The organism is Vogesella sp. (assembly GCF_046297735.1).
Taxonomy (GTDB): Bacteria; Pseudomonadota; Gammaproteobacteria; order Burkholderiales; family Chromobacteriaceae; genus Vogesella; species Vogesella urethralis.
The window spans coordinates 285,025-329,912 of the sequence record NZ_JBKBHK010000004.1 but is presented as its reverse complement, the minus strand read 5'-3'; the positions used below and the strand labels follow the sequence as shown (position 1 = coordinate 329,912).

General features: G+C 61.6%; 33 protein-coding genes (1 of these 33 running past the window's edge). 17 read left to right on the top strand and 16 right to left on the bottom strand.

What is annotated here, in order from left to right; all coding sequences use genetic code 11:
• Positions 1-489: 489 nt before the first annotated feature.
• Both putA and ACK4FZ_RS07455 read left to right on the top strand, forming a co-directional pair.
• On the top strand, positions 490-4,101 hold the full coding sequence (gene putA, locus ACK4FZ_RS07460; protein ID WP_409819422.1) for a trifunctional transcriptional regulator/proline dehydrogenase/L-glutamate gamma-semialdehyde dehydrogenase: 3,612 nt from the start codon (positions 490-492) through the stop codon (positions 4,099-4,101).
• A 112-nt stretch (positions 4,102-4,213) separates the two neighbouring features.
• Complete coding sequence (locus ACK4FZ_RS07455; RefSeq protein WP_409819419.1) at positions 4,214-5,443, top strand: branched-chain amino acid ABC transporter substrate-binding protein; 1,230 nt, start codon at positions 4,214-4,216, stop codon at positions 5,441-5,443.
• Positions 5,444-5,635: 192 nt separating this feature from the next.
• Here the strand turns inward: ACK4FZ_RS07455 and ACK4FZ_RS07450 are convergent, their stop codons facing one another.
• From ACK4FZ_RS07450 to ACK4FZ_RS07435, 4 genes are all read right to left on the bottom strand, one after another.
• The gene (locus tag ACK4FZ_RS07450; protein ID WP_409819417.1) at positions 5,636-6,025 is read right to left on the bottom strand and encodes a hypothetical protein; all 390 of its coding nucleotides are present in this window, start codon (positions 6,023-6,025) and stop codon (positions 5,636-5,638) included.
• A gap of 5 nt (positions 6,026-6,030) precedes the next feature.
• A complete protein-coding gene (locus tag ACK4FZ_RS07445; protein WP_409819414.1) occupies positions 6,031-7,512 on the bottom strand; it encodes an aldehyde dehydrogenase family protein in 1,482 nt (493 codons plus the stop codon).
• A gap of 45 nt (positions 7,513-7,557) precedes the next feature.
• Positions 7,558-7,914, bottom strand: coding sequence for a cupin domain-containing protein (locus tag ACK4FZ_RS07440; protein ID WP_409819412.1), 357 nt, complete (start codon positions 7,912-7,914; stop codon positions 7,558-7,560).
• A gap of 73 nt (positions 7,915-7,987) precedes the next feature.
• Positions 7,988-9,388: an NAD(P)/FAD-dependent oxidoreductase gene (locus ACK4FZ_RS07435; RefSeq protein ID WP_409819409.1), complete on the bottom strand. Its 1,401-nt coding sequence runs from the start codon at positions 9,386-9,388 to the stop codon at positions 7,988-7,990.
• Between the two features lie 129 nt (positions 9,389-9,517).
• Between ACK4FZ_RS07435 and ACK4FZ_RS07430 the strand changes: the two genes are divergently transcribed.
• On the top strand, positions 9,518-10,444 hold the full coding sequence (locus ACK4FZ_RS07430) for a LysR family transcriptional regulator (RefSeq protein ID WP_144374028.1): 927 nt from the start codon (positions 9,518-9,520) through the stop codon (positions 10,442-10,444).
• A gap of 415 nt (positions 10,445-10,859) precedes the next feature.
• Here ACK4FZ_RS07430 and ACK4FZ_RS07425 read toward each other — a convergent pair whose 3' ends face one another.
• Complete coding sequence (locus tag ACK4FZ_RS07425) at positions 10,860-11,081, bottom strand: phage integrase N-terminal SAM-like domain-containing protein (protein ID WP_409819406.1); 222 nt, start codon at positions 11,079-11,081, stop codon at positions 10,860-10,862.
• 119 nt (positions 11,082-11,200) lie between these two features.
• Here ACK4FZ_RS07425 and ACK4FZ_RS07420 point away from each other — a divergent pair, with 119 nt between their 5' ends.
• Together ACK4FZ_RS07420 and ACK4FZ_RS07415 are read left to right on the top strand one after the other, a co-directional pair.
• Positions 11,201-11,578 (top strand): hypothetical protein, encoded by a 378-nt coding sequence (locus tag ACK4FZ_RS07420; protein WP_409819403.1) that lies wholly within the window; start codon positions 11,201-11,203, stop codon positions 11,576-11,578.
• Between the two features lie 70 nt (positions 11,579-11,648).
• Complete coding sequence (locus ACK4FZ_RS07415) at positions 11,649-12,077, top strand: hypothetical protein (RefSeq protein ID WP_409819401.1); 429 nt, start codon at positions 11,649-11,651, stop codon at positions 12,075-12,077.
• A 104-nt stretch (positions 12,078-12,181) separates the two neighbouring features.
• On the opposite strand, the gene ACK4FZ_RS07410 is transcribed toward ACK4FZ_RS07415, so the two are convergent.
• Both ACK4FZ_RS07410 and ACK4FZ_RS07405 read right to left on the bottom strand, forming a co-directional pair.
• Positions 12,182-12,637, bottom strand: a complete 456-nt coding sequence (locus tag ACK4FZ_RS07410) for a single-stranded DNA-binding protein (protein WP_144372116.1) — start codon at positions 12,635-12,637, stop codon at positions 12,182-12,184.
• Positions 12,638-12,722: 85 nt separating this feature from the next.
• Complete coding sequence (locus ACK4FZ_RS07405) at positions 12,723-14,090, bottom strand: MFS transporter (RefSeq protein WP_409819398.1); 1,368 nt, start codon at positions 14,088-14,090, stop codon at positions 12,723-12,725.
• Positions 14,091-14,331: 241 nt separating this feature from the next.
• On the opposite strand from ACK4FZ_RS07405, the gene uvrA reads away from it, so the two are divergent.
• From uvrA to ACK4FZ_RS07385, 4 genes are all read left to right on the top strand, one after another.
• Positions 14,332-17,157, top strand: coding sequence for an excinuclease ABC subunit UvrA (uvrA, locus tag ACK4FZ_RS07400; protein WP_409819395.1), 2,826 nt, complete (start codon positions 14,332-14,334; stop codon positions 17,155-17,157).
• A 67-nt stretch (positions 17,158-17,224) separates the two neighbouring features.
• Positions 17,225-17,668, top strand: coding sequence for a VOC family protein (locus ACK4FZ_RS07395; protein ID WP_144372113.1), 444 nt, complete (start codon positions 17,225-17,227; stop codon positions 17,666-17,668).
• A 139-nt stretch (positions 17,669-17,807) separates the two neighbouring features.
• Complete coding sequence (locus ACK4FZ_RS07390; protein ID WP_409819393.1) at positions 17,808-18,425, top strand: LysE family translocator; 618 nt, start codon at positions 17,808-17,810, stop codon at positions 18,423-18,425.
• Positions 18,426-18,543: 118 nt separating this feature from the next.
• The gene (locus ACK4FZ_RS07385; protein WP_409819391.1) at positions 18,544-18,690 is read left to right on the top strand and encodes a hypothetical protein; all 147 of its coding nucleotides are present in this window, start codon (positions 18,544-18,546) and stop codon (positions 18,688-18,690) included.
• A 52-nt stretch (positions 18,691-18,742) separates the two neighbouring features.
• On the opposite strand, the gene ACK4FZ_RS07380 is transcribed toward ACK4FZ_RS07385, so the two are convergent.
• Positions 18,743-19,747 (bottom strand): YeiH family protein, encoded by a 1,005-nt coding sequence (locus ACK4FZ_RS07380; protein WP_409819388.1) that lies wholly within the window; start codon positions 19,745-19,747, stop codon positions 18,743-18,745.
• A 98-nt stretch (positions 19,748-19,845) separates the two neighbouring features.
• On the opposite strand from ACK4FZ_RS07380, the gene ACK4FZ_RS07375 reads away from it, so the two are divergent.
• Positions 19,846-20,724 carry a LysR family transcriptional regulator gene (locus ACK4FZ_RS07375; RefSeq protein ID WP_409819386.1) on the top strand — a complete coding sequence of 293 codons (879 nt, stop codon included), beginning with the start codon at positions 19,846-19,848 and terminating at the stop codon, positions 20,722-20,724.
• A 12-nt stretch (positions 20,725-20,736) separates the two neighbouring features.
• On the opposite strand, the gene ACK4FZ_RS07370 is transcribed toward ACK4FZ_RS07375, so the two are convergent.
• Positions 20,737-21,351, bottom strand: a complete 615-nt coding sequence (locus tag ACK4FZ_RS07370; RefSeq protein ID WP_409819384.1) for a LysE family translocator — start codon at positions 21,349-21,351, stop codon at positions 20,737-20,739.
• Positions 21,352-21,477: 126 nt separating this feature from the next.
• Here ACK4FZ_RS07370 and ACK4FZ_RS07365 point away from each other — a divergent pair, with 126 nt between their 5' ends.
• Positions 21,478-21,921 carry an Lrp/AsnC family transcriptional regulator gene (locus ACK4FZ_RS07365; RefSeq protein ID WP_017508524.1) on the top strand — a complete coding sequence of 148 codons (444 nt, stop codon included), beginning with the start codon at positions 21,478-21,480 and terminating at the stop codon, positions 21,919-21,921.
• Positions 21,922-22,016: 95 nt separating this feature from the next.
• Here ACK4FZ_RS07365 and ACK4FZ_RS07360 read toward each other — a convergent pair whose 3' ends face one another.
• Positions 22,017-22,358 carry a hypothetical protein gene (locus tag ACK4FZ_RS07360; protein ID WP_144372885.1) on the bottom strand — a complete coding sequence of 114 codons (342 nt, stop codon included), beginning with the start codon at positions 22,356-22,358 and terminating at the stop codon, positions 22,017-22,019.
• A 10-nt stretch (positions 22,359-22,368) separates the two neighbouring features.
• The gene (lgt, locus tag ACK4FZ_RS07355; RefSeq protein WP_409819381.1) at positions 22,369-23,163 is read right to left on the bottom strand and encodes a prolipoprotein diacylglyceryl transferase; all 795 of its coding nucleotides are present in this window, start codon (positions 23,161-23,163) and stop codon (positions 22,369-22,371) included.
• Between the two features lie 212 nt (positions 23,164-23,375).
• Between lgt and ilvD the strand changes: the two genes are divergently transcribed.
• The 4 genes from ilvD to ACK4FZ_RS07335 all read left to right on the top strand — a co-directional run bounded on the left by ilvD (position 23,376) and on the right by ACK4FZ_RS07335 (position 37,861).
• Entirely contained in the window at positions 23,376-25,232 is a 1,857-nt protein-coding gene (ilvD, locus tag ACK4FZ_RS07350; protein ID WP_409819378.1) for a dihydroxy-acid dehydratase, read from the top strand.
• Positions 25,233-25,657: 425 nt separating this feature from the next.
• Positions 25,658-30,067: a pilus assembly protein gene (locus ACK4FZ_RS07345; RefSeq protein ID WP_409819375.1), complete on the top strand. Its 4,410-nt coding sequence runs from the start codon at positions 25,658-25,660 to the stop codon at positions 30,065-30,067.
• A 384-nt stretch (positions 30,068-30,451) separates the two neighbouring features.
• On the top strand, positions 30,452-34,063 hold the full coding sequence (locus ACK4FZ_RS07340) for a pilus assembly protein (protein WP_409819372.1): 3,612 nt from the start codon (positions 30,452-30,454) through the stop codon (positions 34,061-34,063).
• A gap of 333 nt (positions 34,064-34,396) precedes the next feature.
• Entirely contained in the window at positions 34,397-37,861 is a 3,465-nt protein-coding gene (locus ACK4FZ_RS07335) for a pilus assembly protein (protein WP_409819369.1), read from the top strand.
• A 153-nt stretch (positions 37,862-38,014) separates the two neighbouring features.
• Here ACK4FZ_RS07335 and rlmD read toward each other — a convergent pair whose 3' ends face one another.
• Positions 38,015-39,610 carry a 23S rRNA (uracil(1939)-C(5))-methyltransferase RlmD gene (gene rlmD, locus ACK4FZ_RS07330; protein ID WP_409819366.1) on the bottom strand — a complete coding sequence of 532 codons (1,596 nt, stop codon included), beginning with the start codon at positions 39,608-39,610 and terminating at the stop codon, positions 38,015-38,017.
• Positions 39,611-39,812: 202 nt separating this feature from the next.
• Between rlmD and ACK4FZ_RS07325 the strand changes: the two genes are divergently transcribed.
• Together ACK4FZ_RS07325 and ACK4FZ_RS07320 are read left to right on the top strand one after the other, a co-directional pair.
• Complete coding sequence (locus ACK4FZ_RS07325) at positions 39,813-40,619, top strand: L,D-transpeptidase (protein ID WP_409819363.1); 807 nt, start codon at positions 39,813-39,815, stop codon at positions 40,617-40,619.
• Positions 40,620-40,880: 261 nt separating this feature from the next.
• Positions 40,881-41,315, top strand: coding sequence for a hemerythrin domain-containing protein (locus tag ACK4FZ_RS07320; RefSeq protein ID WP_409819360.1), 435 nt, complete (start codon positions 40,881-40,883; stop codon positions 41,313-41,315).
• Positions 41,316-41,412: 97 nt separating this feature from the next.
• Here ACK4FZ_RS07320 and ACK4FZ_RS07315 read toward each other — a convergent pair whose 3' ends face one another.
• The 4 genes from ACK4FZ_RS07315 to ACK4FZ_RS07300 all read right to left on the bottom strand — a co-directional run.
• A complete protein-coding gene (locus tag ACK4FZ_RS07315; RefSeq protein ID WP_409819358.1) occupies positions 41,413-41,691 on the bottom strand; it encodes a HigA family addiction module antitoxin in 279 nt (92 codons plus the stop codon).
• A 113-nt stretch (positions 41,692-41,804) separates the two neighbouring features.
• Entirely contained in the window at positions 41,805-42,509 is a 705-nt protein-coding gene (cybH, locus tag ACK4FZ_RS07310) for a Ni/Fe-hydrogenase, b-type cytochrome subunit (protein WP_409819355.1), read from the bottom strand.
• A gap of 157 nt (positions 42,510-42,666) precedes the next feature.
• A complete protein-coding gene (locus ACK4FZ_RS07305; protein ID WP_409819352.1) occupies positions 42,667-44,457 on the bottom strand; it encodes a nickel-dependent hydrogenase large subunit in 1,791 nt (596 codons plus the stop codon).
• Positions 44,457-44,888: the 3' end of a hydrogenase small subunit gene (locus tag ACK4FZ_RS07300; RefSeq protein ID WP_144372874.1), read on the bottom strand. Its footprint extends 678 nt past the window's final position; 432 of the gene's 1,110 nt are visible here — the last part of the coding sequence; its start codon lies off the right edge, out of view; its stop codon occupies positions 44,457-44,459. The genes ACK4FZ_RS07305 and ACK4FZ_RS07300 overlap by 1 nt, the downstream gene beginning before the upstream one ends.

Genomic DNA, 44,888 nt, shown 5'->3' with positions numbered 1-44,888 from the left:
CGAACAGGACCGTGAAACGCCTCAGCGCCGATGATAGTGCGGATACCCGTGTGAAAGTAGGACACCGCCAGACTCCCTTAAGACAAAGCCCAGCTCAAACGAGCTGGGCTTTGTGCATTGGCGCGGTGAAAGTGCGAGTGCGCATTGCCGTGCCCAACCGACGCGTGCGATGTCCCCGACGTCCCCCCGATGTTTCCCTGGCGGCCAACCTTGGCCACGTCGCCCCCCACCCCATGCCGGCCTGCGGCCGGCCCCCGGATGCGCCTGCGGCTTATGCCGGGCTACATTGGGTGGGGTCGCTTCCACGCTGTCCTGTTGCCTTTCTTGCCATTCCTGCTATCACGGGATATCGCCCGTGCCGCTGACTGTTGCATCCGGATTGCACACCCGCTGTTTTTATCGATGCGCTACTGCGCTGCGCTACTGTTATCCGATATTTTGTATACAATAGTCAGATAACCTCATCTGCTGGATCATGGAAAGACACTCATGCAATTTGTAGAGTTTGCACGCAGCCAGACTGCACTTCGGGATGCCATTACTGCGGCGTATCGCCGTGACGAGCGCGAATGCGTTGCCTTGATGATGGAGCAGGCCAGCATGCCTGCCGAGCAGGTGGCCAGCATCAAGGCGCTGGCTAGCAAGCTGGTGACGCAGGTACGTCGCGAACGCACCAAGTCCAGCGGCGTGGACGCGCTGATGCATGAGTTCACCCTGTCCAGCCAGGAAGGCATTGCGTTGATGTGTCTGGCCGAAGCGCTGCTGCGCATTCCGGACCGTCTGACCGCCGACAAGCTGATTCGCGACAAGATTTCCGGTGGCGACTGGGCATCGCACTTGGGTAACAGCGCGTCGTTGTTCGTCAATGCGGCCGCCTGGGGCCTGCTGGTGACCGGCAAACTGGTGTCTTCGCACAGCTCGCAGGGCCTGTCTGCTGCGCTGACCCGCATCATTGCCAAGGGTGGCGAGCCGCTGATCCGCAAGGGGGTCGATCTGGCCATGCGCATGCTGGGCAAGCAGTTCGTGACCGGCGAAACCATCGAAGAAGCGCTGGCCAATGGCCGCGAGCGCGAAGCGCGTGGTTACCGTTTCAGCTACGACATGCTGGGCGAAGCGGCGATGACCGAAGCCGATGCCCAGCGCTACCTGCGCGATTACGAGATGGCCATCCACGCCATCGGCAAGGAATCCAATGGCCGTGGTATCTACAACGGCCCTGGCATCTCGGTAAAACTGTCCGCCATCCACCCGCGTTACGCGCGCATGAAGCACGAGCGCATGATGGCCGAGCTGCTGCCGCGCCTGAAAGGCCTGTTCCTGCTGGCCAAACAGTACAACATCGGCCTGAATATTGACGCCGAGGAAGCCGACCGTCTGGAGATCTCGATGGATCTGGTCGAGGCGCTGGCTAACGACCCGGACCTGAACGGCTTCGAGGGCATCGGTATCGTGGTACAGGCGTACCAGAAGCGTTGCCCGTACGTGATTGATTACCTGATCGACCTGGCCCGCCGCACCCAGCACCGCTTCATGGTGCGTCTGGTAAAAGGCGCCTACTGGGATGCCGAGATCAAACGCGCCCAAGTGGATGGCCTGGATGGTTACCCCGTATACACCCGCAAGGTCTACACCGACGTGTCCTACCTGGCTTGCGCCAAGAAGCTGCTGGCGGCACAGGATGCCATCTACCCGCAGTTCGCCAGCCACAACGCCTACACCCTGTCTGCCGTTTACCATCTGGCGCAGGGCAAGGATTACGAATTCCAGTGCCTGCATGGCATGGGCGAGACGCTGTACGACCAGGTGGTAGGCAGGGACAAGCTGGACAAGCCGTGCCGCATCTACGCCCCGGTAGGCTCGCACGAAACCCTGCTGGCCTACCTGGTACGTCGCCTGCTGGAAAACGGTGCCAACAGCTCCTTCGTGAACCGCATTGTGGACGAGAACGTGTCCATCGAAGAGCTGGTGGAAGACCCGGTGGCCGAAGCCAGCCGTTTTGGTGGCCTGCCGCACAACAAGATTGCCTTGCCGACCGACCTGTACGGTAGTGGCCGCAAGAACTCCGCCGGTCTGGACCTGGCCAACGAGCACGTACTGCAAGGCCTGCAGCAAGGCCTGCACGCAAGCGAACAGCAAACCTGGTTGGCCGCACCGCTGCTGGCGGACGCTGAGCCGAGTGGTACTGCCTCGCAAGCCGTGCTGAACCCGGCCAACCATCAGGACGTGGTAGGTCAGGTGCAGGAAGCCACCCGCGAAGACGTGGAAGCCGCGCTGCAAGCCGCGGTACGTGCCGCACCGGTATGGGCTGCCACCGCGCCGGCCAAGCGCGCCGAAGCGCTGGACCGCATGGCAGACCTGATGGAAGCCAATATGCCGGCGCTGATGGGCCTGGCCGTGCGCGAAGCGGGCAAGACCCTGAACAACGCCATTGCCGAAGTGCGCGAAGCGGTGGACTTCTGCCGTTACTACGCCGCCCAGGTACGCGAGGAATTCGATAACAGCCGTCACCCGGCGCTGGGCCCGGTGGTGTGCATCAGCCCGTGGAACTTCCCGCTGGCCATCTTTATTGGCGAAGTGGTGGCCTCGCTTGCTGCCGGTAACGTGGTACTGGCCAAACCGGCCGAGCAGACCGCGCTGATCGCCGCCTACGCCGTAGGCTTGCTGCACCAGGCGGGCGTACCGCGCGACGTACTGCAGTTCCTGCCGGGCCGTGGCGAAGTGGTGGGTGCCGCGCTGACTGCCGATGCCCGCATCAAGGGCGTTATCTTCACCGGTTCTACCGAAGTGGCGCAGATCATCAACCGCACGCTGTCGGCCCGCGCCGAAGACGTGGCGCTGGTCGCCGAAACCGGCGGCCAGAACGCGATGATCGTCGACAGCTCGGCGCTGCCGGAGCAAGTGGTTACCGACGTGCTGAGCTCGGCCTTCGATAGCGCCGGCCAGCGTTGCTCGGCGCTGCGCGTGCTGTACCTGCAGGAAGACATCGCCGACAAGGTGGTGACCATGATCAAGGGCGCGATGGACGAGCTGCGCGTGGGCAACCCGGCGCGCTTCGATACCGATATCGGCCCGGTGATCGACGCCGAAGCCCAGCAAGGCCTGTTGCGCCATATCAATGGCCTGAAAGACAAGGCGCGTAGCATTTACCAAGCCAAGCTCACTGCCGAGTGTGCCCAGGGTACCTACGTGGCGCCGACGCTGTTCGAGATCGACCATATCGGCCTGCTGCAGCGCGAAGTGTTCGGCCCGGTACTGCACGTGATCCGCTTCCACGCCGGTGACCTGGACAAGGTCATCGCCGAGATCAACAGCACCGGTTACGGGCTGACCCACGGTGTGCACAGCCGTATCGATGAAACCATCGAGCGCATCACCAGCACCATTCGTGTCGGCAACATCTACGTCAACCGCAACATCGTCGGTGCCGTGGTCGGCGTGCAGCCGTTTGGCGGCGAAGGCAAGTCCGGTACCGGCCCGAAAGCCGGTGGCCCGTTCTACCTGTACCGCCTGACCCGTGGTCACTGGGACGCCCAGCTGGCGCGTCTGGCCGATGCCGAACCGTTGGCCGCACTGGACGCGCTGCAAGCCGCGCTGCCGCAACTGGGTCTGGACGACGGCGCACGTCAGCACCTGCTGCAAGTGATCGCCGACGCGCGCAGCGAAACCCCGCTGCACCACGGCCTGACCCTGCCGGGCCCGACAGGCGAAAACAACAGCCTGCGCTTTGCCCCGCGTGGCCAGGTAGCCTGCGCTGCCGACAATATGGAAGCGCTGCTGATGCAGCTGGCTGCCGCGTTTGCCACCGGCAACCGTGTGCTGCTGGCCGACAGCGTGCACGCCCAGAAAGTGGCGGCCGTGCTGCGTGGCGCGGTACAGGTGGTAGCGCAGGTAGAGGATGCCGACGTCTCCGCCGTGCTGTACGCCGGCCCGGATGCCGAAGTGCTGCGCCAGAAGCTGGCGCGCCGCGACGGCGCCCTCATTCCGCTGCTGCTGGTAGAGCAGGGCGGGTACAACCTGCACCGTCTGGTGGTAGAGCGCGCAGTGAGCGTCAATACCACAGCCGCAGGTGGGAATGCCAGCCTGATGAGCATCGGTGACTGATCAGGCTTGCTAAGGCGTGGCGGCATTGAAATAATGCCGCCACCGTGCTTCACCGTCAGCCAGACGGACCGAAACTGGCAAGAGCAACCCCGAGATAAAGAAGAGAGACAAAATGCAACTGAACAAACTGACCAGCCTTACTGTCGCTGTTGCCGCCGCCCTGGCCTTTGCTGGCTGCAGCAAAAAAGAAGAAGTCCCTGCTGGCGCCGCTTCCAGCGCTGCTGCTGCCGCTCCGGCCGGTGCCGAAGTGATCAAGATCGGCTTTGCTGCGCCGCTGACCGGCCCGCAAGCCCACTACGGCGAAGAGTACAAAAACGGCGTGACCCTGGCGATCGAAGATGCCAATGCCGAGAAGCCGACCATCGGCGGCAAGCCGGTTAGCTTCGAACTGGTAGCCGAAGACGACCAGGCCGACCCGAAAACTGCGACCCAGCTGGCTCAGAAGTTCGTGGACAACAAAGTGAACGGTATCGTCGGTCACTTCAACTCCGGCACTTCCATCCCGGCTTCCAAGATCTACTCCGACGCCGGCCTGCCGCAAGTAGCCATGGCTACCGCCCCGACCTTCACCCAGCAAGGTTACAAAACCACCTTCCGCTCCATGACTTCCGACACCCAGCAGGGTTCGGTCATGGGCAAATTCGTGGTAGAGAAACTGGGCGCCAAGAAAGTGGTGATCGTGGACGACCGCACCGCCTACGGCCAAGGTCTGGCTGACGAATTCGAAAAAGCCGTGAAAGCCGCTGGCGGCAGCGTGGTGAAACGTGAATTCACCAACGACAAAGCCACCGACTTTGCCGCCATTCTGACCACCATCAAGGGCGCTTCCCCGGACGTGGTGTTCTACGGTGGTGCTGACGCCCAGTCCGCCCCGATGGCCAAGCAGATGAAGCGCCTGGGCCTGAAAGCCCCGCTGATCTCCGGCGAAATGACCAAGACCCCGACCTTCCTGAAACTGGCCGGCAAAGAAGCCGACGGCACCATCGCCTCGCTGGCTGGCCTGCCGCTGGAAAAAATGCCGAAAGGTCCGGACTACGCTACCCGCTACAAGGCACGTTTCAACATGGACGTTGCCACTTACTCCCCGTACGGCTATGACGCTACCCGCGTGCTGATCGCCGCCATGAAAGAGGCGAACTCCGCCGAGCCGGCGAAATACCTGCCGGTACTGGCCAAGATCAACTACGCAGGCGTGACCTCGTCCAGCTGGTCCTACGATGAGAAGGGCGACCTGAAAGACGGCGGCATCACCGTGTACAAGGTTGAAGGCGGTGAGTGGAAAGTAATGGAAACCATCGGTGGCGGCGCACCCGCTGCTGCTGCGGCTTCCGCTGCCCAGTAAGCCTGGCATACGCCCCTGAGAGGGGGCTGGAGAGAGAAAAGCCCTTCCGCTTGCGGAAGGGCTTTTGATATGAATGACAAAGCCCGTTTGCAGCGCAAGCGGGCTTTTTGTTGTCTGATGGTGCCCCCGGCGAGTCTGCGGCCAACCTTTACCCGGCAGTACGCCAGGGTTGGCCGCAGCCGCCTGTTACGTTCACGACGGCGGCGCGTCTGGCGACAGCACCGAATGCAGGGTAGACCGCATCAGGCCGATGGCGAGTAGGTAGCCCAGCCACCAGAACGGGTTCAGCAGTGACAGCAGCCGTGGCCGTGCCAGCCACGCCGCCACCTGCTGCCGAGCGTCGTCTTCGGGGTAGTACCAGTCTGGTAAGGCCATGCCTGCGCTGGCGTAGACTGCCAGCGTAAACAAGGCGAACGCGCCGCACACTTCGCGATAGGCAATATGCTGTAGTTCACGGCTGCTCAGGCCGGTGGCAGCTAGTTGGGCGCGGAATGCGGCCAACTCGGCGGCATCGTACGACGTGTCTACCCACACCTGGGCCAGCACGCCCCACGCGATCTGCCTGCCGGACAGCGCCGCCATCGTGCCTAGCGGCTGTACCAGCCCACCGGGCCGGGCTGCAGGTTGATGTTGACCTGTTTCACCTGTTGGTACTCCAGCAGGCCGTTGACGCCCAGGTCGCGGCCATAGCCGCTCATCTTGTAGCCGCCCCACGGCGCTTCGTTGAAGGTGGGGTTGTAGCAGTTGATCCAGGTGACGCCGGCGCGCAGCGCCTTCATCACCCGCAGCGCCCGCGCCCCGTCGGTGGTGAATACGCCGCCGGCCAGGCCGTACGGCGTGTCATTGGCCAGGCGGATGGCCTCGGCTTCGTCGCTGAAGGTCTGGATCGCCACCACCGGGCCGAACACTTCCTCACGGCAGATTTCCATGTCGCTGCGGCAGTTGTCGAAGATGGTGGGGCGCAGGAAGTAGCCGTTGGCGCAGTCGCCGTCGGTATGGCGTTGGCCGCCGCACACCAGGGTGGCGCCCTCGGCCTTGGCGCGTTCGATGAAGCCCAGCACTTTTTCCAGCTGGCCGGCGGACACCAGCGGGCCGATGTCCGGGTCGTTGACGCCGGGGCCGATGGTCATCGCGTTGGCGCGTTCCGCCAGCCGGGCTACGAAGCGGTCTTTCAGCGACGCCTCGATCAGGATGCGGGAGCCAGCCGAGCACACCTGGCCCTGGTTGAAGAACACGCCGATCATCGCCCATTCCACCGCGCCTTCCAGGTCGGCGTCGGCAAAGATGATGTTGGGCGACTTGCCGCCCAGCTCCAGCCCCACGCGCTTGAGGTTGCCTACCGCCGCGCGGGCGATCAGCTGGCCGGTGCGGGTGCTGCCGGTGAAGGTGATCATGTCCACGTCGTGGCTGTCGGCCAGCGGCTGGCCGGCGGCCGGGCCGCTGCCCAGCACCAGGTTGGCGGTACCTGCCGGCAGGCCCACCTCGTGGAAGATTTCAAACAGCACCACCGACGATAGCGGGGTGAGCTCGCTGGGCTTGAACACCACGCAGTTGCCGGCGGCCAGCGCCGGGGCCAGCTTCCAGGTGGCCATCAGCAGCGGGTAGTTCCACGGCGTGATCAGGCCGCATACGCCCACCGGCTCGTGCAGGCTGTAGGCGTGCATCGGGCCGAAGCCGTCCGGCACCTCGTACACGCCGCCTTGCGGCTTGCCGATCAGGCCGGCGTAGTAACGGAAGCAGGCGGCGGCGTCTTCGATGTCGCAGCGCGCTTCGCGCAGCGGCTTGCCGTTGTCCAGACAGTCCAGCAGCGCCAGCTCTTCGGTACGGGCGCGGATGGCGTCGGCAATGCGGTACAGCATGTCGGCGCGGCGCGGGCCGCTCATGTGGCGCCAGTCGCCTTGCTCGTAGAAGGCGTGTTTGGCGGCGGCAATGGCTTGCAGCGTATCTTCTGCCGTGCTGTCGGCGACCACGCCGATGACGTCGCCGTTGGCCGGGTTGAGGATGTCGCGGGTGTGGCCCAGCAGCGCGGGTTGCCACTGGCCGTTGATGTAGTTGAGGCGGGTCTGCATGGTGTCTCCGGTAGCGGGTACGGCAGGCATCGATAAGCCCGCGCGTCAGGCGCGGGCGATGTAGATCTTGCGCAGGGTGCGGCGTACGGTCCAGGTGGTGGCGGTGCCGGCCTTCAGGAAACCGACGCTGCCGGGCTGCAGCTGCAGCGGCGCGGTGCCGTCGTCAAAGCTGACGGTGGCGTCGCCGTCCAGTACCACGAAGCATTCGTCCACTTCGATATCGGTGGTGACTGACGGCGACATCTCCCATACGCCGATGGCGACGTCGCCCAGCGTGGCCAGTTCGGCCACGCCCACGGTGGCGGGGCCGTGTACCACTTTGGCCGGCTCCACCGGCTGGTAGGCCAGCTCGGCGGTGGTGGCGAGCAGGGCGTAGTTGTTCAGTAGTGCAGGTGTGCTCATGGCAAGGTTTCCGTTGCGGTAACAGTGGTGCCGCCGGCGCCGGCCACGGTTGGCCGCAGGCGCCGGCTGGCGGTCAGGAGTCGAAGCCCAGGCCCAGCGCGTCCATGCCGCGCAGGAAGGCATTGCGCCGGCCGTGGTTGTGGTCGGCACGGTCCAGGCTCCAGCGCATGGCCTGCACCACGGTGTAGGTCAGCGGCTCGGGCGGAAACGGCAGCGGCATCTCGCGCACCATGCGCAGGCGGGTGCGTTCGGTGTCCAGGCCTTCTATCTTGTCCAGCAGCACGTTGGCCGCAAAGCGGGTGGCGCCCACGCCCAGGCCGGTAAAGCCGGCGGCCAGCGCCACCTTGCCGTCCATGGCGTCGGTAAAGAAGGCGCAGAAGCGCGACGAGGTGTCGATCACCCCGGCCCAGCGGTGGCTGAAGCGCAGGCCGGCCAGCTGCGGGAAGGTGGTGAAGAAGTGGCTGGCCAGCCGTTCAAAACTTTCCGGCCGCTCTTCGTATTCCGGCTTGATCTTGCCGCCCAGGTGGTAGATGGCGTCGTAACCGCCAAACAGGATACGGTTGTCGCGCGTCAGCCGGTAGTAATGGAACTGGTTGCCGACGTCGGCAATGCCCTGGCGGTGCTGCCAGCCGATGGTGGCCAACTGTTCGGCGCTGAGCGGCTCGGTCATCAGCACGTAGTCGTATACCGGGATGGTGTGCCAGCGGTAGCGCTTCAGTAGCGAGGGGAAGGCGTTGGTGGCCAGAATCACCCGCTCGGCCAGCACGTGGCCCTGCGCGGTGTCGACGCGCACCTGCTCGCCTTGGTGGCGAATGCCGGTGGCGGCGCTGTGTTCGAAAAAGCGCACGCCCAGCTGGCGGGCCACGCGTGCCAGGCCCGCAACCAGCTTGCCGGGGTGGAGCATGGCGGTGCCGTCGCGGTCCCAGTGGCCGGCAAGAAAAGTGGGGGAGTTCACTTCGGCGCGGATGGCGGCCTCGTCCAGACAGCCTTCGCCGTCAAAGCGCGCCACCTGGTACGGTTCCACCGCCACTTCCAGTACGCCGGTGCGTTCGAAGTCGCAGTCGATGCCGTAACGCGTCAGCGTGGCTTCCAGCTGGTTCAGGTTGTCCAGGCCCAGCGCTTCCAGTTGGGCAAACTCTTCCGGCCAGCGCTTCAGGCCGTTGTCCTCGCCGTGGGTCAGGCTGGCTTCGCAGAAGCCGCCGTTGCGCCCCGACGCCGCCTGGCCGACACGGCCGGCTTCCAGCAGCACCACATCGCGCCCTGGTTGGCGTTCTTTGGCCATCAGCGCTGACCACAGCCCGAGAAAACCGCCGCCGACAATCAGCAGCGCGCTGCGCACCTCCCCCTGCAACGCAGGTGCGGCCGGGCCGCGGTCAACGTCGTCCAGCCAGAAAGGCGTGGCCTTGCTGGCGGCGAGGGCATGACGGATGGTGTCCGCGTTGGGCGGAAGGCGTTCGTAGACGGTCTGTGCCATAGAGGGTGGGCTGTGTGGTGGATGAGTTGTTTATAGCGCGAGTGTGCGCCATTTCCGCTAAGGATGACTTGCCATTCGCGCAAGTTAAATACAATATTTCCAAACTTCAGTTTGCGGATGATAAACGTAATGAGCAAGCCGGTAACGCTGGGGCAGGTGAGCGATTTCGACATCCGCCTGCTGCGCATTTTCAAGACCGTGGTGGAGTGTGGCAGTTTCTCGGCTGCCGAAAGCGTGCTGGGCATCAGCCGCTCGGCCATCAGCCTGCACATGGGCGACCTGGAAAAACGGCTGGGCGTGTGCCTGTGCCGCCGTGGCCGCGCCGGCTTTGCGCTGACCGACGAGGGCCGCGAAGTGCTGCGTGCGGCCAACATCCTGCTGTCGGCCATCGAGGACTTCCGCGATGAAGTGAACCAGCTGCACCGCCAGCTGCGTGGCGACCTCAATATCGGCATCATCAACAACCTGGTCACGCAGTCGCATATGCACGTCACCAAGGCGCTGAAGGCGCTGAGCGCGCGCGGCCCCGGCGTGTGCATCAACATTGCCATGATGGTGCCCAGCGACATCGAGCAGGGCGTGCTGGACGGCACGCTGCACGTGGGGGTGATCCCCGAAATCCACCCCCTGCCGGGCCTGGCCTATTTGCGGCTGTACGAGGAGCAGTCGTCGCTGTACTGCAGCAGCGAGCACCCGTTCTTTCTGTCGCCGGTGCCGGACGACACCGCCATCCGCCAGGCGCACGCCATCTTCCCCAATTACCGCATTACCGACGAGGCGCACCGCTGGCTAGGCCAATTGCACTGCACCGCCAAGGCGTCCGACCGCGAAGGCATTGCCTTCCTGATCCTGAGCGGCCACTACATCGGTTTTCTGCCGGACCACTACGCCGCCACCTGGGTCGCGCGCGGCCAGATGCGCGCCATCCGCCCCGACGAATACCGCTACAGCACGCCGCTAAGCGTGGTGGTGCGCAAAGGACGGCGCAGCAATATGGTGCTGGACAGCTTTCTGGGCGAACTGGGCGCGCCGGATACCGGGCGGGAGGGGAGCTAGCAGGGCAGGAGGTTGGCCGCAGGTGCGGCCCATGAAAAAACCCGCCTGGTGGCTAATGCCAGTTAGTAAGACGAATGTGCTTGGCCATTCAATAGGAGGGCGTGAGTGAAGCGCCCCATCCCGTTGGCGCGAGCCGGTCAAAATGGTTCGCCCCAGGTTTTAAGACGCCGATTTGTTTGAGCCCCGAGCCGTTAGCGAGGAGCGAGTTCGGCGGCGCCTGGGGCGTGCCATTTTGAACGGGGTTTCGAGCAGCCCCGGGTTGCGGGGGAATGAAAAGGGGGCGGCAATCCGCCCCCTTTCCCGTCTGCCGGGCGGAACCGGCATCTAATCATCGTCCGCATAGCGGACACACTAGCGCATTTCAACGAAACAAACCCTTAACCAAAAAACGCCAGTCAGCGTTAACTGACTGGCATTACGCCAGGTGGCGGGGTTGATTTTGCGGGCAGACGGTGCTGACCTCCGCAGCCCCCATCTCGCGCGGGTGCCGATGAGGGTGAAAGCGCAAAGAGCACCGTACCCAATTGACGTATTGCTGCTCGGTGCGCAGGCGGCCATGCCTGACTCGCAGCGTCTGGCGCAACCCATCGCGCAAGCGTGGCGCGGCAGTGCCATCTGGCTGTGTACTTTCAAGCATTGGCAACCTCACTAGCTTGTTAAACAATGGAAAATGCGTATATCATGCCTGGTTATGCACACAGATAAACCAAATATATACCTGCAAAGGTGTATATTTCACGTTAGGCGCCTTCTTCCATGGACTGGATTCCTTTATCGGAAGCATCGTTGTGGGACAAACTCAACGCTGCAGAATCTCGGATGGGGCCCGAGCAAACACGGCTCTGGAACTTGATTCGCATCCCACCAAAAAAATGGAGCCAAGAACCATATGGAGTAGAAGGCGGCGGTTTTTGGGTTGTCGCCATATTGGGCTCGCTTGTCGTTTGGTACAACGATATCGAGGAAGGCTTCAATTGCTCCAGCTACTCGGAATTCGGAAAAATCAAAGACTACTGGTGCAATCAAGATGAGTTGGAATGCGTAATCCAGAATCTCTGCACCGCCATACGTGATGGTCAATTCTGTGCGCCACGTGCCACTCCACCAATCAGTGGCGCGTATCCAGGCGCCTAACCCCTCATTCAACGGGCCTGGCTTTCAGCCAGCCCGTTAATTCGGACGTTATGCGTCATAGTCCATCACCATGCGCTCCGTACTGATTGCCATCATTTGTTGCCTTGCCATTGCGCAAGCTCGGGCTCAAGTGCCCGGCCTGCCAGTTGTCGACTTCCAGCGCTATTTCCCTCACTTGGTAGCGGTATCTGAGGAGGGGAAGGAATCGACGTACCCCAATGGAGTTCAATACAAATTCTTGTCCGTTCGTGACGAGCAGGAAAAGCTCATAGTGCTGGCGCTAGTTCGCCGTGAAGGTAAGGATCGCATCGTTCGCGTGTTTCTTGCCAAAGGCCCCGTTGAAAATTCAGAAACGACATTGCGTAACACAGTGGCCAAATTCTCTGAAACTACGAAGCTCAAGTTTGAGTTTTTCGACCTCCGCGATGTAAAGACCTTTTCGGAGTTTGAAGGTCGTTCTTCCGCATTGGGATGGGGGGCGGCACCATTAACGCAATGACGCATAACCCTACAGTCCAGTGATCTGGACGGGTATTAATGAAAAAACCCCAGCAAGCACAAAGCTTGCTGGGGTTTTGTTTACATAAACCGGCTAGGTCGGGTTTAGAACGGGATGTCATCGTCCATGTCGTCCATGCGCGGGGCCGGTTTCGGCTCCTGGCGGCGCGGGGCTGCCGGCGGCGCGGACGGGGCGTCGTAGCGCTGCGACGGGGCGGCACCGTAGCCGTCATCGGCCGGGGCCATGTCGTCGCGGCGGCCGCCTTGCAGCGTCAGTTCGCTAACGCGTACGTCCGGCGACAGGCGCTTGATGCCTTCCTTGTCTTGCCATTCGCGCAGCGTGAGCTGGCCGTAAACGGTAACCTGCTGGCCTTTGGCCAGGTAGTTTTTCAGCGATTCGCCACGCTTGCCCCATACCTGGCAGCTGAACCAGTTGGTGGTTTTGCGTTCGCCAAAGCCGATGTCGCTGGCTACACGGAAGCTCAGCACCGGTTCGCCGCTGGGGGTGTAACGCAGCTCGGCGTCTGCCGCCAAGCGGCCGTCAAAAGTAATGCTGTTCATGCAATCCTCCGGTCAATCTTGTCAAGGTGGGGCCGGCACCGGGCCGGCCCGCAGATGTTTGGTGCTTTGCCTGTTGCCGGGCGGGTCAGGCCGGGTAGGTGGCGGCGATCAGCGCGCGGGCGCTGGCTTCGTCCCAGCCTTGCTGCGACACCTTCAGGTACGCCACGCGCTCGTCCAGCATCACCACCACTTCGCTGACGCCCGCTACGGCCAGCAGCTGGCGCGACAGCGCGTCGCCATCGCCCTGCCAGTCGTCGCCGATATGGAACATCTGGGTTTTTACCGCCTTGGGCGGCTGCATGGTGAACGACAGCCACAGCCAGCTGGCCATCAGCACGCTAGTAAAGGCAAACACGCTGCCGGCACCGTAGCGGCTGTACAGCCAGCCGCCAAAGGCAGCGCCCAGGAACAGGCCAAACGATTGGGCCGTATTATACACGCCGATGGCGGTGCCCTTGGCGTCCGCCGGTGCGATTTTCGAGATCAGCGACGGTAGTGTCGCTTCCAGAATATTGAAGGCAATAAAGTACAGCGCCAGCCAGGTAACGATCAGCCAGAAGCTGGACAGCGCCAGCGCCATACCCAGCTGGGCGGCGGTCATCAGTGCCACGGCCGCCACGAACACCTGCTTGAGCTTGGCTTTTTTCTCGCCGTAGATGATGGCCGGCACCATCAGGAAGAAACCGGCTACCACCACCGGCAGGTACACCATCCAGTGTTCGGATTTGTCCAGGCCGCCGGTGCTGGTCAGCGCAAACGGCATGGTGACGAACATGGCCATCTGCGCGGCGTGCAGCGCAAAAATGCCGTAGTTCAGGCGCAGCAGCTGCGGGTGGCGTAGCACGGCAGGCAGGCGGGCGGTATTGGTGCCGGTGTCGGAGTGAAAGCGCGACACCACCGGGTCGGGGATGATTTTCCACACGCCCAGCAGTGCCAGCAGCGACAGCACGCCGGTGAGGGTGAAGATGCCGTCCACGCCGATGTGCTTGGCCAGCAGCGGGCCCAGCACCAGGCTCACGGCAAAGGTGGTGCCGATGCTCATGCCGATCATTGCCATGGCGCGGGTGCGGATCTCTTCGCGGGTAAGGTCGGCCAGCAGCGCGGTGATGGCGGCCGAGATGGCGCCGGCGCCCTGTACCACGCGGCCCACGGTCAGCCAATAGATGTCGTCGGCCTGGGCGGCAATGAAGCTGCCGGCGGCAAACAGCAGCAGGCCGGCGTAGATCACTTTCTTGCGGCCAACCTTGTCGGACAGCATGCCCAGCGGCAGCTGCAGCAGCGCCTGCACCAGGCCGTAGCTGCCCAGCGCAATGCCGATCAGGGCGTGGTTGTCGGCGCCGTGCAGCGTGGTGGCGTACAGGGCGAACACGGGCAGGATGAGGAACATGCCCAGCATGCGCAGGGCGTAAACACCGGCCAGCCCCAGGCTGGCGCGCAGTTCAAGTGCAGTCATAGTGTGTCGGTAGGTGGTGATGTACAGCGCGTGGCCACGTGATCATGGCGCGAAACCGGCAGTGTAGCGGGCTTTGCCCGCGCTGCTTGTGACAGCGTGTTGCCGTGTGCTGTGCGGCTGGCTACCGGCTGGGGGCTGGCCGCGGTACAGCATGTTTTGCCACCGTCAGCCAAAGGCGGCTGGAGCCGGCTGCGATAAGTCCGGTATAGTAGCAGGTTCCCCGATTCACGGTGAGACAGGCATGGACTCCATCCGCATCCGCGGCGCACGTACGCACAACCTCAAAAACGTAAACCTGGATCTGCCCCGCCACCAGCTGGTGGTGATTACCGGCTTGTCCGGCTCCGGCAAGAGCTCGCTGGCGTTTGACACGCTGTATGCCGAGGGCCAGCGCCGCTATGTGGAAAGCCTGTCGGCCTACGCCCGCCAGTTTTTGCAGCTGATGGAAAAGCCCGACGTCGACCTGATCGAGGGCCTGAGCCCGGCCATCTCCATCGAGCAGAAGGCCACCAGCCATAACCCGCGTTCCACCGTGGGCACCGTCACCGAAATCCACGATTACCTGCGCCTGTTGTACGCCCGCGTCGGCGACCCGCACTGCCCGGAGCACGATGTGCCGCTGGCCAGCCAGACGGTGAGCCAGATGGTGGACCACGTGCTGGCGCTGCCGGCCGAAACCCGGGTGATGATCCTGGCGCCGGTCATTGTTGGCCGCAAGGGCGAGAACCTGGACCTGTTTGAAGAGCTGCGCGCGCAGGGCTTTGTGCGGGTACGGGTGGACGGCGAGGTGTACGAGCTGGATGCGGTACCCAAGCTGGACAAGAACAAGAAGCACACCATCGAGGTGGTGATCGACCGCCTGAAGGTGCGCGAGGACATGAAGCAGCGGCTGGCGGAAAGCTTTGAAACCGCGCTGCGCCACGCCGAAGGCCGCGCCATTGCGGTAGAGATGGATAGCGGCCAGGAGCACTGGTTCTCGGCCAAGTTTGCCTGCCCGGTGTGCAGCTACAGCCTGCCGGAGCTGGAACCGCGCCTGTTCTCGTTCAACAACCCGATGGGCGCCTGCCCCAAGTGCGACGGCCTGGGCGAGATTACCTTCTTCGACCCCAAGCGCGTGGTGGCGCACCCGGAGCTGACACTGGCTGCCGGCGCCATCAAGGGCTGGGACAAGCGCAACCAGTTTTACTTCCAGATGCTGCAGGCGCTGGCCGTGCATTACGGCTTTTCGCTGGAGCTGGCGTTCGAAGACCTGCCGCAGCGCGTGCAGCACGTCATCCTGCATGGTTCCGGGCGCGAGGAAATCGAATTTACCTACGTGTCGGAGCGGGGCACCAAGTTCCAGCGCGCGCACGCCTTTGAAGGCATCATCCCCAACCTGGAGCGCCGCTACCGCGAAACCGACTCCGGCACCGTGCGCGAAGAGCTGGCCAAGTACCAGAACAACCAGTGCTGCCCGTCGTGCAAAGGCTCGCGCCTGCGCCAGGAAGCGCGCCATGTGTTTGTTGGCCGCAAGACGCTGCACGACATCAACCAGATGGCGCTGAAAGACGCCGCCGCCTTCTTTGCCGGCCTGCAGTTTGCCGGCCAGAAACAGGCGGTGGCCGAAAAGATCGTCAAGGAAATCAGCGACCGCGTCTCCTTCCTGAACAACGTGGGCCTGGACTACCTGTGCCTGGCGCGCTCGGCCGACACCCTGTCCGGCGGCGAGGCGCAGCGCATTCGCCTGGCCAGCCAGATCGGCAGCGGCCTTACCGGCGTGATGTACGTGCTGGACGAGCCGTCCATCGGCCTGCATCAGCGCGACAACGACCGCCTGCTGGCCACGCTGATGCGCCTGCGCGACCTGGGTAACAGCGTGATCGTGGTGGAGCACGACGAAGACGCCATCCGCGCCGCCGACTACCTGGTGGACATGGGCCCCGGCGCCGGCGAGCACGGCGGCGAAGTGCTGGTAGCCGGCACGCCCGGCGAAGTGGCCGCTTGTGAACGCTCGGTCACCGGCGACTTCCTGTCCGGCCGCCGCCGCATTCCGGTGCCGGCCAGCCGCCGCGAGGTGGACGCCGAGCGCATGCTGCACATCGAAGGCGCCAGCGGCAACAACCTGAAAGACGTCACGCTGGACCTGCCGCTGGGCATGCTGGTGTGCGTTACTGGCGTGTCCGGCTCGGGTAAATCCACGCTGATCAACGACACGCTGTACAAGATCGCCGCGCGCGACCTGAACGGCGCCAGCGACGAGCCGTCGCCGTACCGCCGCATCCGCGGCCTGGAGCACCTGGACAAGGTGATCAACGTGGACCAGAGCCCGATCGGCCGTACGCCGCGTTCCAACCCGGCCACCTACACCGGTCTGTTTACGCCGATACGCGAGCTGTTTGCCGGCGTGCCGCTGTCGCGCGAACGCGGCTACGGCCCGGGGCGCTTCAGCTTTAACGTGAAGGGTGGCCGCTGCGAGGCGTGCCAGGGCGATGGCGTGATCAAGGTGGAAATGCACTTCCTGCCCGACGTGTACGTGCCGTGCGACGTCTGCCACGGCAAGCGCTACAACCGCGAGACGCTGGAAGTGCAGTACAAGGGCAAGAGCATTACCGAAGTGCTGGAAATGACGGTAGAGCAGGCGCTGGAATTCTTCAGCGCCGTGCCCAGCGTGGCGCGCAAGCTCAAAACGCTGATGGACGTCGGCCTGGGCTACATCCGCCTGGGCCAGAGCGCCACCACGCTGTCCGGCGGCGAAGCGCAGCGGGTCAAGCTGGCGCTGGAGCTGTCCAAGCGCGATACCGGCAAGACGCTGTACATCCTGGACGAGCCCACCACCGGCCTGCACTTCCACGACATCGACCTGCTGCTGCAAGTGCTGCACCGCCTGCGCGAGCACGGCAATACCGTGGTGGTGATCGAGCACAATCTGGACGTGATCAAGACCGCCGACTGGCTGATCGACCTCGGCCCCGAGGGCGGCGCAGGTGGTGGCCAGATCATCGCTACCGGCACGCCGGAGCAGGTGGCGGCCAACCCGGTCAGCCATACCGGCCATTATCTGGCCCCGCTGCTGCAAGGCGGTGCCTAAGCGGCCGGCAAATGCGGTTAGAATCAGTCAACGGGCTGCATGGTGGCAGCCCGCACAAGGGGAAAGCATGTTAACGCTAGGCAAGATCGACCATATCCACATCCGCGTCAGCGACGGCGCCAAGGCCGTAGAGTGGTACGACCGCGTACTGGGGCTGTCGCCGGACCCGCGTTACAAACAGGGCCAGCAAGGCCCGCACAGCGCCATGATGCTGGCCAACCCCAGCGGCACCGTGCGCCTGGCGGTAACCGAAGAGCCGGGCGCCGGCTGCCTGGCCGGTGCGGTGGCGTTTGTGGTGAGCGGGCAGGACTTTCTGGAATGGATCGACCAGCTGGCCGGCGAGCGGGTGCTGAACCGCGACGGCCAGACCATCGCCCGCGACAGCGTGCACGACCACGGTTTTTTCTGCGCGATTTCGTTTGTGGACCCGTTCGGCAACCCGTTCGAGATCGTCAGCTACGACCACACCTGGCTGTCCGGCAAGCTCAAGCTGAAACGCCAGCCGGCCTGATGGCTGGCCCGGGCTAGCGTTGCCCGTTGTTGCCATCACCCGCCGCCTGCCGGCGGGTTTTTCTTGCGTGCGACAGCGGCATAACGATAAGTTAACGCTGTGCCCTTGCGGCCAACCTTGTTCTTTACCGGAGCCTGCCATGTCAGTTGCCACCTTGCTGTTGTTTCTGCCCGCCTGTTTTGCCCTCAACCTCGCCCCCGGCCCCAATAACCTGCTGTCGATCAGCAACGCCACCCGTTACGGCTTCCGTACCGCGTGCGTGGCGGGCGTCGGCCGTTTGCTGGCGTTTGCGGTGATGATTGCGCTGGCGGCCACCGGCTTGGCGGTGGTGTTGCAGGGCTCGGTGCTGTTGTTTACCGCCATCAAGCTGGCTGGCGCCGGCTACCTGTTTTGGCTGGCGTGGCAGCTGTGGCGCGCCGGCAGCCTCAGTGGCCCGGCCGATACCCGCCCGCAGCAAGGCCTGCGCGAGCTGATGCGGCAAGAGCTGTGGGTGGCCGCCGGCAACCCGAAGGCCATCCTGATCTTTACCGCCTTTTTGCCGCAGTTTGTCGATACCGCCCAGCCGGTGGCGCCGCAATTCCTGCAACTGGGCGTGGCTTTCCTGCTACTGGAGTGGGTGGCCATCGGCGTGTACGCTGCGCTGGGCGTGCAGTTGAAGCGCTGGTTCGCCACGCCGCGCGGACAACGTGTGTTTAACCGCAGCTGCAGCGTACTGCTGGGCGGCGCCGGCCTGGGGCTGCTGCTGGCCAGGCGCTGATTTGTAGATTCCAAGTTGGCGCACAAGCCCGGATAAGGCAGGGCCGCATGGAGGCGGGTTAGGTTGCTGGCCCGGTGCCGTTCTGACAGGGGATCAGGATGAGTAATATCAACGTCTGGTGTGTTGGCGTATTGCGCTAGCTCGTTACCTGCTGATGGTGCTGTTGCCAGCTTGCCTCGAACACAAGCTGGGCAAGCCCTGGATCGTGGTGGTACTGGTGAACACGCTGCTGGGCATTACGCTGTATGCCTGCTTTTATTGGTAGCCATTTACCCGGATGCGCCTGTGGCTTATCCGGGTGACGACTTTCAAACCGCTTACCCCAACAGCCAGTTGAACAGGCCGCCGCCCAGCATCAGCCAGCCAAACAACAGCCCTGCCAGCCGCAGCGGTTGCCAGCCGGCGGCGCGGATGGCGCTGGCGCGGGTGTCCAGCCCCAGCGCGGCCATGGCGGTGGCCAGCAGCAGGGTGGTCAGCTGCTGCAGCGGGGCCAACACGGCGGCCGGCAGCCAGCCGCTGCTGTTCAGCGCCACCATCGCCACAAAACCAAAAGCAAACCACGGGATGGTGATGCGGCCACGCTGGCCATCCGCCTGCGGCTGGCGGCGTTGCCACCAGGCTGCCAGCAGTAGCAGGAACGGCGCCAGCATCATCACGCGCAGCATTTTGGTAAGCACGGCGGCGTTGGCCGCTTGGTCGCTTACCGCCTTGCCGGCGGCCACCACTTGCGCCACTTCGTGCAGGGTGGAACCGGTCATGATGCCGTAGGCGGTATCGCTGACGCCCAGGCTGGCCAGCAGCGGGTAGACTGCCGGATACAGCAGCATGGCGAGGCTGCCGAACAGCACCACGCCGGCCACCGCCAGGCTGGCGCGCTCGCCGCTGGCGCGGATCACCGGCTGTGCCGCCATCACCGCCGCCGCGCCGCAGATGGCGCTGCCGGCGCCGATCAGCACGCTGCTTTCGCGGTCCAGCCCCAGGCGCGGCCCAGCCCACAGTGCCAGCGCGAAGGTGCTGCCCAGTACGGCGGCGTCAATCAGCCATACGGTGGGGCCCAGCTGGCCCAGCTCGCCCAGCGTCAGGCGCAGGCCGAACAGGACGATGCCGGTGCGCAGCACGGTGGTTTTGCAAAACGCCAGCGTGTGCGGGTCGGGGCGGGTATGGCGCGGGCCCAGGTTGGCCGCCAGCATGCCCAGCAGCATGGCCACGGTGAGGGCGGATACGCCGTGCGCGGCCAGCCACGGCAGGGTGGCCAACCACAGCGAGGCCAACGCCAGCGCGAGTGCCAGCAGCAGGCCGTGTTGCTTATCCAGAATCTTCATATCGTTATTACCTCCATGAATAAGCCAAGCTTAGTGGGCTGCTATTCAGTGGTAAAACGGATAATATGAATGGTACCGATCACTAAAACCGATTAATCATGGCGCTAAAACTATCGCTGCGCGAACTGGAAGTGTTCGCCGCCGTGGCCGCCTGCGAGTCGGTCACCCGCGCTGCCGCCGAGGTGGCGCTGTCGCAATCGGCCGCCAGCCAGGCGCTGGCACAGCTGGAGCAGGCGCTGGGCGTGCCCTTGTTCGACCGCATCGGCCGGGGCCTGCAGCTGAACGAACACGGCCGCACGCTATTGCCACGGGCGCGGGCACTACTGGACGAAGCCGCGGCGCTGCAGGATTTGTTCGGCGAGGCGGCGTTGTCGTTGCGGCTGGGGGCCAGTACCACCATTGCCAACTACCTGTTGCCGCAGCGGCTGGCCGCTTTGCGGCAGCGTTGGCCGCAATGCCGCGTCAGCCTGCAGGTGGCCAATACCCGCGACATCGTGGCGGCGGTGGCGGCGCTACAAGCCGACTTCGGCCTGATCGAAGGCCCGTGCCACCACCCGGCGCTGCACAGCCTGCCGTGGCAGCAGGACGAGCTGCTGGTGTTTGCGGCGGCCAACCATCCGCTGGCCGGCCGGCAGGTAGGCCTGGCCGAGCTGGCGGCGGCACCGTGGCTGCTGCGCGAGGCCGGTTCCGGCACCCGCGAGGAAGTGGAGCGCGTGTTGCTGCCGCACCTGGGCAGCCTGAACGTGGAAATGGAGCTGGGCGATTCCGAAGCCATCAAGCGTGCGGTGGCGGCCGGGCTGGGCGTGAGCTGCTTGTCGCGCCGCGTGGTGGCCGAACTGCTGGACAGCGGCGCGCTGGTGCCATTGCAAACGGCCTTGCCGCCGCTACAGCGCACCTTGTGGTGCATACGCCATCGCGACAAGGCGCCCGGCAGCAGCATGCGCGCCTTTCTGCAGCTGGATGGTCTGGCGCCATAGTGCCGCTTGCGCCTAGCCGGTCAGCGTGCGCCACGCCATCAGTACGGCAAAGGCTATCAGCAACACGCTGCACAGCTGGTTGATGCGCCGCTGCCCGGCGGGCCCCAGCCGTGCCAGCAGGCGCCCGCCGCCGTAGGCCAGTAACAGCCACCACAGCGCCGAGCCGGTAAACACGCCGGCCACCATCAGCACCGCGTCGGCCGGCGCCGGTGGCTGGCCGCCTGCCAGGCTGGCAAATACCGCGATAAACGACAGGATGGTCATCGGGTTGCTCAGCGTCAGCCCCAGCGCCGACAGATAAGCCATGGCCAGCCCGTCGCCTTCGCTGGTGCGGGCGGCATGGTTGGCCGCAGCGCGGCGCAGCGTGCCGACGCCCGTGTATAGCAGCAGCGCGCTGCCGGCCAGCGCCAGCGGGGTGGCGATGGCGCTGAGGGTGTGCAGCAGCGTGCTCATGCCGGCAGCGCCAGCACTGGCGTACAGGCCGTCGGCGCTGGCGGCACCCAGGCCGGTAACAAAACCGGTGGCCGGGCCACGGTGCAGCGTGCGCTCGATGCACAGCAGGCCGATGGGGCCGACCGGGGCGGCAATGGCCAGCCCGATGGTGGCCGCTTCCAGAAACAGGCGCATGGTGTTCTCCTTTGCTGCTGCATAGTGTGGCGTGGCGTGGCGCGGTGCCGCTGCCCATGCCGTGATGCAGGCGATGCGCTATGCTGGCCTCAGAAATTCAGGCCAAACGGCAGAAAGGCTTAACAAATGGAAGTGGATGCCAAATCGTGGGCCATTCTGGCCGCGCTGCAGGACAACGCCCGCCAGTCGCTCACCGAGTTGGCGCAGGCGGTGGGGCTGTCGGTGCCGGCGGTGTCGGAGCGTGTTAAACGCCTGGAAGAGGCGGGGGTGATTCGCGGCTACCACGCGGTGGTGGCGCCGCTGAAGGCGGGGTATGCGCTGTCGGCGCTGGTAGGCATTACCGTGCCGCAGCCGGCCAAAAAGACGCTGCTGGACAGGTTGGCCGCCATGCCGGAGGTACAGGAGTGCCACCACGTGACCGGGGTGGATTCCTATGTATTCCGCGTGCTGGCGCGCGACGTGCAGCATCTGGAGCTGCTGGTGTCGCACCTGAACGATCTGGGCGAGACACGTACCAGCATCATTCTGTCCACGCCGCTGTCGGCGCGGCCGGTATGCCCGCCGCGTTAGGCGGTGGCGGCCGGGCAGCGTGGTGCCGTATAAAACAGCAAGGCCCTGCCGCATGGCAGGGCCTTGTGCTTTGCAGCCAAGCTTGCCAGCAGGCGCTAATCCACGCGGATGTAGGCCCAGCCCTTGGCTTTCATGCAGCTGTTGTACATGTCCTCGCGTTGCTCGGCGTTGGCGTCGTAGCTTTCACGGCGTTCCGGCTCCCAGTAGCCCGGCGTCCAGGTGCACTGGTTGTTGGCGCCGCAGATCTGCCGTGGCGGCTGGAACGAGGCGGCGCGCGCTACGCGTTCGCGCATGTCCGGCGGGAAGGCTTTGGCGGCCTCCTGCTTGCACGGGTAGCTCTCGGCGTCAAAGTTGCGCGTGCCGTCGCCATGGCGCCACTGGTATGTGGCGCAGCCGGCCAGCAGGCTGCACAGCAGCAGGGGAACGATGGCTTTCATCGCAGGCTCCTCAAACAGTTTGCGGCTTGCGTGCCGCCCAGCGGTACAGCGCGATACCGGCTACGATCATCGGCAGGCTCAGCCACTGGCCCATGCTGATCACGTCGGACTGGCCGAAGATGCCGGCGTCCGGGGTGCGGAAGTATTCGGCGATGAAGCGGAAGCTGCCGTAGCCGATCAGGAACACCGCCGATACCTGGCCAGCTGGGCGGCGGCGTGCCGAGAACAGCCACAGGATGACGAACAGCGCCACGCCTTCCAGCAGCGCCTGGTACAGCTGCGACGGGTGGCGCGGCAAGGCGTCTATCTGCGGGAACACCATCGCCCACGGCAGCTCGGCCGGGGCCACGCGGCCCCATAGCTCGCCGTTGATGAAGTTGCCGACGCGGCCTGCGGCCAACCCTGTGGGTACCAGCGGGGCGACAAAGTCGGCCACCTGCCAGAAGCTGCTGCCTTTCTTGCGCGCAAACAGCGCCATGGCTACCAGTACGCCGATGAAGCCACCGTGAAAGCTCATGCCGCCTTTCCACACCATCAGGATTTCGGCCGGGTGTTGCAGGTAGTAAGCAGGTTGGTAAAACAGCACCTCGCCCAGGCGACCGCCCAGCACTACACCCAACACCGCCCAGGTCAGGAAATCGTCCAGGTCTTTGGCGCCCCAGCCGCCCCACGGCTGGCTTTTCACGCGCAGATTGCCCAGCCACAGAAACAGGCCAAAGCCCAACAGGTACATCAGGCCATACCAGTGCACGGCCAGCGGGCCCAGGTGGATGGCCACCGGGTCAAACTGAGGATGGATCAGCATTTGTCAGTAATGTGCGTTTGCGGTAAAAGGAAGATCGAAATTATACGGAAAGCGCCCGACGGCGTCCCGACGCGATCATGACGGGATGTTGTCATTCACAGAAACTTCACGCACCCGGAAGTTCCTGCCAACTGCTCACAGAAGCGGTATCCGCGCCCCGGGACACGTTATTTCCGCCGACGGGCGGGCAAAGAGAAACCAAGGATCAAGCCATGCCGCAATACCGCTCCAAAACCTCTACCTCTGGCCGCAACATGGCCGGTGCCCGTGCGCTGTGGCGCGCCACCGGCATGAAGGATGAAGACTTCCAGAAGCCCATCATCGCCATTGCCAACAGCTTTACCCAGTTCGTACCCGGCCACGTGCATCTGCACAATATGGGCCAGCTGGTGGCGCGCGAGATCGAACGTGCCGGCGGCGTCGCCAAAGAATTCAACACCATCGCCGTGGACGACGGCATCGCCATGGGCCACGGCGGCATGCTGTACAGCCTGCCCAGCCGCGACCTGATCGCTGACAGCGTGGAATACATGGTGAACGCGCACTGCGCTGACGCGCTGGTGTGCATCTCCAACTGCGACAAGATCACCCCCGGCATGCTGATGGCTGCGCTGCGGTTGAACATCCCGGTAGTGTTCGTATCCGGCGGCCCGATGGAGGCCGGCAAGGTGCAGTGGGGTAACGAGATCCGCAAGCTGGACCTGGTGGACGCCATGGTGGAAGCGGCCAACAGCGCCGTGTCCGACGCCGACGTGGACAAGGTAGAGCGCAGCGCCTGCCCCACTTGCGGGTCCTGTTCCGGCATGTTTACCGCCAACTCGATGAACTGCCTGACCGAGGCGCTGGGTCTGAGTCTGCCGGGTAACGGCAGCCTGCTGGCCACCCACGCCGACCGCAAGGAGCTGTTCCTGAAAGCCGGCCGCCTGATCGTGGAGATCACCAAGCGCCACTACGAGCAAGACGATTTCAGCGTGCTGCCGCGCAGCATCGCCACCAAGGCCGCGTTCGAGAACGCCATGAGCCTGGATGTGGCCATGGGCGGCTCCACCAACACCGTGCTGCACCTGCTGGCCGCCGCCCACGAAGCCGGTGTCGACTTCAAGATGGCCGACATCGACCGCATCTCGCGCAGCGTGCCCTGCCTATCCAAGGTGGCGCCGGCCACGCAGAAGTACCACATGGAGGACGTACACCGTGCCGGTGGCGTGATCGGCATTCTGGCCGAGCTGGACCGCGCCGGCCTGATCCATCGTGACGTCCCCACCGTGCACAGCCCCAGCATGGGCGCCGGCATCGAAGCGTGGGACGTGATGCGTCACGGCCCGGACAGCGAGCCGCACCGCTTCTACCGCGCGGCACCGGGTGGCGTGCCCACCACTATCGCCTTCAGCCAGAGCATGCGTTACCCGACGCTGGACGACGACCGCGCCGAAGGCTGCATCCGCGACAAGGCTAACGCCTACTCGCAAGACGGCGGCCTGGCCGTGCTGTACGGCAATATCGCCGAGCGCGGTTGCATCGTGAAAACCGCCGGCGTGGACGACTCCATCCTCAAGTTCACCGGCCGCGCCCGCGTGTTTGAAAGCCAGGACGACGCCGTGGCAGCCATCCTCGCCGACCAGGTCGTGGCCGGCGACGTGGTCGTCATCCGCTACGAAGGTCCGAAAGGGGGCCCGGGCATGCAGGAAATGCTGTACCCCACCAGCTACCTGAAGTCCAAAGGCCTGGGCAAGGCCTGCGCGCTGCTGACCGACGGCCGCTTCTCCGGCGGCACCTCCGGCCTGTCCATCGGCCACGTGTCGCCGGAAGCTGCTGAAGGCGGCGCTATCGGCCTGGTGGAAGAGGGCGATACCATCGAGATCGACATCCCCAACCGTGGCATTCATCTGGCTGTCAGCGCTGAAACGTTGGCCGCACGCCGCGCCGCACAGGAAGCCCGCGGTGCGCAGGCGTGGAAGCCGCTGGACCGCCAGCGCGTGGTCAGCCCGGCGCTGCGCGCCTACGCCGCCATGACCACCAGCGCCGACACCGGCGCAGTGCGCGATGTGTCGCAGGTGGAGCGCAAGTAAGCGCATTTACCCAGTCATATCTGCCAGCGGCTGCTGCAGTCGGTTTGGCTGCGTTAAGGTGAAAGCCCGCTTGTCTTAACAAGCGGGCTTTTTTATTTGGCAGGTGATGATTTTATTAATTAAGATTTATTTTTGATGCAGTTTTATTCTGAATTTTAATATCGAATTATTTTTTTTGTTGTTGATTTTTTGAATTTTTTTTGAATTTTCCACTTAATCCCGCCTGATTGACTATTGCTGAATATAATTGCTGGTCTGATTGTTTTCTTGCTGTATGTGCCGGAAATTTATGGGCAATCAATTTTCTGGTGGGGTTTAAAATGCGAAGATTAATTGGTGGGTTTAAATATACAATACTATTGTTATGTCAGGTGCTGCCTGCTATGGCCTTGGTGGTGCCCAATCTGCCGATGGTGGGTACCTCCGTGTCTCAACCACCGCTGAATGTGCTGGTAGTGGGGCGCGATCGCAATATGTTTGTGGAAGCCTACAACGACGCCACCGACCTGGATGATGACGGCGTGTATGACGTGGAGTTCAAACCGTCCATCGATTACTACGGCTATTTCAATAGCCATGTCTGTTACGAGTATTCCACCACTAATGGGCGTTTTGAGGCTGCGCAGTTCACTGCTGACAAAAAGTGTGGTGGTAACTATTGGTCTGGCAATTTGCTGAACTACGTTGCCATGTCGCGCGCCGACGTGCTGCGCAAGTCCTTGTATGGTGGTGCCCGCGAAGGCAGTAGTGCCGTATTGGTGCGCTCGCGGGTGCCGCGTGATTCTCACGCTTGGGGCAAGCAACTCACCGCTAACTTGTCAGGTCAGGGGAGCCTGCTGGATTACGTACCGGCAGATTTCATGGTGGGTACCCTCAGTTACTGCAACGATGCGGCTAACAGCAATCTGTGCGCGACGATAACCGGCACGACCAATACGATCAAGAGCCGGCTGGATCTGGGCCATACGCTGGTGTTTGCCAATGCCGACGACGGCAGTACGCCAGTGATCAAGGTGGCCTCGGCGGGCAATGGCGTGGATATCACGCAATGGGTCAGCAGTGAGGGCAATGCCAATCTCAATAACACCCGTTTTAGCGACATGGTCGGCATGATCGCCAAGGTTGTGTCTTGTACCAGTTACGATTTGCAGGCAGCTTTGGTATTAGGCAGGAATGCGAACTGCCGGTTGTACGGCAGTACGTACAAGCCGACTGGCCTGCTGCACAAGTACAGTGTGGACAACAATATGGAGTTTGCGCTGTTTACCAGCATTTATTCTAGTCCGCGTAGCGGTGCTGCCCTGCGCGTTGGCATGCGCCGCTTTGCCAGCGAGATTGACGCTAACGGTGATTTTGCGGCCGGTGGCATCGTGAAGACGCTAGACGCCTTGATGATTTACAAGCCTAATAGCGGCGGCTACAACAGCGGCGGGGACGGTAACTGGGGTAACCCGTTGGCCGAAATGTATTACGAGGTGCTGCGCTACTACGCCGGCAAGAGTGGGCCTAGTTATTTCACTGCAGGAAGCCGCAGCACCATCGACAAGACCAATATCGGTATCAACTTCCTGGAAGACTGGTCAAATTACAAGCCGTACGCCGGTAAGAACTGGTGTTCCAAACCGTTCATCACTGTGGTCAGCGACGCGGTGTCATCTTTCGATAGTCAGCTACCGGGCTCCGCGTTCGAGAGCATGGCTTCCGAGACTGGTATGACGGAGCTTGACGTGGGAACTCTGGCTGCCACGCTATGGAATCGGGAATTTGCCGGGGTGATGAAGACCATCATGATCGGCCAGGTCAGCGGCAACAATAACAGTGTCGGTCTGCCTACCGGCAAGTCAGCCAGATCGTTCAATGTGCGCGGCATTTCGCCGGAGGAGCCTACCCGTCAGGGCGGGTTCTATGGCGCCATGGCAGCCTACTATGCGCGGAGTACGCCGTTGGTCGAGGTGAATGTACCTGCAGGCAAGAGCAAACCCGTGATCCGTACCTTTGCGATAGCCCTGTCGAATTCGCAGCCCAAGGTAGAGCTGAAGTTTCCGCAGCAGACGGTGACTTTTATTCCATATGCACGCTCCGGCAGCAACACCATGTCGATTGTCGACTACTACCTGTTCAAGAGCGATACCAGCTGCACTTGGCCAGACTGCTACCGCTTCCGAGTGAACTTCGAAAACTCTGAAGACGGCAGCGACTGGGATGTCGATCACATTGTTGATTACCGCATCAGCAAGGACACCAGCAGTACGGTACGGGTGAAGGTGGATACCTTCTACGCTGCCAACGGTGCGCAGACCTACGCTGGCTTTATCATCTCCGGCGTCAGCCCGCTCAGCGATGCGACCGATGGCAATAAGACCGGCCCTTACCTGGTGATCCGCGAGAAGGAAAACGATCCTGCTGCGCAGACGTGGAACGGGTACAAGGGCACCAGTATCGAGTGTATCGCCAGCAACCAGCCTTACTACAGCTTGCTATATGGCTTGCATAACAGCCCACGACGAAAGAACTGCCTGATCCTGCCGGAAAACTTCGAGCGCATTTTCACGGTAAATAACGGTGATGCGACGGTAGAGCGGCTGCAGTCACCGCTGTGGTACATGGCCAAGTACGGCGGCTATACCGACGCCAAGACCGGCAGCGACGCCAATGGCCTGGTTGAAACCAACCAATGGGACGCCGACGGTGACGGTGTGCCCGATGCTTACGCATCCGCCACCAACCCGCTGAAACTGGAACAACAGCTGGACCGCATCTTCAACACCATCCAGCAGCAGGCGCCGTTCCTGGTGCCGGCGGTGGGCAGTAGCAGCAAGCTGGAAACTGATACCGTCGAATATACCGCTGGTTATGACTCTGCTGACTGGTCCGGCAACCTGATCGCCAAGAAGTACGACAGTACGCAGAAGAAGTTTGCCACCACGCTATGGTCGGCCGCCGAGTTGCTGCCGGCCAGCAGCTCTCGCCAGATCATCGCCGGTGTCAGCAATAGCGCGGTGAAGGCCATACCGTTTACCAGCGCCAGCCTGGCCTTGCCGGCCTACAACTTGCTGCCGTCGCTGCGCGAAAGCGTGGAAAGCAATAGCGTGGCGATTAACCGTGTCGACTACCTGCGCGGTAACGCTGCCAACGAGGGCATCACCACCGGCAAATTCCGCGTTCGCAGCCGCACCAAGCTGGGCGACATATTGCATTCGCGTGGCGTCTATGTCGGTGCACCTGTCGCCGGGTTCCGCAGCGACAACAGCTATACCAGTTTCTATAACAGCTACAAGAGCCGGATCCCAATACTGTACGTGGGAGCCAACGACGGCATGCTGCACGGTTTTGACGCCGCCAGCGGGGTAGAGAGGTTTGCCTTTATCCCCAAAGTGTTCCTGTCGTCCACCGTCGGGCAGTCGCCGCTGATTGACCTGACCGAGCAGAACTACAGCCACCGTTACTTCGTGGACGGCCAGCTGCACAGCAGCGCCGCCTGGGCAGACAGCAGCTGGAAAACCCTGCTCGCCGGCGGCTTGCGCGGTGGCGGCCGCAGCCTGTTCCTGCTGAACGTGACGGCGCCGGCCAACCTGCTGGAGTCCAAGGCCAACGAGCTGGTGCAGTGGGAGTTCACTTCGTTCGACGACAGCGACTTGGGTCTGACCTTTGCCCAGCCGCAGATACTGCAGCTGAACGATGGCAACTGGTACGTAGTTTCGCCAAACGGCTACAACAGCAGCAATGGCCGTGCGGCCATGTTCTTCCTGCCTGTCAATGCTCGTACCAGCTGGACGTCCTCTGGCTACAAGAAAATGGTGGTAGAGCAAGCCACGGCGGCCAACGGTTTGTCCGATTTTTCTTATTACGACCTCAACAAAGACGGCAAGGTCGACCTGATCTACGCTGGCGACCTGAAAGGCAATATCTGGCGCTTCAACGTCAGCAGCAGCGATACCAGCAAGTGGACGGCCAGCAGTATTTTTGTGGCCGCCGGACCGGATGGTAAGGCGCAGCCGGTGGTGCTCGCGCCACAAATTACCCAACACCCGACGCTCTCGCTGTCGCGTAGTGCCACGGTACCCAATCTGGTACTGACCTTTGCTGCGGGCAAGTTTCTGGAAGCCTGCGACAAGGATGCGGCCGGTTGCAGCGGCGAATCCAGCACCCGCAGTGTTTATAGCATCTGGGATTTTGGCGGCATCGTTTGTAAGCGTGACGAATTGGCCGAAGTAGGTGTGCAGCATTTCCCCGATACCATGCCGAAGACACGCCATGTATTCGACTACGGTACATTGCGCTACCCTACAGCAGGAGTGCGAAATGCAAATTGCCTTAGTAATGGCTTCCGAACTCTGGCCAGTGCCGATGGTAGCGGTGCTTACAGCCTGTCTGGCTACAAGCTGGGTTTCTATCTTGACTTGAAGTTGCCACTTGAGAACGTGGTGAATCTTGAGGTGTTTGGCAAAAATCGGGTCATTTTTGAGACAGACTATCGCAAGTCTCAGGCTGATGTCTGCGAGTCCGAGTTTGTCACTTATCCTTACGATAACTTCAGCTTGACTGGTAAACAGCTGATCGGAGTCATCAATCCTCCGGAGAGTACGGAAGTGGAGGAGCTGATATCACGGCTGATTGCACTTGGTTACGATGAAAAAAAGGCGCGTTTGTTGGCTACCGGCATTGGTGGGCCCGGTAGCCTGCCACTTGCAGGTTCTTACGGTTTGATTCGCCGTAATACCTTTAAAAAGGGTAGTCAGTGCTATCTCAGCTATAACGGCAGCGTTATCGGCCCGGTTGCATGTGGTAGCCGCATTGTCAAGCGTGTCAGTTGGCGTGAAGTGGTCAGCGATTAGCAGGCGGCAGTGTTGAGAGGACCAGAGCATGCAGCTTTGTCCGTCACGTTATTGGCTTTGACGCACAGTTTGAACGTGTTTTCTTGAAAGCAATGTTCTTTATTTGGATGATTTTTGTTAGTTATTGTTGATTTTGTTGATTTTATTTTATTTGTTTTAATTTTAAAAGGTGCCAATTCTATCAATTGGCACCTTTTTTATTCAGTAAATATTGAATGTAGGCGCAATGGAATGGTTGGTTCTATGCGTTTGTGCTTATATTCCATATGCTGTTTTCAATTGCTATCTTATCGACTACGATAAAAGGGCTTTGTTGCTCAATGTGCTTTTATCGGGTTTGATATGACATCGTTTTTATTAAGGTCGCAGTTTGCTGCCGTCTGCATGCTGGCTAGCGTTGCTCATGCCATCGTACCGGTTAGCCCGTCGCCACTGGCAGGTACCGGCGATACCGATGGGCCGAATGTGCTGTTGGCGCTGTCTATCGAGTTTCCCACGGCAGGTTGGGCATACCAGACCGGCTATACCAATACCAATGAATACCTGGGCTACTTTGAGTCTGGCCTGTGCTACAGCTATGTCACCAACGACAGCAGTGCGGGTGTCAACTATTTCAACCCGGTCAGTGCCGTCAATAATGCCAGCTTGCGTACTTGTAACGACGGCTTGTGGTCGGGCAACTTTCTCAACTGGGCAACCGGCACCGCCACCGACATCTTTCGCAAAACGCTGACCGGTGGTTACCGGGTTCGGGAGGCTACCGGCAAGACCATTCTGCGCATGTCACGTCACGGCTATTCAGATGCTGCTGCTACGCGTAGTTATGGGGACTTCCGTGGTTATTTGCCTTTACTATCCGGTCATGGCAGCGGGTCTACCTATCGCAACATGACAGCAACTATGGTGCGTCCTAGCGCTAATCCGTTTTCTGTCAATCTAAGTCGCAGTTACGAGCGCTGGAATGGTTTTAGCTGGGTGCAGTCTTCAGATACAAGCCGCTATGACCTGAACGTGCGCGCCTGCGTGCAATCCACCAGTTTTGGCATGGCCAGTAACTGCACCCTGTACACGCCGTCTACCGGGGTGGTGGATTACAAGCCGGAAGGCTTGATCCAGAAATACGCCAAAACCATGCGCGTGGGCGTGTTCAGTTACTTGCTCGACAACAGTGAAACCCGCGATGGCGGCGTGCTACGGGCGCGTTTGAAGTACCCTGGCTGCTATCAGACAGTAACCACCAATAGCGGTAACACTATCGCCTTGGGGCAGGAGTGGGACCCGAAAACCGGGGTCTTTTACACGAACCCCGACCCAACAGACGCTAGTGGTAGCAGCGTTAGCAACAGCGGGGTGGTGAATTACCTGAACCGTTTCGGTGAGGGGGGCTACAAGACGCTGGACCCGGCCGCCGAGCTGTACTACGCGTCGCTGCGCTACTTGCGCAACAAGGGCAATCTCAGCGCTTATTCCAACATTACCAATGCCAACCAGCGAGACAGCTTTCCGGTGATTACCGACTGGGATGACCCGCTGAAAAATTCTGACCAGAACAGCTTCATCATCTATTTCGGTGATGTCAATGTACACCGCGACGTGGATTTGCCGGGTTCTACCTGGACGGGCGTTACCCTGCGACCACCGGCTGATGATGACGAAATCAACGTTAGTACTTTGCTCAGTACCGTGCGTAATGGCGCTAGTAACAATATTGGTGCCAATCAATCGCCTGGTTATATTGCTGCGCTGGCTTACTGGGGCAATATGTTCGACATTCGTGGCGACAAGTCCGGTACGCAGCGGGTGAAGTCTTTCATGATCGATGTGGTGGAAGGTGGCAACTACAAGAGCGAAACCACCAACTCCTTCTATCTGGCGGCCAAGTGGGGTGGTTTTGACGACAGTAACGGCAACAAGACGCCGGATGTGAAGTCGGAATGGTCGAGCGATCTGCAAACCATCGGCGCCTTCCCTAACGGTGTGCCTGACAACTATGCACCGGCCAACAACCCGGAGGCGCTGATCCGGGCGCTGAACCGTGCCTTCAGTTATGCGGCGCTGGCGGTGAAACCGTCCTTGTCCGGCCTTAGCGTGTCGTCGGGCAATAACAGTGTCGGCACCGGCAGCCACATGTTCCGCACCACGTTTGAACGCTCGTCTGCCAACAGCAGCGATGGTGGTGCCGACTGGTACGGTGACATCGAGGCGTACAAGGTGACGCTGAACAGTAGCAATGCGCTGAACAGCAATTCGCTGGCGTTGGACTGGAGTACCAAATCCATTCTGGAAAGCCAGCTTGGTACCACGGCCAATGGCCGCAATGTGTACGCCTATAACAAGAACACCGAACGTGGCATGGGTTTCGATACGGGCAGCAGCTATCTGCAAACTCAGATCGGTCTCAACGCTGCCGGTTTGGCTTACCTGCGTGGCGACAATACCAATGCCGGCAACAGTGGCAGCAGAGCCTATCGTGCGCGCAGCTACCGTCTGGGGCCGATCGAGCTGGCCAAGGTAGCATTCTATGGTGCACCCGCGGACATCAGCGGCTGCGGCAGTTTCAGCAGCAGCGCCAAGGGGCGGCCATCCATCTACGCAGTACCCGCTAACGACGGCTTCCTGCATATCTTTAACTACGGCAATAAGAATGCTGCCGATAAGGGCAAGGAGCTATTTGCCTTCATGCCGTCTGCGGTGTACCCGCAAGCGGCCAGGTTGGCCGCCAAAGACTACGACTACGTTCGCCTGCACGATGGTAGCCCGGTCATCAAGGACGTGTGCCTCAATAACACCGCCACCACATTGTTGATCGGCTCTACCGGACGTGGCATTACCCGGAGTGACGGCTATGGCAGTAGCAGCATTTACGCCATCGACGTTACCACGCCAACCAGCATGAACGCCGACAGCGTGCGCTGGGAGTTCTCGTCCAGCAACGATAGCCTGCTGGGCAATATGATGACGCTGCCCAAGCTGGTGAAACTCAATAACGGTAAATGGGCAGCGGTACTGGGTAACGGCATTAACCAAACGGCCAGCAACGCCGGCGTCTTCTTGCTAATGCTGGACAAGGCACCTGGCGACCCCTGGGTGCTGGGCAGCAATTATTTCCGTCTCACCGTCAGCCCAGGCAGTACGCCCTTGTATTCGCCCAACGGTATTACCGACGTCAGCACTTACGATGACGACAGTAATGGCACGGCGGACTTTCTCTACGCTGGCGACCTTAACGGCCACGTGTGGAAGTTCGACATCAGTGCTACCGATCCGGCACGCTGGAACGTGGCACTAGGCGGTCAGCCGCTGTTTACTGCGTACACCATGAGTGGCAGCACCTTGGGCGATCGTCAGCCGATTACCGCGGCGCCCACCCTGATGAAAACGGCAGGCGGGCAGAAGATGGTGGTGTTTGGTACCGGCATCAACTACGCCGAGGCTGACCGTGCTACCAGTGGCCAGGCCATTTACGGCATTTACGACAATAACCAGCAGATTGCCGACCCACGCAGTTTGTTGGCGCATGCGGTGCCGTCTGCCGATTCTGGTTTTTCGCGCACCTCTACCAGCAGTGTGGCGGCCAACCAGAAGGGCTGGTACATCCCGCTGACCAGTAATGAACAGGTAGTGTCGTCGCCGTTTTACATGTCGTTGCGCCGCAGTGATCTGGTGGTGATCGACAGCATCCGTTTACGGCAAGAGTGTGCAGCCGGCGGCGAGGCGTCGTTCCGCACCATTGTCAACCTCAGTAATGGTGCCGCTCCCGAGATGGTACTGATGGACACCAATGGTGATGGCCGTATCAACAGTCTGGACAGCCGGTACAACCGGCAGTCGCTTTCCACCGGTGTCAATTACGGTGGTTCACTGCTGGTTACGCTGCCTAGCGGCAGGCTGGCGCTTTGCAACACGGGTGCCGGCGGTACTATCGAGTGCAACACCATGGGTAGTGCGAGCCGGGTAGTCAAACGGGTAAGCTGGCGTGAAGTGATCAGTGATTGAGGCGGGCAGGGTAGTTTCCTTGCCATTGGCAACAAGAGCCTGTTTGCATTGCAAGCAGGCTTTTTATCTATCACAGGGTGCGGCCCCCGCCTTGTGCGCAGGTCACAACTATAGAATTTGAATGGGATTTTTAATGCCAATAGCGTAGACTAGCGAGTATCATCCTGGTATCGATAAATACCGGCCCGCGAGGCCTGATGTTCGCCCATGCGCTCACCGCTATTGCCATACTTGTTGTGCAGCTTGCTTTGCAGCACCAGCGCCGCTTTTGCACGCGACCTGGTGATTCCGCCAGCGCCACTTACTGCCACGCGCAGTATTCAGCCACAGATCATGTACCAGATAGACGACTCCGGTTCGATGATGTGGGACATCATGCCCGACAGCTATATGCCCAAGGGTAATGCCAGCGGTTATCTGTTTGCCCCTACCCGTAACAATACGGTATACGGTGGTGCCAACTACGCCTCGATAGGTAACTACTATCTGCCAGCGCAGAGCGGGCTCAATATCTACGAAGTCTTCCTGCGTTCCTCGCGCAACAACGCCGTTTATTACAATCCCAATCAGACATACAAACCGTGGGTGGATGCCGACGGCAACGTCTATGCCCCGTACAATGCGGCTGACAATCCGAAGCAAGCCAGCTTCAACCCGGCTTACCAGTGGGCCGACAAGATCGACCTCACCAGTTACCAGCAGCTACGGGCACGGTGGTATTACAAGAATGCCTTGCACGGCGAGGGCAATATTGGCTACTGCAGGTTTAACGATGACTGCAGGCAGACTCAGGCTGCTGAAGTCATCACGCAGCAAGGCTATTGGCCCATTACCTTCTATGTCTACAAAGGCAGCGGCTCGGCGCAAGACCGTAAAAACTATCATCGCTACCAGATCCGCAACGACAAAGCCTATGTCACCGATCTGGCCGAAGTGGACAGCAGGGGTGACGACAGCCGTAGGGAAAATGAGATCAGCCAGTTTCCGTGGGGCCGCAGCGTAGCGGAAGAGGCGCGTAACTTTGCCGTTTGGTTCCAGTATTACCGCTCACGCATCCTGGCGGCCAAAGCCAGCACGGCACTGGCTTTTGCCGAGCTGGGAACCGAGTACCTGGTGGGTTTTTCCACCATCAACGGGCGTAGTAGTGGCAGTTACCTGCCGGTACCGACCGAAGGTGGCTTCACCGGCACCAACCGGCAGTTGTTTTTCGATACCTTGCTCAATCTGTTTACCTACCAGAAAGGCACGCCCTTGCGTTCGGCGCTGCAGTGGTCTGGCGAGAATTTCAAGAACAACTACTGGAACGATGGTGTCAGTTGCCGACGCGCGTTCACCATCCTGACGACCGATGGTTACTGGAGTGCCGAAAACATCAACGTCGGTAATGTCGATAGCTTCGACAATGCCCCATACCCCGACACCTTGCACAACACGCTGGCGGACGTGGCAATGCGCTACTGGCGTTACGATCTGAAGCCAGACCTGACCAACAATATCCGCCCCAGCGCACAAAACCCGGCATATTGGCAGCACATGACCACCTTCAGCCTGTCGCTGGGTTTGAAAGGCACGCTGGACCCGGTAGCCGACTTGCCGTTGTTGGCCGCGGGCAGCAAAAGTTGGCCCGACCCGGGCCAGGCAGAGATACACAAGATCGATGACCTGTTACACGCTGCCGTCAATACCCGAGGCCGCTTTGTGGCTGCGGCCAACCCCGACGAGTTCCGCCAGGGTTTGTTGGACGCACTTAACGAAATTACCCAGATGTCCGGTTCGCAGGCCGCCGGTGGCATGAGCCAGCAGGTATACACCGACGGCGCCCTGTACTTTCAGGCTGGCTTTGATTCCGATAACTGGACCGGCAGCCTGCAGGCTTTCAAACTGGTGAAAAGTGGCAGCACCGTTACGGTGGGCGCACCACTATGGAATGCCGCTGATCGTCTGAGCAAAGGCAAAAACCGCATCATCCTGATGGGCGGCGGGGGCAGTGGCAATCAAGCGCGCCCGTTTACCTGGTCAGACCTGCAGGCGGCCAGGCTTACTACCAACCTGGACAGTAATCTGGTGAGTTACCTGCGTGGCAATGGTGACGGGGAAGGCCGCTATTACCGCATGCGTACCACCCTGCTGGGCGATATCGTCGGCTCGGCACCGGTGTATGTCGGCGCCCCCAGTGCCAAACTCAGCACGGCCAAGAACCGGCCAGCCATGGTGTATGTGGGCGCCAACGACGGCATGTTGCACGCCTTTGACGCCAATACTGGTGAAGAACGCTTTGCTTACATACCGTCTTCGCTACTGCCGCACCTCAAAAAGCTATCGGAAAAAACCTACCCGGAACAACACCGCTACTACGTTGATGGCCTCAATACCGTGGCCGAAGCTACCGGGCAAGACGACAACCGGCTGGCAACCTACCTGGCCGGTACCCTTGGCCGCGGTGGCGAGGCCATGTATCTGCTGGACATCACCCATCCCGACCTGGTGAGGGAAGACAGCAACGCAGCGGCCTCCCTGTTGCGCTGGGAGTTCGGTAGCCAGCATAGCGCACACATGGGCAAGCAGCACGGTCTGTCGCCGCAAATCCTGCGCCTGAATGACGGCAAAGACTACGTGCTGGCCCCGAATGGTTACAACAGCAAGCAAGGCAGCGCCTCGCTGTTCATTCTGCCGGTGCGCGGCGACATCAGCAGCTGGAGCGAAGGCAGCAATTACTGGCGGCTGCAGGCCGCCCCCGGTGGCGGGAACGGCCTTTCCGACATCACCCCGTACGATCTGGACAACAACGGCACCATCGATCTGGTGTATGCCGGCGACCGTCTGGGCAATCTTTGGCGGTTTGATTTGTCCGCCAAAACCCCGTCAGACTGGCAACAGCAAGCGCCCAGCCTGCTGTTTACGGCCATTGGCCCTAACGGCCAGCCCCAGCCGGTGATGGCCGCCCCGGTTGTCGCGCCGCATCCCGACTACCAAACCGTCACGCCCACCGCCCAACGCCCCGGCTTGATGGTGTACCTGGGTACCGGCCGCTATCTGGATAGCTGCGACCAAGCCGGCGGTAGCTGCAGCAATGAAGACCGGGTACAGTCCATTTACGGCCTGTGGGACTATGGTGGCCGCATCTGCCAGCGCAAGGAGCTACTACCCCAGTACCTGAGCAACGCGACCATCAGCGGCGCTAGCAGCGGCAGCTACCGCCAGGTAAGCGACAACAAGCTTGCCTATCCACCGCACAATGTCGAGCTGTCGCCATGCCTGGACAGCACAGGGCCAAGAACCGAGATGCTTACCAGGTTAAAAAATGGCAATGTTGACAAGCGCTACCCCTTCCCGGACTTTACAAAGCCGCAAGCCGAGCGCGATGCCAGTGGCGGCTATTGGCTGGGCTGGTATATCGATCTGCCGGCAGGCGGCGAGCGGGTAGTCAGTGCGCTGGACTATTACAAAAAACGCGTAGAGGTGCAGACCTACATCCCGGCAGCACAGTCGAAAAACGTGTGCGAGGTGGGCAAGGACAGTGGCTATCTGCTGCGCCTGAACTACCGTAACGGCGGCGTATTTGCCAAGCCGCGCTTTGATGATGAATTGCTGAAAGCCGCCTTGGGTAAACCGGGTAGCAGCGCCAGCCGAGTGGTAGGCAAGGCCACCGCCGGCTCACTGGGGCGCAGCCGCATCAAATCCGGTAACCGCTTCTCGCTGGTGTTGTCGCTGACCTCCGGTGGTACTGGCGGCGAGCTGGACGAAATGCTGGGCAGGGTAGTAACCCGGGTAAGCTGGCGCGAGATCGTGACCCCCTGAGCCAAGGTTGGCCGCAACCTGGCCACACTGCTACTAATGAAAAAGCCTGTTTGCAACGCAAACAGGCTTTTTCATCACACTCAGAGCAGCCACCGGTGCGAACCGGCGCTGTCCTCCGTGTTGGGCTTTAGCGTTTAGCTGCCGCCTTGGTGCTTACTCCGCCTGCGCGCTACCAGCGTCACCCTCGGCCTGACGGGCTTCGAATGCGGCACGCTTTTCCGCGTTGGCCGCAGTGCGGGCTTGGAACTCTGCAGTGCGGGCGGCTTTGGCGGCCAGCTTCTCGGCCTTTTCGGCGGCCTTGATCTGGGCCAGTTCGGCTTCGCGCAGTTCGCGGGCGGCGATGGCGGCTTCACGGGCGATGGCGCGTTCGGCTTCTTCAGCGGCTTCCATGGCGTCCACTTCTTCGCGGGTCATGCACGGGCTGGTTTTTTCGAACCAGGCGATGGACTCCACGTGGCCGGTGTGCGGGAACATGTTCACGATACCGGCCGCTTTCAGCGTGTAGCCCTTGGTGTGCACCAGTACGCCGGCGTCGCGGGCCAGCGTGGACGGGTTGCACGATACATAAACCAGGCGCTGCGGGGCGGTTTCTTCGGTGAAGGCCTTCACCAGCTGGATGGCGCCGTCACGCGGCGGGTCGATCAGCATCTTGTCGAACTTGCCCAGCGCGGCCAACGATTCTTCGGTGACGTCGAACAGGTTGGCCATCTCGTAGCTCACCTTGTCTTGCAGGCCGTTGTGGGTGGCGTTTTCCACCGCGCGTTTTACCAGCGCGTGGCTGCCTTCCATGCCGTGCACGGTGGCGCCGCTACGGGCGATGGGTAGGGTGAAGTTGCCGATGCCGCAGAACATGTCGGCGATGCGTTCGCCGGCTTGCGGGTCCAGCAGGCGCAGTGCGCGCGACACCATCACGTTGTTGATGTCGGGGTTCACCTGGGTGAACTCGGTGGGGTAGTACGGCATTTCCACGTCGAAGTCGCGCAGGCGGTAGGTGAGCTTGGGCGCGTCCAGCGGGTAGATTGGGTAACAGGTTTCCGGGCCTTTGGGCTGCAGCCATACCTGCAGCGGGCGGCCAGGCTGGCTGTGGGTGTCGGAAAACGCCTTCAGGATGGCGAAGTCGTTATCGGTGATGGCTTCCATATTGCGGAACACCAGGATGTCCACTTCGGCGCCCACAGCCACTTCCACCTGCGGCATGCGGTTGTTGATCGACAGCTTGATGATCATGTCACGCAGCGGGGTAATCAGCGCCGAGATGTGCTTGGGCAGGATGTGGCACTCGTTCATGTCGGCAATGAAACTGGAGCGCTTCTCGTGGAAGCCCACCAGTACGCCGCCTTTCTTTTCCACCAAGCGGGCAGACAGGCGGGCGCGGTGGCGGTAGCCCCAGGCCGGGCCGGCGATCGGGGTCATTACCACTTCCGGTTTGACGCGGCCGATGCGCGCCAGGTTGTCTTCCATCACGCGCTGCTTGATGGCGACCTGGGCGGTGAATTCCACGTGCTGCATCGAGCAGCCACCGCATACGCCGTAGTGCGGACAGGAGGGCTCGGTGCGCATGTAGCTGTCTTTCAACACTTCTACCGCTACAGCGTTCTCGTAGCTGGGTTTTTTGCGGAAGCTGCTGTAAGTAACTACTTCGTAAGGCAGTGCGCCTTCGATAAAAATGGTTTTGCCTTCGACGTGGGCAACACCACGTCCTTCATGGTCCAGGGATTCGATCTGGGCAATGTGTTGCTGTTGAGTCATTGTTTTTTAAAGTCAAAATGCGGTGGCAAAGACGGCAATTGTCGCAGAAACCACAGCAAAACGCACGGCACGCCGGCGCTGTTACGGCATTGCAACAAATGGTGCGTCATCTGCTACCATCGCCCCAATGCAACCTGTACGAATGACCAAATTGACGATGAGAGCCAGCCTTGTCCTGCTTCCCCTGTTGTGCAGCCCAGCTTTGGCCGCGACGCCGGAGCCGGATGTCGAGATTTCGCCGGTAGGCCAGCACCTGGTGGTGAACCTGCCGCAAACCCGCGTGTTGCTGTATCAGGACGGGGTGCTGCTGCGCAGCTACCCGGTGGCGGTGGGCAAGCAGATTACCCGTACCCCGACCGGCAGCTACAGCATTAGCGGTATTTATCGAGACCCGACATGGCACGTGCCCAAGTCTATCCAGGCCGAGATGGCCAAGAAAGGGCAGCCGGTAAAAACCGAGGTACCGCCGGGGCCGGACAACCCGCTGGGCAAGGTGTTCATTCGTTTTGGCGAGCCGCGTCTGGGGCTGGGTTTTCATGGCACTAATCAGCCCGGCAGCGTGCCTGGTGTACGCAGCCACGGCTGCGTACGGCTAAAGAACGAAAACGCGCTGGCGCTGGCCGACTGGGTTAACCCGGGTGCGCAGGTGACGATCGCTTATCAGCCCCTGCTATTGAACGAAGATGAGGCCGGCGAGTTGTGGCTGACGGCCTATCGTGACATCTACGGCATGAAAGACCCGTCTTATCGTCATCTGGCCAATACCCTGCTGCAGTGGCAGACCGACAGTGGCAAAGTGTTGTATGGCAAACGGGTGGATATGGCCATTCGCGAGCGTACCGGCAGACCGGTATGTCTGTCGTGCAAGGATGCCGAGCGTGCCACCATCACCGGCGCGCTCAGTAGCAAGCGCTGGCTGAGTGTGGACAGCCCGGCTGACAACCAGGAAGCCACGGTCCCGGTAGATGGCCGCAGTATGCAAACCCGCTCGCCAGTACAGCCCAGTTGAGCTTGTCTAGCAGCTGACTAAGCCCGTCCACGTGACGGGCTTTTTGCTGCCTGGCTATGCCGTGCGGGAGTTATGGTGCTGTTTGACGGTAGTCATGCCATTGCTGGCTGCTGGGGCTGATACTGCAATAAATACTGCTAATAAAACCGGCGCGCCAACGCCACCGTTTATTGCATAGCCTTGGTTAGCTGCGAACGGTGAGCCAACCCTGCACCGGGCAAATAGGGCATTGCCCGGGCCACAGCCATAGAGCACACCACCATGAACTTGCATGAGTACCTGATTGCCGCTCACCGTCGTTGTCGCCTGTTGCTGGGTGAAGTACGTCACCAGGTGGATGGGGATGCTTGGGTAACGGCGCAGCAACAGTGTCGGGCCCTCTGCGTTGAAATGGACGGTCATTTTACCGACGAGGAACAAATCCTCTACCCGCTGTTTGAGCAGGCTACCGCGATGCCGCGTGGTCCTACCGAGATCATGCGTTACGAGCACGACCAGATGCGCGAGCTGATGGAGGCAATGTATCAGGCCATCAGCCAGCAGCAGCGCCAGCGTTTCGACGAGCTGGCAGATAGTTTGCAGCAGTTGCTGCAGCAGCATAACGTGAAGGAAGAAAGCATCCTGTATCCGTTTTGCCAGCCGGGGCCGGCTGCCATGATGGCTTTACTGGCAGACAAACCGTCTGATCCGGCTTAGGGCATGCTGATGCTGTACTTGATGCCATAGCGCTTGGCTGGCGGTGGCAATGCGCGACCAGCCGGGCGCAGCAAGGCAAACGCTGACGGCGCCATGCTTAGCAGGCAGCCAGTTTGCGCCGTGCTTGCGCCAGGTCCCAGTCGCCTTGCAGGTCCAGCCAGAAGCGCGGCGGCAGGCCGAACAGCCGCGACAGCCGCAGCGCGGTATCCGGCGTAATGCTGCGGTGGCCCTGGATGATTTCGTTCAGGCGCCGCCGCGATAGCCCCAGCTGGCTGGCGGCGTCGGTTTGCGTCAGCCCGGCCGGGCGCAGAAAACGGCTGTACAGAAAGCGGCCGGGGGCGATAGGGGTTCGGGTGTTCAGGGGGTGACGTGCCATGCGGCCAACCTCTAGAAAAAATGGCCGGGGTCGCCCCCGGCCCAAACTTACCCACACACTCTTACTAAAATTGTCCGGCGATGGTGTCGTGTGCCATCGCCGCCTGACGGGTACTAATCCTTGAACATGCGGAAGCCGCTGATCATGGTCGAGACCATGCTCTGCTTGGACATGATGTCCTCGCGGATGGCGGCGTACACGTGGATCATCACGAACAGCAAAATGGCCCACATGCCCAGCCGGTGCCAGCTGTGTACGTCCAGGCTGTTGCCGAATGCCACGATCACCCAGTTAAAAGCGGTATGTGCCCAGCTACCCTCGCCGGTGCCTTCGCCGTACAGCGCAAAGCCGGTGGCGCACATGAACAGCGTGGCCCAGATGAAGCTGGCCATCGCAATCTGCCCCACCGGGTTATGGCCGATGTACTTCTTCGGGTAGCGCTCGATAAACAGGTACCAGCGGATTTCAAAGAAAAATTCCTGCCACCAGGCCTTGTCCCATACCGGCACCAGAATGATCTCGCGGGCGTGGTGGTTGCCCACGATCGCCCAGTACAGCCGGCCCACCAGCCCCACTGCCAGCACGTAGCCGGCGGCAAAGTGGGCAAAGCGGATATAGCCCATCACGTACTGGTAGGTGGCCTCGCCCGGCACGCTGGGTAGCGGCTTGCCGATAAAATAGCCAGTGAGCGACAAGATGATGATGCACAGCACCGTCACCCAGTGCCATAGCCGCACCGGCGCTTCGTACACGTAAACCGACGTTACCTTGCGGCCCAGCCCCTGCGGGGCGTTGCCGTCAAAACCATAGCTTTTCATCGCTTGCTCCTGCTCTGAAAGAACCGGTAGCGCCGTGGCGGGGGAGTGCAGCCCCCGCCACGGGCCATGCCGGCGATCCGGCCGCCGCCGGGGTGTGCGGTGGCGGCAGCCGGGTCTGGGGACGACAGGTTGGCCGCATGCGGCCAACCGCTCGCGCCTAGCGCACCTGTACCTTTACCAGCTCGCCGCCGTCGTCGCCGATGACGTGGGTAGAGCAGGCCAGGCAGGGGTCGAAGCTGTGCAGCGTGCGCAGGATCTCCAGCGGCTGGTCCGGCACCGCCATCTTGGTGCCCATCAGCGACGCCTCGTAGGCGCCGATCTGGCCCTTGTCGTCGCGCGGGCCGGCGTTCCAGGTGGTGGGCACCACGCACTGGTAGCTGTCGATCTTGGTGTTCTCGATCTTCAGCCAGTGGCCCAACGCGCCGCGCGGCGCCTCGGTAAAGCCCACGCCTTTTACCGATGCCGGCCAGGTGGCCGGGTCCCATTTTTCGACGTTGGCGGTGGCGGTGTCACCGTTCTTGATGTTGGCGATCAGCTGGTCGTAGAAGCTGGCCATTTGGCGCGCGGCCCATACCGACTCCAGCGCGCGGGCGGCGGTGCGACCGTTGGTGGAGAACATCACCTCCAGCGGTGCGTTGAAGTGCTTCAGCAGCGCGTCTACCGGCTCTTTGAACTCTGGCTTGTTCTGGTGGTAGCCGATCAGGTAGCGTGCCAGCGGGCCCACTTCCATGGCGTGGCCTTTCCAGCGCGGCGATTTGATCCACGAGTACTTGGCCGACTCGTCCAGCGACTCGATGCGTGTCTTGGTGCCTTTATGGTTCGGCCCCAGCTCGAATTTGGGCTCGGTGATGCCATCGAACGGGTGCAGGCCTTTCTTGTCGTCGCCGTAGCTGTACCAGCTGTGGGTGACGAATTCCTGGATTTCGTCCGGCGCGTACAGATCCACCGGGTGGATCTCGCTGAACTTGCCGTTGATGATGGCGCCACGCGGCAGCAGCAGGTTGGCTTCGCTAAAGTCGTTGGCGCGCGCCGGGAAGTCACCGTACGACAGCACGCTCTGGCTGGCCAGGCCGCCGCCGATCTTGAACCACTCCGGGTAGAAGCCGGCAATGGCGATCACGTCCGGCACGTACACCTGCTCGCAGAACTCGATGGTGCGGTCGATCACCTGTTTCACCAGGTTCAGCCGCTCCATGTTCACGGCGCCTACCGCGCCGGTGTCGTCCACGTTGATGGCGCACGGCATGCCGCCCACCAGCCAGTTCGGGTGCGGGTTCTTGCCGCCGAAGATGGTGTGGATCTTGACGATTTCCTTCTGGAAATCCAGCGCCTCCAGGTAGTGCGCCACCGCCATCAGGTTGGCTTCCGGCGGCAGTTTCATCGCCGGGTGGCCCCAGTAACCATTGCGGAACGGGCCCAGCTGGCCGCTTTCTACAAAGCGTTTCAGCCGCGACTGCAGGTCGCGGAAGTAACCGGGGCTGGACAGCGGCCAACTGGAGATGCTTTGCGCCAGCTCGCTGGTTTTCTTGGGGTCGGCTTTCAGCGCCGAAATAACATCCACCCAGTCCAGTGCGTGCAGATGGTAGTAGTGCACCAGGTGGTCGTGCACGTACAGCGCGGCCTGCATCATGTTGCGGATCAGGTTGGCGTTTTCGGGGATATTGATCTTCAGCGCGTCTTCCACTGCGCGCACCGAGGTCAGCGCGTGGGTGCCGGTGCACACGCCGCAGATGCGCTCCACGAAGGCCCAGGCGTCGCGCGGGTCGCGGCCTTTCAGGATCACCTCCAGCCCGCGCCACATGGTGCCGGTGGATACCGCGTTGGTAATCACGTTATTGCTGTCGAGGTTCACCTCGCAGCGCAGGTGGCCTTCAATGCGGGTAACCGGGTCTACCACCACGCGGCGGCCGCTGTTGTCCAGGGTAAAGCCTTGGGTCTGGTAGGCCATTACACGTTCTCCTTGTTCTTGTTCTGGGTGTCGTCAAGCGGCTTCAGGTCCTGCTTTTTCAGTACTGTGCTCTTGATGGCGCTTACCGCCGCGTGGGCGGCAATGGCGGCACCCACGCCGCCGGCCACGGTCAGGCCGATCTGGTCGGCGTTGGCCTCGATGCCGAATTGCGGAATGCTGGTGACGCGGTCGTAGAACGAGCCCTTGTCCCAGAAGCCGTCCTCCGAACAACCGATACAGCCGTGGCCGCTTTGTACCGGCCAGCTCACGCCGCCGTTCCAGCGCACGGTGGAGCAGGCGTTGTAGGTGGTGGGGCCCTTGCAGCCCACCTTGTACAGGCAGTAGCCCTTGCGTGCGCCTTCGTCGTCCCAGCTTTCCACGAACTGGCCGGCGTCGAAGTGCGGCCGGCGGTAGCATTTGTCGTGAATGCG

Coding starts and splice junctions, on each gene's coding strand:
- putA (WP_409819422.1), top strand. CDS start 490: ATGCAATTTGTAGAGTTTGCACGCAGCCAGACTGCACTTCGGGATGCC.
- ACK4FZ_RS07455 (WP_409819419.1), top strand. CDS start 4,214: ATGCAACTGAACAAACTGACCAGCCTTACTGTCGCTGTTGCCGCCGCC.
- ACK4FZ_RS07450 (WP_409819417.1), bottom strand. CDS start 6,025: ATGGCGGCGCTGTCCGGCAGGCAGATCGCGTGGGGCGTGCTGGCCCAG.
- ACK4FZ_RS07445 (WP_409819414.1), bottom strand. CDS start 7,512: ATGCAGACCCGCCTCAACTACATCAACGGCCAGTGGCAACCCGCGCTG.
- ACK4FZ_RS07440 (WP_409819412.1), bottom strand. CDS start 7,914: ATGAGCACACCTGCACTACTGAACAACTACGCCCTGCTCGCCACCACC.
- ACK4FZ_RS07435 (WP_409819409.1), bottom strand. CDS start 9,388: ATGGCACAGACCGTCTACGAACGCCTTCCGCCCAACGCGGACACCATC.
- ACK4FZ_RS07430 (WP_144374028.1), top strand. CDS start 9,518: ATGAGCAAGCCGGTAACGCTGGGGCAGGTGAGCGATTTCGACATCCGC.
- ACK4FZ_RS07425 (WP_409819406.1), bottom strand. CDS start 11,081: ATGCTTGAAAGTACACAGCCAGATGGCACTGCCGCGCCACGCTTGCGC.
- ACK4FZ_RS07420 (WP_409819403.1), top strand. CDS start 11,201: ATGGACTGGATTCCTTTATCGGAAGCATCGTTGTGGGACAAACTCAAC.
- ACK4FZ_RS07415 (WP_409819401.1), top strand. CDS start 11,649: ATGCGCTCCGTACTGATTGCCATCATTTGTTGCCTTGCCATTGCGCAA.
- ACK4FZ_RS07410 (WP_144372116.1), bottom strand. CDS start 12,637: ATGAACAGCATTACTTTTGACGGCCGCTTGGCGGCAGACGCCGAGCTG.
- ACK4FZ_RS07405 (WP_409819398.1), bottom strand. CDS start 14,090: ATGACTGCACTTGAACTGCGCGCCAGCCTGGGGCTGGCCGGTGTTTAC.
- uvrA (WP_409819395.1), top strand. CDS start 14,332: ATGGACTCCATCCGCATCCGCGGCGCACGTACGCACAACCTCAAAAAC.
- ACK4FZ_RS07395 (WP_144372113.1), top strand. CDS start 17,225: ATGTTAACGCTAGGCAAGATCGACCATATCCACATCCGCGTCAGCGAC.
- ACK4FZ_RS07390 (WP_409819393.1), top strand. CDS start 17,808: ATGTCAGTTGCCACCTTGCTGTTGTTTCTGCCCGCCTGTTTTGCCCTC.
- ACK4FZ_RS07380 (WP_409819388.1), bottom strand. CDS start 19,747: ATGAAGATTCTGGATAAGCAACACGGCCTGCTGCTGGCACTCGCGCTG.
- ACK4FZ_RS07375 (WP_409819386.1), top strand. CDS start 19,846: ATGGCGCTAAAACTATCGCTGCGCGAACTGGAAGTGTTCGCCGCCGTG.
- ACK4FZ_RS07370 (WP_409819384.1), bottom strand. CDS start 21,351: ATGCGCCTGTTTCTGGAAGCGGCCACCATCGGGCTGGCCATTGCCGCC.
- ACK4FZ_RS07365 (WP_017508524.1), top strand. CDS start 21,478: ATGGAAGTGGATGCCAAATCGTGGGCCATTCTGGCCGCGCTGCAGGAC.
- ACK4FZ_RS07360 (WP_144372885.1), bottom strand. CDS start 22,358: ATGAAAGCCATCGTTCCCCTGCTGCTGTGCAGCCTGCTGGCCGGCTGC.
- lgt (WP_409819381.1), bottom strand. CDS start 23,163: ATGCTGATCCATCCTCAGTTTGACCCGGTGGCCATCCACCTGGGCCCG.
- ilvD (WP_409819378.1), top strand. CDS start 23,376: ATGCCGCAATACCGCTCCAAAACCTCTACCTCTGGCCGCAACATGGCC.
- ACK4FZ_RS07340 (WP_409819372.1), top strand. CDS start 30,452: ATGCTGGCTAGCGTTGCTCATGCCATCGTACCGGTTAGCCCGTCGCCA.
- ACK4FZ_RS07335 (WP_409819369.1), top strand. CDS start 34,397: ATGTACCAGATAGACGACTCCGGTTCGATGATGTGGGACATCATGCCC.
- rlmD (WP_409819366.1), bottom strand. CDS start 39,610: ATGACTCAACAGCAACACATTGCCCAGATCGAATCCCTGGACCATGAA.
- ACK4FZ_RS07320 (WP_409819360.1), top strand. CDS start 40,881: ATGAACTTGCATGAGTACCTGATTGCCGCTCACCGTCGTTGTCGCCTG.
- ACK4FZ_RS07315 (WP_409819358.1), bottom strand. CDS start 41,691: ATGGCACGTCACCCCCTGAACACCCGAACCCCTATCGCCCCCGGCCGC.
- cybH (WP_409819355.1), bottom strand. CDS start 42,509: ATGAAAAGCTATGGTTTTGACGGCAACGCCCCGCAGGGGCTGGGCCGC.
- ACK4FZ_RS07305 (WP_409819352.1), bottom strand. CDS start 44,457: ATGGCCTACCAGACCCAAGGCTTTACCCTGGACAACAGCGGCCGCCGC.